A 55,541-nucleotide genomic window follows, 5' to 3' on the forward strand; every position below is an offset into this window, starting at 1 on the left:
TCCGCTGCCTCAAACGCTACATCGCCCGCGAGCTCTACCAGATCATCACCAGAACCGATCATGAAACCAGCGCTTGACATCAATAGGAGCATCCCACCCGATCCGCCCCCTGACGCCCGGGGGCGGATCGCCCGGTCGCGGGTGCTGTCGGAGAGGGGGTGGGTCTCGCGGCCGGTGGGTCGAGGTGGCTGTTCGTCAGCTTGTGTGGTGGGGCCGGGCGTGGTGGTTGGTTGTCAGCTTGTGTGGTGGGGCCGGGCGTGGTGGTCGGTTGTGAGGTTGTGTGGTGAGGCTAGGTGTGGTGGTCGGTTGTCAGGTTGAGCGGTGGGCGCGGGCGCGGCGCTTGGCGGCGTCGGTGCGTTCCAGCCACCACTCGGCCACCAGCAGGGGCAGCACCCAGCCGAGCCAGGCGCTCAGGGCCGCGATCGTCTGCATCAGCTGCGTCTCGTCGCCGTTGAAGGTCGTGTCTAGCTGGGGGAAGAGCAGGATTCCGAACAGCACGCCGTAGATGCGGTTGGTGACGATCGACATGGTCAGGGCGAAGCTGCGCACCATCCAGCGGCGGTGGTCAACGAAGCGGCGCTGCCTGGCCATCCGCCAGCCGGCCAGCGTGCAGCCCAGCCACAGCAGGGCCAGCAGGACGTTGCTGACCATCGTGACCGGGCCCCATGGTGTCGCCACGCCCACGGTCAGGCCGAGGAGACCGCTGGGGAGGCAGCCGGCGAAGACGTACACGCGGCCGATCCGGCGGTGTGCGCGGGGATGACGGGCGCGGAACCACGGCCAGATCTGCAGGCAGCACGTGATCATCGCGATCGAGCCGAACACCACGTGCAGGGAGAGCACCACGAAGTGCGGCGGGAAGAAATCAGGGGCCGGCACTCGTGACTGTGCGGGGTCCAGCGACAGGTACGGCGGCAGCGAGAACGCCACGAACGCCGCCGCCACCACCATCAACGGCGCCACCCACGGCCTGCGCCACCATCGAGGACGCACGACCGAGGCAGGAGCGTCCCGGCCGGAGGTGGCTCGGCCGGAGGTGGCTCGGCCGGAGGTGAGCGGGTCGGAGGTGAGCGGGCCGGAGGGGGTGCGGCCGGCTGGGGTCGGGTCGGCGGGGGTCTGGTTAGTGGGGATGGTCATGGTCCGAGGGTGGGGGGTGGCGCTGACCGTGGGCGTACCACCCGCTGACCGGACCGAGGGGGGTCGTCAATAAGCTGTTCTCACGATGACGGCCGCAATCGGGGGCGACACCGGCGGCCGGCAGATACGGCACGCGCATGCGTACGCGCGAAGAACATCAGGCGACGGGACAGATCGGGGCGGAGCCATGTCCGGAAACGGGTTGCGGCGGCGGGAGATGCTGGGTGCGGCGGGGGTGGCGGCCTGTGGGCTGGCGGCGCTGACCGCGTGCGGCTCAGGGGGCGCGCAGGCTCAGCCCAGCCTCAAGGGGAAGGTGCTGGCCAAGACGGCGGACGTGCCGGTGGGCGGGGGGAAGCTCATCGAGGACCTGAAGGTCGTGGTGACGCAGCCCGAGCCGGGGGTCTTCAAGGCGTTCAGCTCGCTGTGCACGCACAAGGGGTGTCAGGTCGGTACGCCCAAGGACAACGTCATCAGGTGCGCGTGCCACGGCAGCGAGTTCACCGCGGACACCGGCAAGGCGACGAAGGGACCGGCCACCGGGTCGCTGCCCTCCTTCCCGGTCAAGGTGGAAGGCGACGGCATCGTGATCGTCGGCTGAGCTCCGGAAGCCGGATGCGTTCTGCCAATCGGTAATTGTGCGTAGTCGGCCCGATTGGGGTGCGGCACGCTGAACCCCTGCCAGGGCGCGGGCCGTACCTGGGAGTGAAAGCCGATCTGGGAGGACGCACGATGACGGAAACGACGCGGCGGACGGTTGTCTTCGGGGCCGGCACCGCCGGCCTGGCGGCCGTGCTGACGGCCTGCGCGAGCTACGGCACGCCGGAGACCGAGGCGGACGTGGAGGCGCCGGTTGAGGAGGAGGCGTCGTCCGCACCCAAGAAGGGCGAGGCCAAGGCCAAGGCGAAGGCGCTGGCCGACACCAGCGACATCCCCGAGGGCGGGGGCAAGGTCTTCAAGAACCAGCAGATCGTCGTGACGCAGCCGACGGCCGGCGAGTTCAAGGCGTTCAGCGCGGTCTGCACCCACCAGGGCTGTACGGTCGCCTCGGTCTCGAACCAGACGATCAACTGCCCCTGCCACGGCAGCAAGTTCAGCATCGCCGACGGCTCGGTGACGGACGGACCGGCGGGCAGCCCGCTGGAGGAGAAGCAGATCGAAGTGGACGGCGAGAAGATCAGACTCGCCTGAGACTCGTCTCATGAATTTCTCAGCTGGGTGCGCTTGGGTGAGGCGCATGGCAGATGACCTTCAGAGCCGCAGAGCGGTGTTCGCGAGTGTCGGCGTGGGTGGCCTGGCGCTGGCGATCAGCGCGTGCAGCGGCGACTCCGGTACCGACACGGCGCAGACCGCGCCATCCCCAGCCGAGTCGAGCGCCCCGCAGTCGGGTGCCCCCGAGGCGAGCGCGACGGCGTCCGAGGCCCCGGCCGGCGGCGCGCTGGCCAAGACCGCCGACATCCCGGTGGGCGGCGGCACGGTCTTCAAGGAGCAGAAGATCGTGGTGACGCAGCCCACCGAGGGCGAGTTCAAGGCGTTCAGCGCGTTGTGCACGCACAAGGGCTGCCCGGTCACCAGCGTCGAGAACGGCGCGATCGTGTGCCCGTGCCACAACAGCATGTTCGCCATCGCCGACGGATCCGTGTCCGGCGGGCCGGCGCAGAAGCCCCTGCCGGCGCAGGAGATCAAGGTCGAGGGCGACAGCATCATGCTGGCCTGACCTGCTGGCCTGACCTGCTGGCCTGACCCTGCTGGACTGACGGGGTGCCCGCCGTGCGAGCGCGAAGAGTACGGCGGGCGACTCTGTCGGTATGGGCTACTAGGCTGACAGGCGTGGCGAGATCAACGGCTAACACCTTGAGTTTCCGGCCCAGGCCGGGTTCGATCCCAGAGTCCCCGGGGGTCTACAGGTTCAGGGACGCGCACGGCCGGGTGATCTACGTCGGCAAGGCCAAGAGCCTGCGCCAGCGGCTCAACTCCTACTTCGCCGACTTCTCCGCGCTGCATCCCCGCACGCAGTCGATGCTGACCACGGCCGCCGACGTCGACTGGACGGTCGTCGGCACCGAGGTCGAGGCGCTGCAGCTCGAATACTCCTGGATCAAGGAGTTCGACCCCCGCTTCAACGTCAAATACCGCGACGACAAGTCCTACCCCTACCTCGCGGTCACCATGGGCGACGACTTCCCGCGCGTGCAGGTCATGCGCGGCGCCAAGCGCAAGGGCACCCGTTATTTCGGCCCCTACTCCCACGCCTGGGCCATCCGCGAGACCGTCGACCTGCTGCTGCGGGTCTTCCCTGTGCGCACGTGCAGCGCCGGGGTGTTCAAGCGGGCGGGGCAGATCGGGCGGCCGTGCCTGCTGGGCTACATCGACAAGTGCTCGGCGCCGTGCGTCGGCCGGGTGACTCCTGAGGAGCACCGCGACCTGGCCGAGGACTTCTGCGACTTCATGGCGGGCAACACCAGCCGCTTCATCAAGCGTCTCGAGAAGGAGATGCGCGAGGCGGCCGCCGAGCAGGAGTACGAACGCGCCGCCCGGCTGCGTGACGACATCCAGGCGTTGCAGCGGGCGCTGGAGAAGCAGGCCGTCGTGCTCGGTGAGGGCACCGACGCCGACGTGATCGCGCTGGCGGAAGACCCGCTCGAAGCGGCCGTGCAGGTGTTCTACGTGCGCGGCGGGCGCATCAGGGGCCAGCGCGGCTGGGTGGTCGACAAGGTCGAGGAGACCTCGCCGGGCGAGCTGGTCGAGCAGTTCCTGCTGCAGATGTACGCCGAGGCCAACGCCGAGTCGATGCCCCGCGAGGTGCTGGTGCCCGCGCTGCCGCCCGACACCGAGGCGGTGGCCGAGCTGCTGACCGAGCAGCGCGGGGCCCGCGTCGAGGTGCGGGTGCCGCAGCGCGGCGACAAGAAGGCGCTGATGGAGACCGTCGAGCGCAACGCGAAGGAGTCGCTGGCCCAGCACAAGATCCGCCGCGCCGGCGACCTGACCACGCGCAGCAAGGCGCTGCAGGAGATCGCCGACGCGCTCGACCTCGACCAGGCGCCGCTGCGCATCGAGTGCTACGACGTCTCCCACCTGCAGGGAGAGAACGTCGTGGCGTCCATGGTGGTCTTCGAGGACGGCCTGGCCCGCAAGAGCGAATACCGGCGTTTCGCGGTCAAGACCAAGGAGGGCGACGTCGCCTCGATCCACGAGGTGATCACCCGCCGGTTCCGCCGCTATCTGGAGGAGCGCTCGGCGACCGGCGAGCTGGCGGCCGACGACGACGCGGGTGGCGGCCCCATCGATCCGGAGACCGGCAAGCCGCGCAAGTTCGCCTACCCGCCCAACCTCGTCGTGGTCGACGGCGCGGGCCCCCAGGCGGCCGCCGCGCAGCGGGCGCTCGACGAGCTCGGCATCGACGACGTGTCGGTGTGCGGCCTGGCCAAGCGGCTGGAGGAGGTGTGGCTGCCGGGCGACGACCAGCCGGTGATCATGCCTCGTTCAAGCGAGGGTCTCTACCTGCTGCAACGGGTGCGGGACGAAGCGCACAGGTTCGCCATCACCTACCATCGATCCAAGAGGTCCAAGACGGTGAAGGAGAGCGCGCTCGACGGCGTGCCCGGCCTAGGGCCGGCGCGAAGGCAGGCGCTGCTCAGACACTTCGGCTCCGTGAAAAAGCTACGCGAGGCCACTGCCGCCGAAATCTGCGAGGTTCCCGGCATCGGCCCGTCCATCGCCGAGGTCATCGTGTCGACGCTGAAGGGAGAGTCACCTTGATCTCGCCAGGATGCCAGGGTGCGCACGCCGTACGTTCCTGCCCGCCCGCGGGTGAGGTGAGACGATGAGCACCGAGCCGGCGTTCGTCATCGTCACCGGCATGTCCGGGGCGGGGCGCAGCACCGCCGCCAAGGCGCTCGAGGATCTGGGCTGGTTCGTCATCGACAACCTGCCGCCCGGGCTGCTGTTCGCCATGGCCGAGGAGGCGGGCAAGGTCAAGCTGGCCGCCGACAAGGTGGCCGCCGTCGTCGACGTGCGCAGCCTGGCCTTCACCACCGACCTCAACGCCGCCATCGAGGAGCTCGAAGGGCGCGGCGTCCGCGTGCGGGTGGTCTTCCTCGAGGCGAGCGACGAGGAGCTGGTGCGCAGGTTCGAGAACGTCCGCAGGCCCCACCCGCTGCAGGGCGAGGGGCGGCTGGTCGACGGCATCACCAGGGAGCGCGGCATCCTGCGCGAGGTGCGCGCCAACGCCGACCTGGTGATCGACACCTCCACCCACAACGTGCACGACCTGCGCGGCAAGATCGTCGACTTCTTCGGCGGCGACGACCGGCCGGGGCTGCGGCTCAACGTCGTGTCGTTCGGCTTCAAGTACGGCCTGCCGGTCGACGCCGACCTCGTGGTCGACTGCCGGTTCCTGCCCAACCCGCACTGGGTGCCCGAGCTGCGGCCGATGAACGGGCTCGACCCCGCGGTCAGCGACTACGTGCTCGGCCAGCCGGGCGCCAAGGAGTTCCTCGACGCCTACGAGGAGGTCCTGCAGGTGGTCGCGGCCGGCTACGCGCGCGAGGGCAAGAGCTACGCGACGCTCGCGGTGGGCTGCACCGGCGGCAAGCACCGCAGCGTGGCGATGGCCGAGCAGGTCGCCGCCCGGCTGCGTGATCGCGGCATGGAGGTCCAGGTGAGCCACCGGGATGTGGGGCGGGAGTGACCGATGAAGGCGTTCCGTCACCGATGACGGGCGCACCCGACGTCCTGGGCGTCGGCAGGACCGGCGTCGGGCCGGCGGTCGTCGCGCTGGGCGGCGGCCACGGGCTCTACGCGTCCCTGTCGGCCTTACGGATGGTGACCGACCGGTTGACCGCCGTGGTGACGGTCGCCGACGACGGCGGCTCCAGCGGGCGGCTGCGCCGCGAGCTGGGCGTGCTGCCGCCCGGTGACCTGCGCATGGCGCTGGCCGCGCTGTGCGGCGACGACGAGTGGGGCAGCACCTGGAGCGAGGTCGTCCAGCACCGCTTCCGCAGCGAGGGTGAGCTGCACGGCCACGCGGTCGGCAACCTGCTGATCGTGGCGCTGTGGGAGCTGCTCGGCGACCCGGTGGCCGGGCTCGACTGGGTCGGGCGGCTGCTGGGCGCGCACGGGCGGGTGCTGCCGATGGCCTCGGTGCCGCTCGACATCGTGGCCGAGGTGGAGCTCGACGGCGTCATCTCGCCCGTACGCGGCCAGGTGGCCTGCGCCTCGACGCCTGGCCGCGTACAGGCCATCTCGCTGGTGCCCGAGGACCCGCCGGCCAGGCCGGAGGCGGTCGCGGCGGTGCTGGAGGCCGACTGGGTGGTGTTCGGGCCAGGGTCGTGGTTCACCAGCGTGCTGCCGCACCTCAAGGTGCCCGCGCTGGCCAGGGCGCTGCACGCCACCCGCGCGAAGCGGCTGGTCACGCTCAACCTCGCCCCCCAGCCGGGCGAGACCGACGACTTCTCCCCCCAGCAGCACCTGGAGGTGCTCGGGCAGCACGCTCCCGACCTGTCGATCGACGTGGTGCTCGCCGACACCGGGGTCGTCGACGATCCCGACGCCCTCGACAAGGCGGCGGGCGCGCTCGGCGCCAGGCTCGTCATGGCCGACGTGGCCGCCTCCGACGGCTCGCCCCGGCATGACCCACGACGTCTTGCCTCCGTCCTGGACGAGATTTTCCTCCAGAAGCGTTGATCCTGGTCGGCGTGGCGCGAAGGTGCGAGAGACTCAAGAGAGCCGGTCTGAATGGGGGAGAGGACTAACGCATGGCGATGACAGGTGTGGTGAAGGACGAGCTGAGCCGCCTGCCGGTGCTGAAGCCGTGCTGCCGCAAGGCGGAGGTATCGACGCTGCTGCGGTTCGCCAGCGGCCTGCACCTGGTGGGCGGGCGGATCGTGATCGAGGCCGAGCTCGACACCAACGCCACCGCGCGGCGGCTGATCAAGGACATCGGCGAGGTGTTCGGGCACAAGGCCGAGGTGCTGGTGCTGGCCCCCGCCGGGCTGCGCAAGGGCTCGCGCTACGTCGTACGCGTCTACCGCGACGGTGAGGCGCTGGCCAGGCAGACGGGTCTCATCGACAACCACGGCCGCCCCGTGCGAGGGCTGCCCCGCCAGGTCGTGGCGGGCGCGGCCTGCGACGCCGAGGCCGCCTGGCGCGGCGCGTTCCTGGCCCACGGCTCGCTGACCGAGCCCGGCCGGTCGATGTCGCTGGAGGTCACCTGCCCGGGGCCGGAGGCGGCGCTGGCGCTGGTGGGCTCGGCGCGGCGGCTGAAGATCCACGCCAAGGCGCGCGAGGTGCGCGGGGTGGACCGCGTGGTGGTCCGCGACGGCGACGCCATCAGCGCGCTGCTGACCCGCCTCGGGGCGCACGACAGCGTGCTGGCCTGGGAGGAGCGGCGGATGCGCCGCGAGGTGCGGGCCACCGCCAACCGGCTGGCCAACTTCGACGACGCCAACCTGCGGCGCTCGGCGCGGGCCGCGGTGGCGGCGGGCGCGCGGGTGCAGCGGGCGCTGGAGATCCTCGGCGACGAGGCGCCCGAGCACCTCGTGGTGGCCGGGCGGCTGCGGGTGGAGCACAAGCAGGCGTCGCTGGAGGAGCTCGGGCAGATCGCCGACCCGCCGCTGACGAAGGACGCCATCGCGGGGCGCATCAGGCGGTTGCTGGCGATGGCCGACAAGAGGGCGTCCGACCTGGGCATTCCCAACACTGAGGCCAATCTCACAGTGGACATGCTGGCCCCGTGACCGGTTTCGCCGGCGCATAGGGACGGGCACCACCCGTCCCTCGCCGGGGCGGCGGGCTAGTCGCGGGCGGGCTTGCGCGGGGTGAACAGGTCCGTGGTGGGCTTGGGGGCGGGTTGCTGGGCGGGCTCGAAGGGGGCTCGATACTCCGGCTCGCCGGAGGAGTCCTCCGGCTGGTCGGGTGTCTCGGCGCGTTGCGCCCGGCGCACACGCAGGACCCGCAGGGTGAGCAGGACGAGCGCGGCCAGCGCGGCCACGGCGATGTAGAGCCAGGCCGGCCAGGTCTCGGCCAGCGGCTCGCGGTAGACGCGCAGCGCGTACGGCAGGCCCTGGTTGAAGACGGGCAGGCTGACGTCGGACAGGTCGGCGGGCGTGCGGTCAGCGGGCGTGCGCAGGCCCGCGCCGATCAGCACGGACGAGCCGGTGATCTGGCCGGCCGCGACGGCGCCGCCCGCGTACACGGCGGCGAGGGGGACGAGCAGGAGGCTGCGCGGGCGTACGGCGCCCATGGCGAGCGTGACGAGGAGGGCGATGAGCAGCGACAGTGCCAGCGAGATGGGCACTCCGCCCCCGAAGCTCATCACCGCCTCCGGCAGGCTCTCCTGGTACAGCACCGCCGCCCCGAGCCCCGCCGCGCAGACGAGCGCGGCGAGCAGGCCGATGAAGAGCCCGGATAGTAGGCCGGACCGCTTATGTGACATCTCAGCCCCCAGAGAATGCACGAATTTACTCCGACGAGTCGGGCACTTTACTCGAACCTCGCAAAACGTGTCGTAGGAACGCCGATTCACATGGCGGTACCTGCAGTGGTCTAAACCAATTTGGGTCCGATAAGGTTCGTGATTGAGGTTTCCAGCCCGCATCTGTTCGAGGAGATCGGTTCCCGTGAGCATCCGCGTAGGCGTCAACGGCTTCGGCCGCATCGGTCGCAACTTCTGGCGCGCTGTCGCCGCCAGCGGCAAGGACATCGAGATCGTCGCGGTCAACGACCTGACCGACGTTGCGACGCTCGCGCACCTGCTGAAGTACGACAGCATCCTGGGCCGCCTGCCCTACGAGGTGAAGGCCGGCGGCGACGAGATCACGGTCGACGGCAAGTCGATCAAGGTCTTCGCCGAGCGTGACCCGGGCAAGCTGCCGTGGGGTGACCTCGGTGTCGACGTCGTCGTCGAGTCGACCGGCCTGTTCACCGACGCCGCCAAGGCCAAGGTGCACGCCGACAACGGCGCGAAGAAGGTCATCATCTCCGCCCCGGCGAAGAACGAGGACGTCACCCTCGTGCTGGGCGTCAACGACGGCGCGTACGACCCGGCCCAGCACACGATCATCTCCAACGCCTCCTGCACCACCAACTGCCTGGCCCCGATGGCCAAGGTCATCCACGACTCCTTCACCATCGAGAAGGGTCTGATGACCACCATCCACGCCTACACGCAGGACCAGAACCTGCAGGACGGCCCGCACAAGGACCTGCGCCGTGCCCGCGCCGCCGCGCTCAACGTGGTGCCCACCTCCACCGGCGCTGCCAAGGCCATCGGCCTGGTCCTGCCCGAGCTCAAGGGCAAGCTCGACGGCTTCGCCATGCGCGTGCCGATCCCCACCGGCTCGGCCACCGACCTGACCGTCGAGGTCGGCCGCGACGTCACGGTCGAGGAGGTCAACGCCGCGGTCAAGACCGCCGCCGAGGGCCCGCTCAAGGGCATCCTCACCTACACCGAGGACCCGATCGTGTCCTCCGACATCGTCACCGACCCGGCCTCCTGCATCTTCGACGCCGGGCTCACCAAGGTGATCGGCAACCAGGTCAAGGTCGTCGGCTGGTACGACAACGAGTGGGGCTACTCCAACCGCCTGGCCGACCTGGTCGAGCTGGTGGGCCGCGGGCTCTGATGCCGGAGCGGTCGCGTACACACCGGGGCGCGCCGTCCGCGTGCCCCGCAGGAACGGGAGCATGAGCATGCGCACGCTCGACGATCTCGACGTGAAGGGGCGGCGCGTGCTCGTGCGCGCCGACCTCAACGTCCCCCTCGACGGGGAGACGATCACCGACGACGGCCGCATCCGCGCGTCGGTCCCGACGATCAAGGCCCTGCTGGAGCGGGGCGCCAAGGTCGTCGTCTGCGCCCACCTGGGCAGGCCCAAGGGCAAGGCCGAGCCGAAATACTCGCTGCGGCCCGTCGCGGCCCGCCTGGGCGAGCTGCTCGGCCAGGACGTCGCCTTCGCCACCGACGTGGTCGGCGACAGCGCCGCGAGCACGGTGGAGGCGCTCCAGGACGGTCAGGTGGCCCTGCTGGAGAACCTCCGCTACGAGCCGGGCGAGGAGTCCAAGGACGACGCCGAGCGCGGCGCGTTCGCGGCGAAGCTGGCCGGCCTCGCCGAGCTCTACGTCGGCGACGGCTTCGGCGCCGTGCACCGCAAGCACGCCAGCGTCTACGACGTGCCCAGGCTGCTGCCGCACGCGGCGGGCGGGCTGGTCGAGGCCGAGGTCGGGGTGTTGCGCAGGCTCACCGAGGACACCGAGCGCCCCTACGTGGTCGTGCTCGGCGGCGCCAAGGTCTCCGACAAGCTGGGCGTCATCGCCAACCTGCTGACCAAGGTCGACAGGCTGCTCATCGGCGGCGGCATGGCGTACACGTTCCTGAAGGCCCAGGGCCACGAGGTCGGCAACTCGCTGCTGCAGGAGGACCAGCTCGACCAGGTGCGCGGCTTCCTCAACGAGGCCGGGCGGCGTGGCGTCGAGCTGGTGCTGCCCGTCGACGTGCTCGCGGCGGTCACCTACGCGCCCGACGCCGAGCACGACGTGGTCGAGGCCACCGCGATCCCGGCCGACCGCGAGGGGCTCGACATCGGGCCGAAGACGCGCGAGCTGTTCGCGAGCAAGGTCGCCGACGCCAAGACCGTGTTCTGGAACGGGCCGATGGGCGTGTTCGAGTTCGACGCGTTCTCCGGCGGCACCAAGGCCGTGGCCGAGGCGCTCATCGGCGCCGACGCGTTCACCGTGGTGGGCGGCGGCGACTCCGCGGCCGCCGTACGCAGGCTCGGCCTGCCCGAGGACGGCTTCTCGCACATCTCCACGGGTGGCGGGGCCAGCCTCGAATACCTCGAGGGCAAGACCCTCCCCGGACTCGCGGCCCTGGAGGACTGAGAGTTGCAGCGCAAGCCGCTCATCGCCGGCAACTGGAAGATGAACCTCAACCACTTCGAGGCCATCGCGCTGGTCCAGAAGCTGGCCTTCGCGCTCAACGACAAGGACTTCGACAAGGTCGAGGTCGCCGTCCTGCCTCCTTACACCGACCTGCGCAGCGTCCAGACCCTGGTCGACGGCGACAAGCTCAGGATCGTGTACGGCGCCCAGGACCTGTCCAGGCACGACGGTGGCGCCTACACCGGTGAGGTGTCGGGCGCCATGCTGGCCAAGCTCGGCTGCACCTACGTGACGATCGGCCACTCCGAGCGCCGCCAATACCACGGCGAGGACGACGACCTCGTCAACGCCAAGGTGCAGGCGGCCTACCGCCACTCGCTGACGCCCATCCTGTGCGTGGGCGAGGGCCTGGAGGTGCGTCAAGAGGGCGGCCACATCGCGTACAGTCTCGGCCAACTCGACGGCGCGCTGCGCAAAATCGACGCCGAGCAGGCAAAATCGATAGTGGTGGCCTACGAACCGGTGTGGGCGATCGGCACCGGCGAGGTGGCCACCCCTGAGGACGCACAGGAGGTCTGCGGAGCGTTGCGAGTGAGACTCGCTGAGCTCTACGACACCGAAGTGGCCTCGGGGATCCGTATCCTTTACGGTGGCTCGGTCAAGTCAGGGAACATCGCGGGGATCATGGCTCAGCCGGATGTCGACGGCGCGCTCGTGGGCGGTGCCAGCATCGACGCCGGGGAGTTCGCGAAGATCTGCCGATTCTCTGATATACCCGGCTAACTCGGCCGTTCTGGGGGTGCGACTTGACATCAGGTCGTACCCTCAAGAGGCAAGTTTGAATCGTCACGCGTAACAGAGCATCGAAGGAACAGGCATACCGTGGAACTCGGAATCTCCATCGCCCTCATCCTGGCGAGCCTTCTCATGATCCTGCTCGTCCTGCTCCACAAGGGCAAGGGTGGTGGCCTGTCTGACATGTTCGGCGGCGGTTTCTCGTCGAACTTCGGTGGTTCCTCGGTGGTGGAGCGCAACCTCGACCGGCTGACCGTCATCACGGGCGTGGTCTGGTTCGTCTGCATCATCGCTCTGGGCCTGCTTCTGCGGTCCTGAGCACTTAGTTAACGCGTGACAGTGATTCTCCCCCCGTGTCCGCACACGGGGCGATCGAGCGAGGAGTTCATCCGTGGGTAGTGGCAACGCGATCCGTGGCAGCCGAGTCGGCGCCGGCCCGATGGGGGAGGCCGAGCGCGGCGAGGCGGCTCCGAGAGTGCGGGTCTCGTTCTGGTGCGCCAACATGCACGAGACGCGCCCCAGTTTCGCCAGCGACGCGGCGGTCCCCGAGCTGTGGGACTGCCCGCGTTGTGGCCTCCCAGCCGGCCAGGACGAGGAGGCCCCGCCTGCCCCGCCGAAGAACGAGCCGTACAAGACGCACCTGGCTTACGTGAAGGAGCGCAGGAGCGACAAGGACGGCAAGGCGATCCTCGAGGAGGCACTGGAGCGCCTGCGCAGCAGCAAGTCCCCCTGGTAACGGCGGTAGAAGGGGCCCCGGCGACGCCGGGGCCCCTTCGGCTTGTCTCAGGCCCTCTCGTGCACGACCTCGCCGTCCACGAACGTCATCCGCACCCGTGTCGTCCAGATGTCGCCGGGCGGCAGCTCGAACGGGTCGCGGTCGAGCACCACCAGGTCGGCGGGCCGGCCCGGCTCGATGCGCCCCGCCGGTGAGCGGTTGATCCAGGCAGAGCCCTCGGTGTACGCCCGCATCGCCGTCGCCAGGCCGATGCGCTGGCCGGGCAGGAACGGCGTCTGCGCCGTCGGGTAGCCGGCGTGCACCGAGCCGCCCGGTTCCGTACGGTTGACCGCCACGTGCATGCCCTGCAGCGGGTCGGCGCTGGAGACCGGCCAGTCGCTGCCCGCGCACAGCCGGGTGCCGCAGGACACCAGGTCGGCGAACGGATATTGCCACGACGAGCGCGGCTCGCCCAGGTAGGGCAGGGTCAGCTCGTCCATCTGCGCGTGGTGGGTGGCCCACAGCGGCTGCAGGTTGGCCGTGACGCCGAGCGCGGCGAAGCGCGGCACGTCGGACGGCTCGATGATCTGCAGGTGGGCGATGTGGTGGCGGTTGGCCGGGTCGGTGCCCTCCAGGCTGTCCAGCGCCTCGCGCACCGCGCGCTCGCCGATGGCGTGGAAGTGCACCTGGAAGCCGCGCCTGTCCAGCTCGGCGACGTACTCCTTGAGCTTCACGGGGTCCACGTACGACAGGCCCGTGCCCCCGCACAGGCAGTACGGCTCCAGCGTGGCGGCGGTGAAGTTCTCCGTGATGCCGTCCTGCATGATCTTGACCGAGCCGGCCCTGAACCGCTCCAGGCCCGCCGCCGACGCGCGCCTTGCCTCCAGGTCCTCGACCTGCTCCGATCCCCGGGCGCGGTCCCACCACAGGGCGCCCGTCACACGGGCCCGCAGGCGCCCTGAGCGGGCCGCGGACAGGTAGGTGGGCAGCGGGTCGTCGGAGCCCGCGTACGAGCCCACGATGGCGTCCTGCCAGCCGGTGACGCCCAGCGAGAACAGGTGCCGCTCGGCGTCCGCCAGCGCGTCCTGGAGGTCCTGGGCGGTGGGGCGGGGGGTGAGCAGGCCGACGAGGTCCATCGCGCCCTCGTGCAGGACGCCCGTCGGCACGCCGCTCGCGTCGCGCTCGATGCGGCCGTCGGCGGGGTCGGGGGTGTCGCGGGTGATGCCGGCGCGTTCGAGTGCCCGGGTGTTGACCCAGGCGGCGTGGTGGTCGCGCTGGATCAGATAGGCGGGACGGTCGAGAAAGTCGATCTCGTCCCGGTGGGGAAGACCGCCGGGAAATGCCGACATGTCCCATCCGCCGCCATCGATCCACTCCTTATCCCGATTTTTCGCGGCATAGTCCGCGATCTTTTCTTTGTACGCCTCAAGGCCGAAAACTTCAGACAAGTCGCACTTCGCGCGTTCGAGGCCCGCCTGAATCGGGTGCATGTGCGCGTCCGTGAAACCCGGCACCAGCAGGCCGCCGCCGAGATCCACCGTCTCGTGCGGCTCGCGCGCCAGCTCCCCCTCCGGCCCCACGGCGGCGATCACGCCGCCCCGCACCAGCACGGCCGCGGTCACGACACCCTCGGGGGTGAAGACCCGGCCGCCGCGGAAGAGGATGTTCATCGTGTGTGTCCTTTCTCGCAGTCGCTCCATCTTGCCGTGCCCGCCCGCCTCCAGGGTCCTGGGGTGACATAGGGCGATATAAGCGGACATCTGGCGATGAATCACGCGATGTAAACACGTCGGTAGCGGCCGCGTAACAGCCGCGCGGCAGGCTCTGACGCATGGGATTCCTGCGCATCCGCACCACGGTGGACGAGCGGCCCGGCCGGCTGGCCTCGCTGGCCTCGGCCCTGGCCGACAGGGGCGGCAACATCCTCGGCCTGAGCGTACAGTCCGACACCGAAGGCACCGTCGACGAGTTCGTCGCCGAGATCCCCGCCGCGCCCGAGACCGTGCGCGCGGCCCTGGAGGCGGCCGGCGGCCGCCGCGTCCAGGTGGTGCCGGCCACCGCCCACGAGCTGACCGACGAGCCCACCAGGGCGCTGCTGCTGGCCTCCAGGCTGCGCACGATGCCGTGGCGGCTGCCCGAGCTGCTGGCCGAGCTGCTGCGCGCGGACGACGCCAGGTGGATCTATGGTGAGGCGGTGAGTGATCTTCCCGACCCGACCCAGCTCCTCGTGCCGGTCGCGCCCAAGCGGGCGGTCCGGCTGCGCCGCGCGGAGCTGCCTTTCACCCTGACCGAGGCGGCCAGGGCGGCCGCCTTCGCCAGGCTCGCCCAGCCCGCCACCGAGCAGCCCGCCGCCGAGCGCGCGATCAAGCTCGCCGACGGCGTCGAGGTGACCGTGCGGCCGCTCACCTCGATCTACCGCGAGGCCGTACGCGACCTGCACGACCGCTGCTCGCCCGAATCGCGCAGGTTCCGCTACTTCACCGCGATGCCGACGCTGCCGCCGCGCATGTTCGACCGGCTGTGCGACAGGAACAAGGGCCACTCGCTGGTCGCCGGGCACGACGGGCAGGTCGTGGGCATGGCCAACCTGCTGTTCACCCCCGACCCCGGCATCGCGGAGATGGCCTTCCTCGTCGAGGACCGCTGGCAGGGGCGCGGTCTCGGCACGGCGATGGCGCGGATGCTCGTCCGCACGGCCCGCGACCTGGGCTATGCCGAGGTCAAGGCGTCCATGCTGTCCGACAACGCACGGATGCGCCGGCTGCTCGTCTCGCTGGGCGCCACGCTCGGCTACACCGACGACCCCGGCGTGGTCGAGGCGCGGCTGCCGGTGGGGGCGGTGGTGCCGGCCTGAGACAGGAGGTCGCCCCCGCTGGGCTCGTACGGGGACACGTTCTAAGCTGGCGAGGGTGACGGCGACGGCGGCGGGCGCGCGGACGCAGGAGCAGCTGCGGCAGCGGAACCTGAGCGAGGTGCTGCGGCGCGTGCACAAAGAGGGGGCGGTGTCGCGGGCCGCGCTGAGCCGCCGCATGGGACTCAACCGCAGCACGATCATGGACCTGACCGCCGAGCTGGCCGCGGCGGGGCTCGTCCGCGAGGGGCTGCCCGGCAGCCGGGGGCGTGCGGGGCGGCCGTCCATCGTGGTCGTGCCCGAGCAGGAGCGGCTGTACGGGCTCGCGTTCGACGTCGCCGTGGACCGGCTGCTCGCGGCCCGGGTGGGGCTCGGCGGGCGGGTGCTCGACCGGCGCGAGGCCGTGCGCGCGCGGGCCGGGGTCGATCTGGAGGACGTCGTCGGCGTCCTCGCCGCCTTCGGGCGCGAACTGGTCGCCGAGGCGGCTCCCGGGTCGGTGTGCGTGGGGGTCGGGGCGTCGTACTGCGGGCTGATCAGGCGGGCCGACGGCACCGTACGGTATGGGCCGCATCTCGGCTGGGTGGACCAGGCGTTCGGCGCCGAGCTGGCCGCCGGGCTCGGGCTGGGGCTGCCGGTCGAGGTGGGCAACGAGGCGCACCTGGGCGCGGTCGCCGAGCATGTACGAGGGGCGGGCCGCGACGTCGACAACCTCATCTACCTGCACGGCGACGTCGGCGTCGGCGGCGGCATCATCGTCGGAGGCAAGCTGCTCGACGGCGACGGAGGCTACGGCTGCGAGCTCGGCCACATGCTGGTCAACCCCTTCGACGGGCGGCCCTGCCTGTGCGGGTCGCGCGGCTGCCTGGAGGCTGAGGCGGGGGAGGAGGCGCTGCTCGGGTACGCGGGACGGACCGGCGAGCTCGTCGGCCGCGAGGGCATCAGGACCGTCGTCGCCCTCGCCGCCACCGGCGACGCCCGCGCCCGCCACGCGCTCGACCGCGTCGGCGACTGGCTCGGCGTCGGGATCGTCAACCTCATCAACCTGTTCAACCCGGCGCTCGTGGTCTTCGGCGGCATGCTGCGCGACGTCTACCCGGGCGCCGCGTCACGGGTGCGCGCCCGCGTGGACGCGCACGTGCTGCCGGTCTCGCGCGAACGCGTCCGGCTGGCCGTGACCGCGCTCGGCGACGACACCACGCTCGCCGGGGCGGCCGAGCTCGCCTTCGCCGGCCTCCTGGACAACCCACTCGACACGGTGGCCGCCCTGCGCTGACCTCCGCGAACCGGCGTCAGCCCGTGCCCGTCTCGTCCTCGCTCGCGTCGTTCCGGCGCTGGTCTGTGGCGGGTTCTTCGCGCTGGATGCCCAGGTGGCGTTGGATGCGGTCGAGGCTCTCCTGGATCCTGGTGAGGCGGTCGATCAGCGAGGGGTCGTTGGAGAAGAGCATCTCGCCGGAGCGCTCCTTGGAGCCGCGGCCGACGCGGTTGAGCACGCGCTGGCGTACGTCCGTCAGGTCCGCGCCCGCGTCGGCGAGCGCCTGGGCGGCCGGGCCCTCGCCCTCCCTGATCAGCCCGAGCAGGATGTGCTCGGTGCCGATGTAGTTGTGGCGCAGCTGCAGGGCCTCGCGCAGCGACAGCTCCAGGACCTTCTTGGCGCGCGGCGTGAACGGGATGTGCCCGCCGGGCGGCTTGTCGCCGTGGCCCACCTCCCGCTCCACGAAGGCGCGTACGCGCTCCAGCTGCACGCCGCACCCGTCGAGCACGAGGGAGGCGAGCCCTTCGCGCTCGTGGATGAGGCCGAGCAATATGTGCTCCGTGCCGATGTAGTTGTGGTTCATCATCCGCGCCTCCTCCTGGGCGAGGACGACGACCCTGCGCGCACGGTCGGTGAAGCGTTCGAACACCGGGGGCCTCCGTTCGGCTGGGGCTGCCTCCACTATGCGCTAGAAAACCGGCTGTGAGGGGTATTTGTCCTGTGTGGATCTCGACGAGGTGGCGGACCGCCTGTACGGGGTGCCGCCGCCGGAGTTCACCGCCGCCCGGGCGGAGGCGGCCCGCGCGGCCAAGGAGGCGGGCGACGCCGGGCTCGCCAAGGAGATCGCGAAGCTGCGCAAGCCCACGGTGTCGGCCTGGGCGGTGAACCGGCTCTCCCGCGAGCATCCCGCCGAGCTGGACGAGCTGCTGGAGGTGGGGGAGCGGCTGCGCGCGGCCTGGCAGGAGCAGGACGCGGACGAGCTGGCCGGGCTGACCCGGCTCAGGGGCGAGGTGAGCGCCAAGGTGGGCCGCCTGGCCAGGCAGGCCGGTGACCTGTCGGCCGCCGCCGCCACCGAGGTGGACCAGACGCTGGACGCGGCTCTCGTGGACGAGGAGGCGGCCGCCGAGGTGCGGCGGGGCCGCCTGGCCAAGCCCCTGCAGTACAGCGGCTTCGCCCCCGCACCCGTCGCCCGGCCGCGGCCGTCGCGCGCCAAGAAGAAGGGCGAGGCCGCCGAGGCCGCCGAGGCCGCCGAGGCCGACGAGGCCGACGAGGCGCGCAGGCGCGAGGAGGAGGCGGCCAGGAAGGCCAGGGAGCGCGAGGAGGCCGAGGCGGCGCACCGGGAGTGGCTGGCGACGCTGGAGAGCGCTCAGCGGGAGTACGACGAGCGGGCGGAGAGGGTGCAGCGCCTGGAGAAGAAGCTCGCCAAGGCCCGCGGAAAGCTCGACGACGCCAGGCAGCGCCTGGAGGTCACGAAGCGCGAGGAACGCCACGCCCGGCAACGGCTGGAGCGGTGGACCGGGCCGGTTGAAGGGCCGGGCCGGCGGCGGGCGCAGCGGTGAGGCTGGTGCGGGCGCGGTGGGGAGTCCGGCCTGACGGGTTGCCGAGTAGTGGGCGTTACCTGGGGCGGTGGGCGGTGGCGAGGTAGGCGCAGACGGGGAAGCCGTCCTGTTCGTACGGAGCCGCGAGCGCCAGGTAGTGGGCTTTGACACGTTCCACGACCTCGGGCGGGCGGGCGGCGATCGTGCCGAAGCGGGCGCCGCCCGCCGCGACCACGTCGGTCCACCACGTCGCGAGGTCGACCTGGTGCCGCCAGCGGACGCACTCCACGGCCGGTTCGCCGAAGCCCGCCTCGGTCAGCAGGGCCGTGAAGCGGGGCGGGGTGTCGTGGGCGGAGAACGGCCTGACCGGCGGATCGTAGGGGATGCCCGCCTGGGCGATGGCGTCGGCGAAGACGTTGGTGGCGGTCATCTCGTCGCTCTTCCACCAGGTCAGCGCGAGCGTGCCGCCGGGACGCAGCAGCCGGTGCAGCTCGGCGAGCGCCGCGCGGGTGTCGGGGACGTGGTTGATGACGAAGTTGCCGGCGATCGCGTCGAAGCGCCCGTCCTCGAACGGCAGGTCGGGCAGGGCGGCGAGCCGCACGGTCGCGTACGGGTGCCGCCGGGCGGCCAGCTCCAGCATGGCGGCGTCGGCGTCGACGGCGGTGACCTCGGCGCCCAGCGCCAGCGCGGCGGCCGTCACCACGCCGGTGCCGCAGCCCACGTCGAGCAGGCGCGGTGCCCGGCCAGGACAGGACTTGGCGAGGAGGGGGCCGACGGTGTGACAGCTGAGGTGGGCGAAGCCGCGATCGTACGCTTCGGCGTTGGTCACCGCCTCAGCTTAACCCAGTCGGATAAACTGACAATCTGGTGTGAGATTCAGCCGAAAAGCCTGTCCTTCGAGGGAACACCCGTCCTAGGGTCGTCCGCATGACCATCGACGCCTTCATCGACGCCCTGCCCAAGGTCGAGCTGCACGTCCACCTCATCGGCTCCGCCTCGGTGCCGACCGTGCTGGAGCTCGCCAGGCGCCACCCCGGCAGCGGCGTGCCCGCGGACGAGGAGGAGCTGCGCCGCTTCTACACCTTCACCGACTTCCCGCACTTCGCCCGCGTGTACGGCGCCGTCAACGCCCTCGTACGCGAGCCGGAGGACATCGCCACCCTCGTGCTCGGCCTGGCCCGCGACCTCGCCTCCCAGGGCGGTCGCTACGCGGAGCTGCAGGTCACCCCGTACGCCCACCGCCTGGTCGGGCTCCCCATGCGCGCGGTCACCGAGGCGCTCGACCTGGCCGCCGGCCGCTCGCTCACCGAGCACGGCGTCGAGATGGCGTACATCTTCGACATCCCCGGCGAGTACGGCGAGGAGGCCGCCAAGGTGACGCTGGAGCACGCCCTGCAAGAACCTCCCGCAGCATTGGTAGGTTTCGGCATCGGCGGGATCGAGCAGGAACGCCCGAAATACCGCGACGCCTACCGTGCCGCGTTCACCGCCGCGCGGGCGGCCGGGCTGCACAGCGTCCCGCACGGCGGGGAGATGAGCGGGCCCGAGACGATCTGGGAGGTCGTCGAGCACTACGGCGCCGAGCGCATCGGCCACGGCATCAACTGCCTGGACGACCCCCGCCTGGTGGCCCACCTGCGCGAGACCGGGATCCCGCTCGACGTGTGCCCCACCTCGAACCTGTGCACCGGCCAGATCGCCCGCATCGAGGACCATCCGCTGCCCCGCCTGCTGGCCGAGGGCTTGTTCGTGACGCTGAACAGCGACGACCCGCCCATGTTCGCGACCACGCTGGCCGACGAGTACCGGGTCGCCGCCCGGGTCTTCGGGCTCGGCCGGCAGGACCTGGCCGAGCTGGCACGCAACGGGGTGCGGGCGTCGTACCTGGCGGAGGAGCGCAAGCAGGCGCTGCTCGCCGAGATCGACGCCCTCACCGCGACTGCCTGACGCGGCAGAAGCCGCTCGAAGGCGAACACGCCGGGCCCGGTCGCACAAGGAGACCGGGCCCGGAGCGATCTGGGCCAACCGCGAGGCCGGATGGCTCGCGGGCCGGTTCAGGGAGAGGCGTGGCGGCCGAGGCCGGGCGGGATCTTGGCCGCGGCGGCCCGGTCGAGCAGGAACAGCGTCCGCCCGCGCCCCCGCGCCCCCGCCGCCGGCACCTGGACGGGGCCGGAGTCGGACAGCGCCATGCGTACCGCACCCGACTTCTCCTCACCGGCCGCGACCACCCACACCTCGCGCGAGGCCTGGATGGCGGGCAGGGTCAGCGAGATGCGGGTCGGCGGCGGCTTGGGCGAGCCGTGCACGGCCACCACGGGACGCGTGTCGTACAGGGCGGGCATGCCGGGGAACAGCGACGCCACGTGGGAGTCGGGCCCCATGCCGAGCAGCATCACGTCGAAGGCCGGCACCGGGCCGTGGTCCTCGGGCCGCGCGGCCCTGCGCAGCTCGGCGGCGTACGCGTCGGCGGACTCCTCGGCCGACATGCCGGAGTCGGGGCCGCGCATGACGTGCACCCGCTCCGGATCGACGTCGACGTGGTCGAGCAGCGCCTGGCGGGCGCCGGTCTCGTTGCGCTCCTTGTCGCCGTCGGGCAGGAAGCGTTCGTCGCCCCACCAGACGTCGAGGCGCCGCCAGTCGACGGCGTCCCTGGCGGGCGTGGCCGCGATGGCGGCCAGCGTGGCGACGCCGACCGTGCCGCCCGTCAGCACGATCGACGCCGAGCCCTTGGCCGACTGCACGTCGACCAGCCGTGTGATGATGCGCGCCGCCACGGCCTTGGCCAGGACGTCGGCGTCGCGGTGCACGACGATGCTGGGCACGCTCACTTTGCTCATCCCTTGAACGTCCTCGCGAACCGCTTCACCGCGGCCTCGTAGATCTCGTCGCTGTCGAGCCTGCGCAACTCCTCCGCCATCAGCTCGGAGGTTTGCCGCCTGGCCAGTGCCACGTTCCTGTCGGGCTGGCCGGGGCGGGAGAGCGTGGCCAGCCGGGCGTCGGTGCGCACGACGGACAGCTCACCCTCGGCGAGCTGCAGGCGTACGGCGGTCAGGCCGGGACCCGCCGACTCGCTCACCTTGACCGAGCAGCCCAGCCGCTCCGACAGCCACGCCGCGAGCAGCGGCGCGCTGGGATGGCCCGCGGAGGCTTCGACGACGCCCTTGCGCACCTTGCCCGCCGGCTGGTCGAACGCGGCGGCGAGCAGGCTGCGCCACGGCGTCAGCCGGGCCCAGGCCAGGTCGGTGTCGCCGCGGGCGTAGCCCCTGGCACGGATGACCAGCGACTTGACGCCGCCGTCGTCGAAGCCCTTGGCGTCGGTGATGCGCCGCTGTGCGAGCGCCCCGATGGCGTCCTTGGACGGCACGTCGGGCGCCGCGCCCGGCCACCAGGCCACGACCGGCGTGTCGGGCAGCAGCAGCGGGCTGACGACGGAGTCGGCGTGCTCGGTCAGCTCGCCGTACAGGCGCAGCACCACGACCTCGCCCGGCGTGTTCTCGCCGATGCGCAGCTCGGCGTCGAGCCTGATCGGCTCGTCCTCCTCGCGCTTGATCACCACGATGATGCGCGACGGGTGCTCGCGGGCCGCCTCGGTGGCGGCGCGCAGCGCGTCGTACTGGTGGCGCTCCTCGCTCACCACGACGAGCGTGAGCACCATGCCGATGGCCGGCGCGCCCATCTGGTGCCGCAGGTGCGTGAACTGGGCGGCGATCTTCCCGGCCGTGGTGTCGGTCAGCATGAAGGTGGTCATGTCAGAGCCTCCTCCACACGCGGCCGTCGCGGGCCATCATCGCATCGGCCGACTCGGGGCCCCACGACCCCGACTCGTACGCCTCAGGCTGGCCCTGCGTGGCCCAGAACTCCTCGATCGGGTCGAGGATCTTCCACGACAGCTCCACCTCCCGCTGGTGCGGGAACAACGGTGGATCGCCGATCATCACGTCGAGCAGCAATCGCTCGTACGCCTCCGGCGACGACTCCAGGAACGACTCGCCGTAGGCGAAGTCCATGGACACGTCGCGCACCTCCATCGCCGTGCCCGGCACCTTCGAGCCGAAGCGCACGGTGATGCCCTCGTCCGGCTGCACGCGCACGACCAGCGCGTTCTGGCCCAGGATCTCGGTGTCGTCGGCGCTGAAGGGCAGGTGCGGCGCCCGCTGGAACACCACGGCCACCTCGGTCACCCGGCGCCCCAGCCGCTTGCCGGTGCGCAGGTAGAACGGCACCCCGGCCCAGCGCCTGTTGGCGATCTCCAGCTTGATCGCGGCGTACGTCTCGGTCGTGGACTCGGGCGAGATGCCCTCCTCCTGGAGGTAGCCGACGACCTTCTCGCCGCCCTGCCAGCCGGCGGCGTACTGGCCGCGGGCGGTGTTGAGCCCCAGGTTGGCCGGCAGCCGCACGGCCTTGAGCACCTTCTCCTTCTCCCGGCGCAGCGAGGCCGCCTCGAACGAGGTCGGGTCCTCCATCGCGACCAGCGCGAGCAGCTGGAGCAGGTGGTTCTGGATCACGTCGCGGGCGGCGCCGATGCCGTCGTAGTAGCCGGCCCGGCCGCCGATGCCGATGTCCTCGGCCATCGTGATCTGCACGTGGTCGACGAAGCTGCGGTTCCAGATGGGCTCGTAGAGGTTGTTGGCGAACCTCAGCGCCATGATGTTCTGGACGGTCTCCTTGCCCAGGTAGTGGTCGATCCTGAAGATCGAGCTCTCCGGGAAGGCCGAGGTGGTGATCTCGTTCAGCTCGTGGGCCGACTGCAGGTCGTGGCCGAACGGCTTCTCGATCACCACGCGCCGCCACGAGCCGTCGGGGGCGTCGGACAGGCGGGTGCGCTTGAGCTGCTCCACCACCACGGGGAAGAACTTCGGCGGCACCGACAGGTAGAAAGCGTAGTTTCCGCCCGTGCCCCGGGTCTCGTCGATCTCGGCCAACGCCATGGCGAGCGCGTCGAAGGCGCCGTCGTCGGAGAACTCGCCGGGCACGAAGTGGATGCCCTCGCGCAGCTGCTTCCAGACCTCCTCGCGGAACGGAGTCCGCGCATGCGCCTTGACGGCCTCGTACGTCAACTGGGCGAAATCCTGGTCCTTCCAATCGCGCCGGGCGAAGCCGACCAGCGAGAAGCCGGGTGGCAGCAGCCCCCGGTTGCCCAGGTCGTAAATGGCCGGCAACAGCTTGCGCTTGGCCAGGTCACCCGTCACGCCGAACAACACCATCACGCACGGCCCTGCCACCCTGGGCAGCCGCTTGTCGCGCGGGTCGCGCAGCGGGTTGGCCGCCGCCACCGCCTCGGTCGTGGCGGTTCCGGCGACGGCCGACGCCACGGCGAGCGCCTCTTCCGCGGGAGCCGCGGCGACGGGCTCCTTCGCGGATGCCGCGGGGTCTGCGCGGTCAGTCATCTCAAGCCTCCTGTGCGGCTGCGAGCAAACGCGCGACTCCCGCCGCGCGGTCGGTCAGATGCAGGCGTACGGCGGGGCGCCCGCGGGTCTCCAGGGCCCCCAGGTCGCCCAGCGCCTGCGCGAGCTGGAGCCGGCCCAGCGTGTAGGGCCGGCCGGGAACGGCGACGTCTTCGTCCACTGCCCCCGTGATCTGCAGAAACACGCCGTTCTGCGGCCCGCCCTTGTGGTATTGCCCGGTCGAGTGCAGGTAGCGCGGCCCCCACCCGAACGTCACCGGCCGGTCGGTGCGCAGCGCGAGCAGGGTGCGCAGGGTCAGCGGGTCGGCCATCATCCAGGCGTCGGTCATCTGCTCGAAGTCGGCGCCGTCGGGCACCGGGGCGTCGAAGGCGGCCAGCCGGTCGAGGTAGGCGGTGACCGCGAGGTAGCCGTCGCCCGGAATCGCGTGCAGCAGCTCGGCGAACAGGCCGGGCAGGTCCTTCGCCGTCGCCGCGCCGTACGCCTCGACCGGGCCGTCCACGAACGACGGCGCGCCGGTCGGCAGGTCGGGCAGGGCCAGCAGCGCGTCGGCGCCCGCGGCCGACTCGGCCACGTTGGGCTCGTCGAACGGGTTGACGCCCAGCACCGAGCAGGCGAGGGCGGTGGCGTACTCCCAGACCAGGAACTGCGCGCCCAGCGGCCCGTCCACCCGCACGTCGCCGACGTCGGAGTCGATGGCGACGACCAGCTCGTCGCGGGTGCCGTTGGGGTCGGCGCCCACCACCGGCAGGATCCCCCTGCCCTGCTTGCCGGTGGACTCCGCGACCAGCTCCTCGATCCAGTCGGGCAGGCCGTTGATGGCCGTCAGCTGGTCTTCGAGCACCAGCTTGTCGCGGCCGGCCAGCGCCGCGCCGGCGAGCGCGGCGCCCAGCTCGAGGCCGGGGTTGCCGGTGTCACGCGACAGCAGCGGCGACACCTCGTCGGCGTCGTCCAGCAGCCGCTCCACGTCGGCCCCCGCCAGCGCGGCGGGCACCAGCCCGAACGCCGACAGCGCCGAGTAGCGGCCGCCCACGCTGAGAGCGGCGGGCACGAGCTGGTAGCCGGCCGAAACGGCCCGCCGTTCGAGCGGCGAGCCGGGAGCGGTGACGATCACGATGTGGCCGGCCGGGTCGAGCCCCGCGTCGGCGAACCGCTGCTCGTAGACGCGCAGCAGGCTGTCGGTCTCGACCGTCGAGCCGCTGCGCCCCGCCACCACCACGACCGTGGCGGAAAGGCCCTCGGCCAGGGCCCTGCGGACCTGGCCGGGGTCGGTCGTGTCGAGCACGGTGAGCGGCACGTCGGCGGTGTCGCAGATGACCTGCGCCGCCAGCGACGAGCCGCCCATGCCGGCCAGCACCACGTTCGTCAGGCCCGCGGCGCGGGCCCGGCCCGCGAGCTCGCCCAGCACGGGCAGCAGCTCGCGGGAGTGGCGGGGCAGCGACAGCCAGCCGAGCCGGGCCGCCGCCTCCGCCTCGGCGTCCTCACCCCACAACGTGGGGTCGCCGCCGGCGAGCCGCGCGGGCACGCCGTCGGCGACGAGGCGCCCCGCGACGGAGGAGGCGGCGGATGCCACCCCCTCCTCGCGGTAGGAGACCTCCATCACGGAACCAGGTTCTTGGTGACGCTCTCGAGCAGCTCGTTCCAGGACGCCTCGAACTTCTCCACGCCCTCGTCCTCCAGCACCTTCACGACGTCGTCGTAGTCGATGCCGGCGTCCTTGAGCGCGGCCATGGTGTTCCAGGCCTGCTCGTAGAACGGGCGCACGGTGTCGCCCGAGATGGCGGCGTGGTCGGCCGTGGCGTCGAGCGTCTTCTCCGGCATCGTGTTGACGGTGCCGGGCGCGACGAGCTGGTCGACGTAGAGGGTGTCGGAGTATTCGGGGTTCTTGACGCCGGTCGAGGCCCACAGCGGCCGCTGCGGCCGCGCGCCCGCCTCGCGCAGGCGCTGCCAGCGCTCGGAGTTCATCACGTCCTCGAACGCCGCGTACGCCAGGCGCGCGTTGGCCACGCCCGCCTTGCCCTTCAGCTCCGGCTTGCCCAGCTTGTCGAGCCGCTTGTCGATCTCGGTGTCGACGCGGCTGACGAAGAACGAGGCCACCGACTCGATCGTGGCCAGGTTGAGCCCCTTGGCCTGTGCGGCCTCCAGGCCGGCGAGCCAGGCGTCCATGACCGCGCGGTAACGCTCGAGGGAGAAGATCAGCGTGACGTTGACGCTGATGCCCTCCGACAGCGCCTGCGTGATCGCGGGCAGGCCCTCCACCGTGGCCGGAATCTTGATCATCAGGTTGGGCCGGTCGACCAGCCACCACAGCGCCCTGGCCTCGGCGATCGTCTTCTCGGAGTCGCGCGCCAGGCGCGGGTCGACCTCCAGCGACACGCGGCCGTCCACGCCGCCGCTGGAGTCGTAGACCGGGCGCAGCACGTCGGCGGCCCAGCGGATGTCGTAGGCGGTGATGGCGCGCACGGCCTCGCCGACGTCGACGCCGCGGACCGCGAGGTCGTGCAGCTGGGCGTCGTAGGCGTCGCCCTTGCTGAGCGCGTTGGCGAAGATCGTCGGGTTGGACGTCACCCCGACGACGTTCTTGGCGCGGATCAGCTCTTCGAGGTTGCCGGTGCGCAGCCGCTCACGGCTGATGTCGTCGAGCCAGATGGCCACGCCCTGGCCGGACAGCTTGTTGAGGATCTCGCTCATCTTTTCTTCAGTTTCCCGTCGTCTCGCCCTTGTCCTGACCCAGCTTGGCCAGGCTCGCCCTCGCCGCGGCCGCCACGCGCTCCGCCGTCAGCCCGAACTGCTCGTACAGAGTCCTGTACGGGGCCGAAGCGCCGAAGTGTTCGAGGCTGACCACCTCGCCGCACTCGCCGACGTACTCGTGCCAGCCGAGCGCGATGCCCGCCTCGACCGCGACCCGAGCCCGGATCGACGAGGGCAGAACCGTCTGCCTATATGCGGAATCCTGCCCCTTGAACCATTCGACACACGGCATCGAGACCACCCGCGTCGGGATGCCCTGCGACTCCAGGAGTTCGCGGCCCTCGACGGCGAGCTGCACCTCGCTGCCCGTGGCGATGAGGATGACCTTCGGCTGGCCGTCGGACGCCTCGCGCAGCACGTAGCCGCCGCGGGCCACGCCGTCGGCGCTGGTGCCCTCGTAGACCGGGAGGTTCTGGCGGGTCAGCGCCAGCGCGGCGGGCCGGTCGGTGTGCTCGAGAACGGCCTTCCAGGCGTAGGCCGTCTCGTTGGCGTCGGCGGGCCGGACCACGTCGAGGCCGGGGATCGCGCGCAGCGCCCACAGGTGCTCGATCGGCTGGTGGGTGGGGCCGTCCTCGCCGAGGCCGATGGAGTCGTGCGTCCACACGTAGGTGACCGGCAGCTTCATCAGCGCGGCCAGGCGCACCGACGGCCGCATGTAGTCGGAGAAGACCAGGAACGTGCCGCCGTAGGGGCGGGTGCCGCCGTGCAGCGCGATGCCGTTGAGGATGGCGCCCATGGCGTGCTCGCGGATGCCGAAGTGCAGCGTGCGGCCGTAGCGGTTACCGGGGAACTCCTTGGTCTGGTATTCCTCCGGGATGAAGGACGGCTCGCCCTTCATCGTGGTGTTGTTGGACTCGGCCAGGTCGGCCGAGCCGCCCCACAGCTCGGGCAGCACCGGCGCGAGCGCGTTGAGCACCTCGCCGGAGGCCTTGCGGGTGGCGATCGAGGCGCCCTTGTCGAACGACGGCAGCGCGGTGGCCCAGCCGGCCGGCAGCTCGCGGTGCGAGATGCGGTCGAGCTCGGCGGCCCGCTCGGGGTTGGCCAGGCGCCACTCGCTGTAGCGCTTCTCCCAGTCGGCGTGCTCGGCGCGGCCACGCTGGGCGATGCCGCGGGCGTGCTCCAGCACCCCGGCCGGCACGTCGAAGCTCTTGCTCGGGTCCATGCCGAGCACTTGCTTGGTGGCGGCGACCTCGGCCTCGCCCAGGGCCGAGCCGTGGATCTTGCCGGTGTTCTGCTTGTTGGGCGCGGGCCAGCCGATGATCGTGCGCAGCCGGATGAACGACGGGCGGTCGGTCTCGGCCTTGGCCGCCTGGAGCGCCTCGTAGAGCGCCTGGACGTCCTCGACGTAGTCGCCGGTCGCGGTCCAGTCGACGCTCTCGGTGTGCCAGCCGTAGGCCTCGTAGCGGGCCACGACGTCCTCGGACTTGGCGATCTGGGTGTCGTCCTCGATGGAGATGTGGTTGTCGTCGTAGACGACCACGAGGTTGCCCAGCTTCTGGTGGCCGGCGATCGCGCTGGCCTCGTGGCTGATGCCCTCCTCGATGTCGCCGTCGCTGACGAAGCACCAGATGTGGTGGTCGAACGGCGAGGTGCCGGGCGCGGCGTCGGGGTCGAACAGGCCGCGCTCGCGGCGGGCCGCCATCGCCATGCCGACCGCGTTGCCGAGGCCCTGGCCGAGCGGGCCCGTCGTGGTCTCGACGCCCGCGGTGTGGCCGTGCTCGGGGTGGCCGGGGGTCAGGCTGTCCCACTGGCGCAGCCGCCTCAGGTCGTCCAGCGTGAGGCCGTAGCCCGACAGGTAGAGCTGGATGTAGAGCGTCAGGCTGGTGTGGCCGCACGAAAGCACGAAGCGATCACGCCCGATCCACGAAGGATCGGTCGGGTCATGCCGCATGACGTGCTGGAACAACAGGTAGGCGGCGGGGGCCAGGCTCATGGCGGTGCCGGGGTGACCCGAGCCCGCCTTCTCCACTGCGTCCATCGCCAGTGCCCGGACGACGTCGACCGCCTTCTTGTCGAGGTCGGTCCATTCAAGGGCTGGCACGAGTTCGGTGCTCAAGTGCTCGATCTCCGGAATCTAGTTGTCATTGGTTGTGGCTTGTCCCGCCCGCGGCCCGCACGATCGGCCGCGAGACCGCGTGGCCCGCGCCTACACGGGACACTAACCGAGGCGGCGGGGCGATCGATTCCCATTCCGCCCTCGCGTGTCCATGTACGGCTCAAGCCCCCCATTGGCCGGACCGGCTCCCCCTGCGACTACAGTTTGTTTGTTCGCAGGGGCGTTCCGGCGCCCGCCCATGGATCCGCTCTAATCAGAGGTTACGCGTTGACTTCCGACAGGCTGGAAGCGCCTTGACGGTGCTGACCAACAGGCAGGCGACGGCCCCCTCTCCGCAGGTGGAGGCGCCGCGCTCGATCGGCATGACCGTCAAGGCCTACATCGCCCTCACCAAGCCGCGGATCATCGAGCTGCTGCTGATCACGACACTGCCGGTGATGTTCCTCGCAGCGGGCGGCCTGCCGCCGCTGTGGACGTCGATCTCGGTCATGGTGTTCGGCACCCTATCGGCGGGCAGCGCCAACGCGCTCAACTGCTACGTGGATCGCGACATCGACCAGAAGATGCGGCGCACCCGCAGGCGGCCGCTGGCCAGGCACCAGGTGTCGCCGCGCAACGCGCTGATCTTCGGCGTCGCGCTGGGGGTGGCGTCCACGCTGGGGCTGTGGCTGACCACCAACTGGCTGGCCGCGCTGCTGTCGCTCGGCGCCATCCTGTTCTACGTGCTGGTCTACTCGATGATCCTCAAGCGCCGCACGGCCCAGAACATCGTGTGGGGCGGCATCGCGGGCTGCATGCCGGTGATGATCGGCTGGGCCGGCATCACCGAGCGGCTCGACTGGGCGCCGTTGGTGCTGTTCGGGGTGGTGTTCTTCTGGACGCCGCCGCACACCTGGACGCTGGCCATGCGCTACAAGGAGGACTACGCGGCGGCGAAGGTGCCGATGCTGCCGGTGGTGGCCACCGAGCGGCGGGTGGTGCTGGAGTCCATCGCCTACACCTGGGCGACCGTGCTGTGCTCCCTGGCGCTGTGGCCGGTGGCGGGCACCACGCTGTTCTACCCGGTGGTGGCGGCCGTGCTGGGCGCGATGTGCCTGTGGGAGGTGCACCGCCTGCTGGCCAGGCTCAACGCCGGCAAGACGGGCGTGCAGCTGCGGCCGATGCGCTTCTTCCACTGGTCGAACGCCTACCTGGCGCTGCTGTTCCTCGCCGTGGCGATCGACCCCCTCTTGTCCTGACTTTTCCGGCCCGGCCATTGCGCCGGGCTCTTTCACGTTCGTATCATGCACATATGAACACCTCTTCAGATGTTGTCACCAGTCTGGACGGATGCGCCGTGCCGGAGGCCGACGCCGCCAGGGTCGCGGCCACCCGCGACCGGCTCGTGACGCCTGAGGAGGCCACCCGGCTGGCCGAGCTGTTCCGCCTGCTCGGCGACCCCACCAGGGCCAGGCTCCTGTACGCGCTGCTGGAGGCGGGCGAGCTGTGCGTGTGCGACCTGGCGGACGCCGTCGAGGTGACCGACACCGCCGTCTCCCACGCGCTGCGCCTGCTGCGCACGGCCGGGATCGTGGCCAGCCGCAGGGCCGGCAGGACGATCTACTACCGGCTGGCCGACGCCCACGTCCGCATGCTGCTCGACCTGAGCCGGGAGCATCTGAAGGAGACGGGATGAGCGGGGGGCAGGGGCACGGTCATGGGCACGGGCATGCCCTGAGCCAGGAAGCCGACAAGGGCTACCTGTGGGGCGCGCTCGCGCTCATCCTCACCTTCATGGTGGCCGAGGTGGTCGCCGGCGTGGTCGCCAACTCGATCGCGCTGATCTCCGACGCCGCCCACATGCTGACCGACGCGAGCGCGATCGCGCTGGCGCTGGTCGCCATGCGCATCGCCGCCCGCCCGCCCAAGGGCGCCTACACCTTCGGCTACAAGCGCGCCGAGATCCTCTCGGCGCAGATCAACGGCGTGACGCTGCTGCTGCTGGTGGCGTACTTCGTGTACGAGGGCGTGCACCGCATCCTGGAGCCGCCCGACGTGCACGGCCCGATCGTGCTGGTCACCGCGGTGGCCGGGATCGCGGTCAACGCGGGCGCCGCCCTGCTGCTGTCGAAGGCGAACCGGCGCAGCCTGAACGTCGAGGGCGCCTTCCAGCACGTGCTCAACGACATGTACGCCTTCGTCGCCACCGCCGTCTCCGGCCTCGTGGTCTGGCTGACCGGCTTCCGCCAGGCCGACGCCATTGCCGCGCTCGTGGTGGCGGCGCTCATGCTCAAGGCCGGCTGGGGGCTGCTGCGCGACTCCGGCCGGGTGCTGCTCCAGGCCGCGCCCAGCGACCTCGACCCCGACGAGATCGGCCGCCTGCTCGCCGCGGACGCCGACGTGGAGGAGGTGCACGACCTGCATGTCTGGACGGTGACGAGTGGCTATCCGACGCTGTCGGCCCACGTGATCGTGGCCCGCGGCTCCGACTGCCACCAGGTGCGCACCCGGCTCGCGGACCTGCTGCACGAGCGGTTCGCGATCGGTCACACGACGCTGCAGGTCGATCACGGGGTGCCGGGACTGGACCGGCACTGCGCGGACCCGCACGGACCCCGGCACTCTGATCCGTTAAAGTCACCCTATGGCGACCCGTGATCCACGCTGGGTGTTGAAGGACCGCCCGTCGTTCGCGTTGATCATCGGGCTGGTCGTCACCGGCATCTGCGCCCTCGTCTCGTTCTCCTTCGACGTGATCAACGGCGCGCCGGTGCAGTTCTTCATCGCCCTCGCACTCGCGCTCGCGCCGGTGCCGCTGCTGCTCGCCGCGGTGCTGGCGCTCGACCGCATGGAGCCCGAGCCGCGCAGCAACCTCATCTTCGCCTTCGCCTGGGGCGCGGGCATCGCGGTGCTCGTCGCCGGCGTGATCAACTCGCTCAACCTGCACTACATCATCGACACCGCCAAGCTGTCGGAGGCGAGCGCCCGCAACATCGCGGCCACGTTCGGCGCCCCGGTCGTGGAGGAGACGATGAAGGGGCTGGTGCTGCTCGGGCTGCTGCGCTTCCGCAGGGCCGAGCTCGACGGACCCACCGACGGCGTCATCTACGCCAGCATGGTCGGCCTTGGCTTCGCCATGAGCGAGAACGTCAGCTACTACCTCGGCGCCCTGTCCACCTCGGGCGTCAAGGGGCTGGCCGTCACGGTGGTCCTGCGCGGGGTGCTGTCGCCACTCGCCCACCCGCTGTTCAGCTCCATGATCGGGGTCGCGGTGGCGTACGCGGCGCAGCGCGGCGGGCCCGAGCGCACCACGTACGTGCTGGCCGGCTGGACCGGCGCGATGATCCTCCACGGGCTGTGGAACGGCCTGGCCTCCTACGGCGGGTTCCCCGGGCTCGTGGTGGCCTACCTGGCGCTGCTGGTCGTGCTGGTGGTGCTCATCGGCGTGGTGTTCAGGGACCGGCGGCGCATCGTGGCGCTCATCCAGCGCTACCTGCCGCCGTACGAGCCGACCAAGCTCGTCACCCAGGCCGACATCTACATGCTCTCGGCCTTCTCGCGGCGCCGCCAGGCCCGGCAGTGGGCCCGCGCCCACGGCGGCAAGGCCGGCGTGCGCGCGATGCGCGACTACCAGCTCGCCGCCACCGAGCTGGGGCTGCTGCACGAGCGGGCGGCCCGCCACATGGTCGACGAGCACACCTTCCACGAGGAGCAGCGGGCGCTGCTGGAGTGCATGAGCACGGCCAGGGCCGACTTCCCCGTGCCGTCGATCCACGCGCGCTCGGCGGCGCGGGGCTCACCCCCGCCCGGCTACGCTCCCGGCGCCCCCACCTGACCGGCTGGTGGCTCGGCCAGGATCCGCGTGAGCGAGACCTCGCGCGGCCCTGGGAAGACGGGGTCGGAGCGCAGGATCACGGCGTCGGCGAACGCCTTGCCGGTGGCGAACAGCTCGCGGGCGGCGCCGGCGTAGGTGGTGGCGGCGTAGCGCCTGGCCGAGTCGTCGCCCACGCCGAACGCCTCCAGCCCCGCCGCCCTGCACAACGTCACCGCGCGGGGGATGTGGAACTCCTGGGTCACCACGGTGACCTGCTCGGCGCCGAAGACGCGGCGGGCCCGCACGCACGAGTCCCACGTGTCGAACCCGGCGTAGTCGAGCACCATCACGGCGTCGGGCACGCCTTTGGCGCGCAGGTAGTCGCGCATCGCCGTCGGCTCGTCGTAGTCCGCGCGGCTGTTGTCGCCCGACAGCAGCAGGGCGCGCACCTTGCCGGTCCGGTGGAGGTCGGCGGCGATGTCGAGCCTGCGGGCCAGCATCGGGCTGGGGTGGACGCCGTCGTAGAGGCCGGCGCCCAGCACGAGCGCGGCCTGCGCGGCCGGCACCCGCGCCTGCCAGCCCTGGTCCCCGGCCGTGTCCTCCACCGTGTCTTCCACTGTGTCATCGACCGTGGTCCGATGCCCGTAGCTGCCCAGCCAGGCCCACGTCATGGGGGCCAGGGCCAGCACGCTGGCCAGCACCAGCCCCTGGTACGTGCGGCGGAACGCCTTACGAGAGAGGCGGACTTTTCCCAGCAAATCGCACCCCTTCGGAGCCGGGGGAGTGGCGGACATCACCCCTCAAACCCTGGCATATCCGATCAGAGGGCGGCGGCCGTTTCGGTGGGGGAGGGGCTCACGGGGGCGGGCTCGCGGTCGCGGGCCCGCAGCGAGGTGACGACCCGCAGCGCGGCGATCCACACCAGGGTCGAGCCGAGGACGTGCAGCAGCACCAGCATCGCCGGCACGGCGAGGAACCACTGGGTGTAGCCGATCACGCCCTGCAGCAGCTCCACCCCGAACAGCGCGAGCGCGGCCCGCCGGGCGGCACGCGGCGCGTTGGTGACGTGGAGGGAGAACAGCAGCGCGAACGTCAGCCCGACCACGGCGTAGGCGACGTCGGCGTGGAAGCGGGCGATGGCCTCGATGTCGAAGTCGAAGCGGGAGGCCAGCGCGTCGCCGGAGTGCGGGCCGGTGCCGCTGACCCCGACGCCCACCACCAGCAGCACGAACACGGCGGCCAGCAGCACGTGGCCGAGCCGCCTGATGTCGCGGTGGGTGATGCGCCGCACGGGGGCGTCGCCCTCGCCGGAGCGCGCGTAGAGCAGCCAGCAGACCGCGATGAGGCCGCTGGAGATCAGGTAGTGCATGCCGACCGTGAACGGGTTGAGCATGGTGTTGACCACCAGCCCGCCCCACAGCGCCTGGGCGACGATGCCGACCGGCTGCAGCCAGGCCAGCCGGACGAGCGAGGTGCGCCGCGGCTTCATCCGCAGCGCCGCGAGCACGCACGCCACGCCCACGGCCAGCACCAGGAACGTCAGCAGCCGGTTGCCGAACTCCACCGCCATGTTGAGCGGATCGACCTCGGGATGCAGCACGGGGACGAAGCTGTCGGGCGTGCACCGCGGCCAGGTCGGACAGCCCAGCCCGGAGGCGGTCACGCGCACGCCCGCCCCGGTGACCGTGATGCCGGCGTTGACCACCACGGACGCCAGCGCCCATGCCCGCATGGACCGCTCGGTAGGGACCCAGAACGAGCGCAGGAGCCGGACGAAGGGGTTGGTGCTGTCGGCGGGTAGCTTCACGTCATCGATGGTAGGGGCGGGACCGGGCGGTCCCGCCATCGGCCACCGGACCCGCTGATACGGGCTTCTCAAGCCATCAAGGTATGTGACATATTACTGAGAGGAGGTGGTGATGTCCGACGTGATCGTCGTCGGCGCCGGAGTCGTGGGCGCGGCCTGCGCCTATTACGCCGCGCGCGCGGGACTCGACGTGACCGTGATCGACCGCGGTCCCGTGGCCGGCGGCACGACCGGCTCGGGCGAGGGCAACGTGCTGGTCTCCGACAAGGAGCCGGGGCCCGAGCTGGAGCTGGCGGTGCTGTCCAACCGGCTGTGGCGCGAGCTGGCCGGGCACGGCGGGTTCGAGTTCGAGCCCAAGGGCGGGCTCGTCGTCGCCGAGACCGAGAAGGTCATGGTCGCGCTCACCGGCCTGGCCGGGCAGCAGGGCGTGGAGCACCGCCTCGTCCCGGCGTCCGGGCTGCGCGACTACGAGCCGCACCTCGCGGACGGGCTGGCCGGCGGGGTCTTCTACCCGCAGGACGCCCAGGTCCAGCCCATGCTCGCGGCCGCCACCCTGCTCAGGCACGGCGCCGAGAGCTTCGGCAAGGGGACGCTGCGGCTGCGGCTCGGCGCCCGCGTCACCGGGTTCCTGCGCTCCGGCGACCGGCTCACCGGCGTGCGCACCACCCAGGGCGACGTGCTCGGCGGCGCCGTCGTCAACGCGGCCGGCACCTGGGGCGGTGAGGTCGCCGCGCTGGCCGGGGTCGAGCTGCCGATCCTGCCGCGGCGCGGCTTCATCCTCGTCACCGAGCCGCTCACCGAGCCGCTCACCGAGCCGCTCACCGAGCCGCTCATCAGGCACAAGGTCTACACCGCCGCCTACGTCACCAACGTCGCCAGCGACAACGCCGGCCTGGAGACCTCGGCCGTCATCGAAGGCACTCCCGCCGGGACCGTGCTCATCGGGGCCAGCAGGGAACGCGTCGGGTTCGACCGCACCACCTCCGTGCCCGTGCTCGCCCGGCTCGCCCGGCAGGCGGTCGAGCTCTTCCCCGCGCTGGGTGGCGTCCGGGCCATCAGGTCCTACTGCGGGTTCCGGCCGTACTGCCCTGACCACCTGCCCGTCATCGGCGCCGATCCGCGCGTGCCAGGGCTCTACCACGCCTGCGGGCACGAGGGCGCCGGCATCGGGCTCGCGCCCGCCACCGGGCACCTGCTCGCCCAGCTGCTCACCGGCGAGCGGCCCGCGCTCGACCTGCACCCCTTCCGCCCCGACCGCTTCGCAGAGGAGGCCGCATGACCTTCCACATCACCGTGGACGGCCGGCAGGTGCCGGTCGTGCCCGGCCAGACCATCGGCGCGGCCCTGCACGCGGCCGGAGTGCGGTCGTGGCGCAGCACCCGCTTCGGCGGGCGTCCGCGCGGGCTGTTCTGCGGCATCGGCGTCTGCTTCGACTGCCTCATCTCGGTGAACGGCCGCGCGCCCGAGCGCGCCTGCCTCCTGGAGGCGGCTCCCGGGGACGAGGTGACGACGGCGTGACCAGGCCATCGACTGACGGCACCGTGCTCGGCGGCGGGGGTCCCGACGGCGGGACATACGACCTCGTGGTGATCGGCGGCGGCCCCGCGGGGGTGGCAGGAGCCCTCACAGCGGCCCTGGCCGGCCTGCGCGTGGCCCTGCTGGACTCGGGCCTCCGACTCGGCGGCCAGTACTTCCGCCACACCGCCACCGAGGAGGCAGGCGGGAAGGTGTCGCCCGATCTCGCCCGATTCCTGCGCCAGGCGCGGGCCCTGGAGGCGCGCGCCGACGTGCTGCTGCGCCACCAGGTCTGGAACGTCTCCCGCGAACCCGACGGCGAGTTCCTCGTGCACGGCGCCACGCGCGGCACGGCCGGGCGGCGCCCGGACAGGGAGCGCACTTACAGGGAGCGGACGAGCGAGGAGCGCCCGCCCGAGGTGCGCGCGGATGGGGAGCGCGTTGTCGAGGTGCGCGGCCGTCGGTTGCTGATCGCGACCGGTGCGCACGATCGGCCGTTGCCGTTCCCCGGGTGGGATCTGCCCGGGGTGCTCACCGCCGGTGGCGCGCAGGCGCTGCTCAAGGGAGCCGGGGTCGTCGCGGGGCGGCGGATCGTGGTGTCCGGTACCGGGCCGTTCCTGCTGCCGGTCGCCGCCGGGCTGGCCGCGGCCGGGGCGCGGGTGCTCGGTGTGCACGAGGCCAACGGCGGGCTGGGGCTGGCCAGGCATCCTCTGCGGGCCCTGGGCAAGGCGGGCGAGGCCGCCGGGTACGCCGCCGCGCTGGCCCGGCACCGGGTGCCGTACCGGACCAGGCAGGCGGTCGTGGCCGCGCACGGCGAGCGCGAGGTCCAAGCCGTCACCGTGGCCAGGCTCGACGCCGATTGGAACGTGCTGGCCACCCGCGTCGTCGAGTGCGACACCGTGGCCGTGGGCTACGGGTTCGTGCCGCAGATCGAGCTGGGCACCCAGCTCGGCTGCGCGACCAGGCACGACGTGGACGGCAGCCCCGTGCTCGACGTGGACGTCGCCCTGCGCACCAGCGTCCCCGGCGTCTGGGCGGCCGGCGAGCCCACCGGCGTGGCCGGATGGCGGCCCGCCGAGCTGGAGGGCCGCATCGCCGGCCACGCCATCGCCGCCGCCGGCCGCACCCCCCGCGCGGGCCGCCCCAGCGCCGCCGCAGGCCGCGCCGCCGCAGGGGCGGGCGCTGGGTGCGACGGTGTTCCTGCGGTGCTGCTGCGGCGGCGGGAGCGGGGGCGGGGGTTCGGGACGGCGTTGCAGGAGGCGTACCCGGTCAAGGCGGGGTGGCGTACCTGGTTGCGTGACGACACGCTCGTGTGCCGGTGCGAGGAGGTGCCGCTGGCGCGCGTACGCGAGGCGCAGGAGCTCGGCGCCACCGACGCCCGCGCCGTCAAGCTCCTGGCCCGCCCCGGCATGGGCTGGTGCCAGGGCCGCATCTGCGGCTACGCCGTCTCCTGCCTGGCCGGTGAGCCGCCGCAGCCGCCGCGCCGCCCGATCGCCCAGCCGGTGACGCTGGGCGCGCTGGCCGAGCTCACCACCGACCCCGACGAGCGCCCCGCTCACTGACCTCTGGAGGACTGCCCCGATGGACAACCGCAGCAAGCCCTGGCACGGCATCATGGTCGCCACCGCGCTGCCCCTGCGCGAGGACCTGTCGGTCGACTACGGCCGCTACGCCGAGCACTGCGCCTGGCTGGTCGAGCACGGCTGCGACGGCGTCGTGCCGAACGGCTCGCTCGGCGAATACCAGACGCTCACCCACGACGAGCGGGCCAAGGTGATCGAGACCGCCGTCGAGACCGTGGGCGGCGCGCGGGTGATGGCCGGGGTCGGCGCGGCCGAGTCGCGCCACTGGGCGGAGCAGGCGGCCGAGGCCGGCTGCGGCTCGGTGCTGCTGCTGCCGCCCAACACCTACCGGGCCGACGAGCGGGCCGTGCTGGAGCACTACGCCCAGGTCGCCGAGGTGGACATCCCGGTCGTGGCCTACAACAACCCCTACGACACCAAGGTCGACCTCACCCCCGCGCTGCTCGCCAGGCTGCACGAGGAGGGGTTCATCGTGGCGATCAAGGAGTTCTCGGGGGACGTGCGGCGGGCGTACGAGATCGCCGAGCTGGCCCCCGAGCTCGATCTGCTGATCGGCTCCGACGACGTGCTGCTTGAGCTGGCGATCGCGGGCGCGAAGGGGTGGATCGCCGGGTACCCGAACGCGCTGCCCGAGTCCAGCGCCGCGCTCTACCGGGCGGCGGTGGCGGGCGACCTGGAGACGGCGCTGCCCCTCTACCGCAGCCTGCACCCGCTGCTGCGCTGGGACTCCAAGACCGAGTTCGTGCAGGCCATCAAACTGTCGATGGACCTGGCGGGCCGGCACGGCGGCCGGTGCAGGCCGCCCAGGCAGCCGCTCACCGACGAGCAGGCCGCTATCGTGCGGGCGGCGACCGAGAAGGCACTGGCAGAAGGGCTGCGATGAGGACTGAGCGCGTTTTCCACGCCGTCGACTCCCACACCGAGGGCATGCCGACCCGTGTCATCACCGGTGGCGTCGGCGTCATCCCCGGCGCGAGCATGGCCGAGCGGCGCGTCTACTTCCGCGACAACCTCGACCACATCCGCACCCTGCTGATGACCGAGCCGCGCGGCCACTCGGCCATGAGCGGCGCCATCCTGCAGCCGCCGACCAGGCCGGACGCGGACTTCGGTGTGCTGTTCATCGAGGTGTCGGGGCTGCTGCCGATGTGCGGCCACGGCACCATCGGGGTGGCGACCGTGCTGGTCGAGACCGGCATGGTGGAGGTCGTCGAGCCGGTCACGACCGTACGTCTCGAGGTGCCCGCCGGGCTCGTCGAGGTGGACGTCGAGGTCGAGGACGGCATGGTCATGTCGGTGACGCTGCGCAACGTGCCGTCCTACTGCGACCGGCTGGACGCCAAGGTGAGTGTCCCGGGGTTCGGGGAGATCCCGTACGACCTGGCGTACGGCGGCAACTTCTACGCCATCGTCAACCTCGACCACTACGGCCTGCCGTTCGACCGCGCCGCCAAGAACGAGATCATCGCCGCCGGCCTGGCCACCATGGAGGCGATCAACGCCGCCGACGAGCCGGTGCACCGCGAGGACGGCCGCATCCGCGGCTGCCACCACGTCTACTTCGCCGCGCCGGGCTCCGACGCCGCGCACTCCCGGCACGCCATGGCCATCCACCCCGGCTGGTTCGACCGCTCGCCGTGCGGCACCGGCACCAGCGCGCGCATGGCGCAGCTGCACGCACGCGGCGAGCTGGAGACCGGGAGGGAGTTCGTGAACGAGTCGTTCATCGGCACCCGGTTCATCGGCCGCGTGCTGGAGGAGACCGAGGTGGGCGGGCGGCCCGCGATCCTGCCTTCGATCACCGGGCGGGCCTGGATCACCGGCACCGCCCAATACTTCCTCGACCCTCGAGACCCGTTCCCCGCCGGTTTCGAGCTGTGAGGACGCCGCGATGATCACGACCGTCGACTACCACACGGGCGGTGAGCCGTTCCGCGTCGTCACCGGCGGGGTGCCCGAGATCGCCGGGGCCGGGGTGCTCGACCGGCGCACCACCGCGATGGCCGAGTTCGACGACGTGCGGCGGCTGCTGTGCAACGAGCCGCGCGGTCACGCCGACATGTACGGCTGCTTCCTGGTGCCGCCCGACGACCCGGGCGCGCAGCTGGGTGCGCTGTTCTGGCACAAGGACGGCTTCTCCACCGCGTGCGGGCACGGCACGATCGCGCTGGGCGCGTACGCGGTGCACGAAGGGCTGGTCGAGGCTCCGGCCGACGGGGTGACCGACGTGGTGGTGGACGTGCCGTCGGGGCGGGTCACCGCCCGCGTACGCACCGCCGCGGGCCGCGTCGAGACCGTCACCTTCGTCAACGTGCCCTCCTTCGTCCTGGCCAGGGGCGTGCCCGCCGGGGACGTCCTGGTGGATCTCGCGTACGGCGGCGCCGTCTACGCCTCGCTGCCCGCCGCCGGCCTTGGCCTGACCGTCGCGCCGCGGCACCTGGGCGCGCTCATCGAGCACGCCCGCCGCATCAAGACCGCGCTGGCCGGCCACCCCGCCACCCGGCACCCCTCGGACGAGCGGCTCTCCGGCGTGTACGGCGTGATCTTCCACGAGGACCTGCCCGACCTGGACGGCGTACGGCACCAGCGCAACGTCACCGTCTTCGCCGACGGCGAGGTGGACCGCTCACCCTGCGGCTCAGGCACGGCCGCCCGCATGGCACTGCTGCACGACGCCGACGGGACCGCGACGCTGGTGCACGAGAGCGTCGTGGGCACTGTCTTCACCGCCCGCGTGGGCGCCACGGCCGGCGACGGCGTGGTGGCGGAGATCGACGGCACGGCCTACAGGACGGGCCGGCACACCTTCGAGCTCGACCCGGCCGACCCGTTCCCGACCGGATTCACGCTCCGATGAGCACGCCGGCGGGTGGGTTGCCCTATCTCGACGCGGCCACCGTCGAGCGGCTGGTGCCCATGGGGCGGGCCGTGGCGGTGCTGGAGGAGGCGTTGCGGGCCGGGCTCGATCCGGAGGCGACGCCGCAGCGGCCGGTCGTGGACGTGGCCGCGGGCCAGCTGCTGCTCATGCCCGCCGCCACCCGGCGGTACGCGGGCGTCAAGGTCGTCAGCATCGCGCCGGGCAACCCGGAGCGCGGGCTGCCCCGGATCCAGGGGACGTACCTGCTGTTCGACGGCGACACCCTGGCGCCGCTCGCCGCCCTGGACGGGATCGCGCTGACCTCGCTGCGCACGCCCGCCGTCTCGGCCCTGGCCATCCGGCACCTGGCCGAGGAGGGGGCGCGGCGGCTGGTGGTGTTCGGCAGCGGGCCGCAGGCGTACGGGCACGTCGCGGCCCTGCGCGAGGTGCGGCCCGTCGAGGAGGTCACGGTGGTCGGCCGCGACGCCGCCCGCGCCGAGGCGCTCGCCGCCCACTGCCGCGCCCAGGGCCTCACCGCCCGCGCCCTGACCAACCGCGACGCGGCGCCCGGCCCCACCGCCGGCCCCGTGGCGCAGGCGGTTGCCGGGGCTGATCTGGTCGCGTGCTGCACCACCGCCAGGACCCCCCTGTTCCCCGGTAAGCTCGCCCGCGACGGCGTCGCCGTCGTCGCCGTCGGCTCCCACGAGCCCGGCGCCCGCGAGCTCGACGACGACCTGGTCGCGCGCGCCACCGTGGTCGTCGAGGCGAGGGCGGCCGCCCTGGAAGAGGCGGGAGACCTCCTCGTGCCGATCGGCCGGGGTACGATCACCTCTCGCCATCTCGCCGGTAACCTCGCCGACCTGATCGCCGGAAGGGTGGTCGCGGGTCCGGGGCCGCGCGTGTTCAAGAGCACCGGCATGGCGTGGGAGGACCTCGTGGTCGCGGCAGCCGCTTACGAGGCGTGGACATAGAAGGGATGGGCGGATGACTGCCGACGACCGGCTGGATCTGCCGATGGTGGGAGAGCGCCAGAGCCTGCGCGAGCAGGTGGCGCACGCGTTGCGGGCCGCGCTGATCACGGGTGAGATGCGCCCCGGTGTGGTCTACTCCGCGCCGGTGCTGGCCGCCCAGTTCGGCGTCTCGGCGACGCCCGTCCGCGAGGCGATGCTCGACCTGGCCAAGGAGGGCCTGGTCGAGGCGGTGCGCAACAAGGGCTTCAGGGTGACCGAGCTGTCCGACCGCGACCTCGACGAGCTGACCGAGATCCGCCAGCTCATCGAGGTGCCGACGGTCTCGCGGCTGGCCGACAGCTCGCGGGCGGAAGAGTTCGAGCGGCTGCGGCCGATCGCCGAGGAGATCGTCTCGGCCAGCGAGCGGGGCGACCTGCTCGCGTATGTGGACGCCGACCTGCGCTTCCACGTCGAGCTGCTGTCGCTGAGCGGCAACGCGCACCTGGTGTCGGTGGTCCGCGACCTGCGCAACAGGGCGCGGCTGTACGGCCTGTCGCAGCTGTCGGAGCGCGGCACGCTGACCGACTCGGCCAGGGAGCACCTGCAACTGCTCGACGCGCTCAAGAGCGGCGACGGCAAGGCGGTCGGGCACCTGATGGCCGAGCACATCGGCCACGTACGAGGCATCTGGGCAGAACACTGAGCCGGGCACAGAACGCTGCACTGACCGCGAGTTCCGACATTCACGGATCGAGCACTCCCCGACAGGGGTAATCTCGATGCGGGCCGCCAGAGCGGCGAACGCCGGCGGTCCCACCCTTCTCGTCCACGACGGCTGCGGTCACCCCGCATCCGCTGATGGCGCATGCCTGGTCAAGCGGACTCCCGCACTCCGCTGACCTTCCCGGGCTCGGCACACCCCGCCCACCGAGCCGAGCCCACCGCCGCGCGCCCGAGAGACCCCATCCCACGGGCGCGCGGCGGAACCCTCGTGACTATCCCCTGGCCCGGCTTGTCCTGGTCGAGCCGAGGCTGGCGGCCACGATGCACACGATCGCCGCCCACTGCTGCGCGTGCAGGATCTCGCCGAGCACCAGCACGCCGATCAGCGCCGCCGCGGCCGGCTCCATGCTCATGAGGATGCCGAAGACGTGCTTGGGCATCCGCCGCAGCGCCTGCAGCTCCAGCGAGTAGGGGATCACCGACGACAGCAGCCCCACTCCGAGCCCGATGAGCAGCAGCTCGGGCTGCAGCAGGTCGGCGCCGCCGGTGGTGACGCCGACGGGCGCGATCACCACGGTCGAGACGATCATCGCGAACGCGAGCCCGCTCGTCCCGGGGAAGCGCCGCCCGGCCGCGGCCGACAGCAGGATGTACGCCGCCCAGAACACGCCCGCCATCAGCGCGAACGCGATGCCGAGCCAGCTCACGGTGTCGGACTCACCCCATGGGGCCAGCAGCACCACGCCCGCACCGGCCAGCCCGACCCACAGCAGGTCGATGCGCCGCCGGGAGGCCGCCACGGCGACGCCGAGCGGCCCGAGGAACTCGATCGCCACCGCGATGCCCATCGGCAGCCGCGCGAGCGCCTCGTAGAAGACGAGGTTCATGAGGGCGAGCGTGATGCCGAACCCGGCGCCCACCGCCCAGTCACGCCAGGAGAGCCCCCTCAGCCTGGGCCGGACGAACGCCCCCATGATGAGCGCCCCCGCCGCGATGCGCAGGAACACCACCGCGCTCGGCGGCAGCACCCCGAACAGCTCCTTGGCGAACCCGGCGCCCAGCTGCACCGAGAAGATGCCGAGCAGCACGAGCCCCGTGGGCGGGATCGAGTCGGCGGCGCTGCGCAGCAGGTTGCCGGCGCCGCTCAGGCGGGATCCGCGGTCGAGCGGATCATCGAGGGCGAAGTCGGTCACGGAACTCCTCGGTGGTGCGGGACAACCGTCTGAGCTTACCCAGGTCAGGCGACATTCCCAGCGTGAGGTGGTACTACTGACGGTTGGCTCGTCATGGCTCATATTTCCGGACAAAACCACCAGGGATCGATGAAAGCCCCCACCCCGCCGGTGAACCTCGCCCGGCCGCCACTGGCCCTGTCCGTGTCCTCCTTCGTCAGCAGCTTCGACCGGTTCGCGGTGAGCCCCATGCTCGTGCTCATCGCCGCCGACCTGGACGTCCCCCTGTCGGCCTCCGTCACCGCCGCCAGCGGCTACTACCTGGCGTACGGGCTGACCCAGCCGCTGTGGGGCCTGCTGTCCGACCGGTTCGGGCGGGTGCGGGTGATGCGCTGGGCGCTGTCCGGCGCCGCCGCGGCGGGCGCGGTCTCCGCGCTGATGCCGGTGCTGTGGGCGCTGGTGCTGGCCAGGGTCGTCACGGGCGCGTGCTTCGGCGCGGTCATCCCGACGGGCCTGACGTACGTGGGGGACACCGTCGCGCCCTCCGTACGCCAGCGCGCGCTCACCGACCTCATGGCCGCCGCCGCGCTCGGCACGGCGCTGGCCACCGGGCTCGGCGGGGTGGTGGCGGGGTTCGTGGACTGGCGGGTGGCGTTCACCGTACCGGCGGTGTGCGCGCTGGTCTGCGCCCTCGCGCTGCGCTCGCTGCCTGAGCCGCCCGCACAAGCGGGAACGAGCAGGGGCGTCGCCGGGCATCTCGGGGCGGTGCTCGGGCAGCGGTGGGCGCTGCTGGTGTTCGGGCTGGCGTTCGCCGAAGGGGCCATCATGCTGGGCGCGATGCCGTTCCTCGCCACCGCGCTGCAGCACACCGGGCTGGCCGCCGCCGTGGCGGGCCTGGCCATCACCGCGTACGGGCTGGGCCTTTGGGGCTTCTCCCGCCTGGTCAAGACGCTCTCGGGACGCTGGCCCGCACCCGTGCTCATGCTGGTCGGCGGCGCGCAGCTGTGCCTCGGGTTCGCCCTGGTGAGCGTGCACGTCAACGTGCCGCTGGTGGCCGTCACCGCGCTGCTGCTCGGCGGCGGCTGGTCGTTCCTGCACTCCTCGCTGCAGACCTGGGCCACCTCGGTCGTGCCCGAGGCCAGGGGGACCGCGATCGCGTTCTTCGCCTGTGCCTTGTTCGTCGGCAGCGCGGTCGCGTCGTGGGCGGCGGGCCCGCTCGCCGAGGACGGACGGTACGCGCTGCTGTTCGGCCTGGCCGCGGCCGCCGCCGTGCCGCTGACGGCGGTGGCCGTGCTCAGCCGCCGCCGCTACGGCGCCCTGTGCGCCGCCCCGGAGCCGGGAGCCGGGCCGGGAAGCTGAGCGTCACTCCCAGCGGAACGTCCGCGAGACGAGCCCCAGAGACAGCACCGCCCACGCCGTGAGCACGGCGAGCGGCATGAGCGGGAGCGCGGCGCCGTCGGCGAGCACGGAGCGCAGGCCGCCGGTCAGCGCCCCGATGGGCAGCGCCTCCAGCACCGGCCGCACCCCCTCGGGGAACGCGCTCAGCGGGAACATCACCCCGCCCACCCCCAGCAGCACCAGGTAGACCAGGTTGGCGGCGGCCAGCGTGGCCTCGGCCCGCAGCGTGCCGGCCATGAGCAGCCCCAGCCCGCTGAAGGCCGCCGTGCCCGCCACGATCAGCAGCGCCGCGCCCAGGAACGACCCCTGCGGCCGCCAGCCCAGCGCCAGCCCCACGGCCACGATCACCACGGCCTGCACCAGCTCGACGCCCACCACGGCCGCGGTCTTGGCCAGCATCAGCCCGCTCCTGGACAGCGGCGTCGCGCCCAGCCGCTTGAGCACGCCGTAGCGGCGCTCGAAGCCGGTGGCGATGGCCTGCCCGGTGAAGGCGGTGGACATGACCGCCAGCGCCAGCACCCCGGGCACCAGGAAGTCGACCCGCCGGCCGCCGCCCACGTCGATCAGCGGTGCCAGCGAGAAGCCGGTCAGCAGCAGCACGGGGATGATGAGCGTCAGCAGCAGCTGCTCGCCGTTGCGCAGCGTGGCCCGCATCTCCGCGCCGGCCTGCGCCAGCACCATGCGCGGGAACGGCGCCGCGCCGGGCGCGGGGGTGAGGTCGAGCGCGGTCATCGCAGCTCCTTGCCGGTCAGCTCGAGGAAGACGTCTTCGAGGGTGCGCCGCTCGATGCGCAGGTCGTCGGCCGTGACGCCCTCGGCCGCGCACCAGGCGGTGACCGTCGCCAGCAGCTCGGGCCCGACCAGGCCCTCGATGATGTAGTGGCCGGCCGGCGACTCCTTGGCCGCGCTGCCCGTGGGGAGCGCGTTGAGCAGCTCTTCCAGCGCCAGCCCGGGACGCGCCCTGAACCGCAGCTGCCGCTCGGCCCCGGTCAGCGAGGCCGGGCTGCCCTCGGCGACCACGCGGCCCCTGTCGATGATGACGACGTGGTCGGCCAGCCGCTCGGCCTCGTCCATGTGGTGGGTGGTGAGCACCACCGACACCCCCGCGCCGCGCAGTTCGCCGACGAGGTCCCAGCACGCGTGGCGGGCCTGCGGATCGAGGCCGGCGGTCGGCTCGTCGAGGAAGACCAGCTCAGGACGCCCGATGACGGCCGCCGCCAGCGACAGCCGCTGCTGCTGCCCGCCGGACAGCCGCCTGAACGGGGTGCGGGCGTGCTCGGTCAGCCCCAGCCGCGCGAGCAGCGCGCCGGGGTCGAGCGGGCGGGCGTAGAAGCGGGCGACCAGGCGCAGCCACTCGGCGCAGCGCGTGGCCGGCGGCACGCCGCCGGCCTGCGGCATGATGCCGACGCGGGCGCGCAGCTCGGGCCGCGTCGGGTCGAGGCCGAGCACCCTGACCATGCCGCCGTCGGCGCTGCGGAACCCCTCGCAGATCTCCACGGTGGACGTCTTGCCCGCGCCGTTGGGGCCGAGGACCGCGGTGACCTCGCCGCGTCCGGCCCGGAAGGTGAGGCCGTCGACGGCCGTGGTGGCGCCGTAGCGTTTGACCAGGCCGGCGACCTCGACGGCCGGCTCAGGCGGCTGCCGTGGGACCGGCCCTGGCAGCGGGTCGGCGGCTCGGGATTCCATGGCCACGAGTTTAGGGACTCCACGGGGCGGTTCGCCGCGCAGGTGAGAGCGACGGCGGCACGGCCGGAGATGCCGCTCTTGCGAAAAGTCAGGAAATATCAGATAACCGGGAATTAGGAGGACCGGAACACCGTTCCTACCCCTCGGCCCTCGTGGGGCCAGCGCCGACGAAGGAGAGGGGAACACGCATGTCCGTGGCCGAAGCCGCCACGTCCGCAGCACCGTCCGTCACCACACCCGCAGCACCGCGTTCAGCACCGGGTTCAGCACCGAACCCAGCAGGCTCAGCAGACACGGCCGTCCCGCAGGAGCGGAGGAGCCGCCGCGGACTGCTGCTGCTGATCCTCGGCGCGCTGTCGGCGATCGGCCCGCTGTCCATCGACATGTACCTCCCCGCGCTGCCCGCCATCACCTCCGAGATGCTGAGCGCGCCCGCGCAGGTGCAGCTCACGCTGACCGCCTGCCTCATCGGCGTGTCCGTCGGCCAGGTGGTCGCCGGGCCGCTCAGTGACGTGCGCGGGCGGCGGATGCCGCTGATGATCGGCGTCGCCGGGTTCATGGCAGCCTCGCTGCTGTGCGCGTTCGCGACCTCGGTGCCCGCCCTCATCGTCTTCCGGCTGCTGCAGGGCGTGCTGGGCGGCGCCGCGCTGGTCATCGTGCGCGCGGTCGTGCGCGACCTGTACGACGGCGCCGCCATCGCCCGCATCTTCGCCACGCTGATGCTGGTCAGCGGTCTCGCGCCGATCCTCGCCCCGATCGCGGGCGCGCAGCTGCTGGCGTTCACGTCGTGGCGCGGGGTGTTCGTGGCGCTCAGCCTCGCGGGCCTCGTGCTGCTGGTGGCCGTGCTGGCCGGCGTGCGCGAGACCCTGCCGGCGGGACAGCGCGAGGCCGGCGGGCTCAGGCACACCGTGCGCACGTTCTGGCAGCTCCTGCGCGACCGTACGTTCATGGGCTTCGCCCTGACCGGCGGCCTGGCGTTCGGCGCGATGTTCGGCTACATCTCCGGCTCGCCGTTCGTCCTCCAGGAGGTGTACGGCGCCACCCCCCAGCAGTACTCGCTCATCTTCGGGCTCAACGCCCTGGCGCTGACCATCACCGCGCAGGTCGGCGGCCGGCTGGCGGGACGGGTGCCGCCCGTCCTGCTGGTCCGCATCGGCCTGGCCACCTCGCTGGCGGGCGCGGTGACGCTGCTGACCGCCGCGCTGGCCGACCTCGACCTGTGGGGCGTGGTGGCGGGCTTGTTCGTCATCATGCTCGGCCAGGGCCTGACCCTGCCCGGCACCGGCGCGCTGGCGCTCGGCTCCCAGCCCGCCCAGGTCGCGGGCAGCGCCTCGGCGCTGACCGGCGTGCTGCAGTTCGCACTGGGCGCGGCGGCCGCCCCGCTGGTCGGACTTGCCGGTTCCGGCTCCGCGCTGCCCATGGCATGTGTCATGCTCGGGCTCTTCCTGTGCTCGGCGGTGTCGTTCACGATTCTGGGCCGGGCAAAGGCCACAAAAGTTAGGTAAGCCTACCCTGCGTGACAAATTCCATTCCCGCCCCTGCTCAGATCCGTTTGTGCACCGGGAAGGAATTACGGCACACTGATGTTGTGAAAAACATGTCCACGATGGAGCCAGGCAGCGAGCGCGGCACGCGCGCCCGTGTCGCCAGGCTGATCCTGGAGCATGGTCCCATCGCGGCCGCCGCCCTGGGCGAGCGGCTCGGGCTCACGCCCGCCGCCGTCCGGCGTCACCTCGACGCCCTGGTGGCCGAGGGGATGATCGAGCCTCGCACGATCCGCCCGCGCGGTCAGCGCGGGCGCGGACGGCCGGCCAAGCTGTTCGCGATCACCGATGCGGGGCGCAGTGCTTTCGAGCACGCCTATGACGACCTGGCAGGGAGCGCGCTGCGATTCCTGGCCCGGCGCATGGGAGAGGAAGCCGTGTCCGACTTCGCCCGCGAGCAGGTGGCGAGCCTGCTCCAGCGGCTGGAGCCGGCCATGCGGACGGTGCCCGCGGACCAGCGCGTGCAGATGCTGGCGCAGGCTCTGTCGGCGGAGGGGTACGCCGCCTCGGCCACCAAGGCCAAGTCCGGCGGCGACCAGCTCTGCCAGCACCACTGCCCGGTGGCTCACGCGGCCGCGGAGTTCCCGCAGCTGTGCGAGGCCGAGACGGAGGCGTTCGCGCAGCTGCTCGGCACCCCGGTGCAGCGCCTGGCCACGATCGCCCACGGCGACGGGGTGTGCACGACGCACGTGTCCCCCCAGTCCCTGGCCGATTCCGCACATAAAGACAAGAGCAAGGAGACCGGAAGGTGACTGTCACCGACCGCCCGGAGCTGGAAGGCCTCGGGAATTACAAGTTCGGCTGGGCCGACCCGGATGCCGCGGGTGCGGCGGCCAAGCGAGGCCTGTCCGAGGAGGTCGTCCGCAACATCTCCGCGCTCAAGAACGAGCCGGAGTGGATGCTCGACCTTCGCCTGAAGGGCCTCCGCCTGTTCGACAAGAAGCCGCTGCCGACGTGGGGCTCCGACCTCACCGACATCGACTTCGACAACATCAAATACTTCGTGCGCTCGACCGAGAAGCAGGCCGCTTCCTGGGACGAGCTGCCCGCCGACATCAAGAACACCTACGACAAGCTCGGCATCCCCGAGGCGGAGAAGCAGCGCCTCATCGCCGGCGTCGCGGCCCAGTACGAGTCCGAGGTCGTCTATCACAAGATCCGTGAGGACCTCGAGGAGAAGGGTGTCATCTTCGTCGACACCGACACGGGCCTGCGCGAGCACGAGGACATCTTCAAGGAGTACTTCGGCTCGGTGATCCCGGTGGGCGACAACAAGTTCGCCGCGCTCAACACCGCCGTGTGGTCCGGTGGCTCGTTCATCTACGTGCCGCCGAACGTCGAGGTCGAGATCCCGCTGCAGGCCTACTTCCGGATCAACACCGAGAACATGGGCCAGTTCGAGCGGACCCTGATCATCGTCGACGAGAACAGCTACGTCCACTATGTCGAGGGCTGCACCGCGCCGATCTACTCCTCCGACTCGCTGCACAGCGCGGTCGTCGAGATCGTCGTGAAGAAGAACGCCCGCTGCCGTTACACGACCATCCAAAACTGGTCCAACAACGTCTACAACCTGGTCACCAAGCGCGCCGTCGCCTACGAGGGCGCGACCATGGAGTGGATCGACGGCAACATCGGCTCCAAGGTCACGATGAAGTACCCGGCCGTCTACCTCATGGGCGAGCACGCCAAGGGCGAGACGCTGAGCGTCGCGTTCGCCGGCGAGGGCCAGCACCAGGACGCCGGCTCGAAGATGGTGCACCTGGCGCCCAACACCAGCTCCAGCGTCATCTCCAAGTCGGTGGCGCGCGGCGGCGGCCGCACCTCCTACCGCGGTCTCGTGCAGATCGAGGAGGGCGCCCACGGCAGCGCCAGCACCGTCAAGTGCGACGCCCTGCTGGTCGACCAGATCAGCCGCTCCGACACCTACCCCTACGTCGACGTCCGCGAGGACGACGTCTCGATGGGCCACGAGGCCACGGTCTCCAAGGTCAGCGAGGACCAGCTGTTCTACCTCATGAGCCGCGGGCTCGACGAGGACGAGGCGATGGCGATGATCGTGCGCGGCTTCGTCGAGCCGATCGCGCGTGAGCTGCCCATGGAATACGCGCTCGAGCTCAACCGGCTGATCGAGCTGCAGATGGAAGGAGCCGTCGGCTGATGGGCCTGAACGAGAAGCCCCTGTCGACCCTGCACGAGAAGTCGTCCTTCGACCTGGCCGACTTCGACGTCCCGACGGGTCGCGAGGAGGCGTGGCGCTTCACGCCGCTCTCCCGCCTGAAGGGCCTGCACAACGGCAAGGCCGAGCCGGCCGGCCACGTCCGCGTCGACGTCGAGGCGGCGCCCGAGGTGACCGTCGAGACGGTCGGCCGCGACGACGCCCGCCTCGGCACGTCGTTCGTGCCGTCCGACCGGGTCAGCGCCCAGGCCTGGACCAGCTTCGAGAAGGCCACCGTCATCACGGTGCCGCGCGAGGCCGTCACCTCCAGGCCGACCGTGCTGACGCTGACCGGTGAGCAGGCCGTCGCCGGCGGCGCCGCCTACGGCCACATCGTGGTCAAGGTCGAGCCGCTGGCCGAGGCCGTGCTCGTGCTCGACCACAAGGGCAGCGCCGTCTACGCCGACAACATCGAGTTCGTCGTCGGCGAGGGCGCCAGCCTCAAGGTCGTCAGCCTCCAGGACTGGAACGACGACGCGGTCCACGTCTCGGCCCACCACGCCCAGCTCGCCAAGGACGCGACGTTCCGCAGCTTCGTGGTGACGCTCGGCGGCGACCTCGTACGCCTGTCACCCAGCGTCTCCTACACCGCCGCGGGCGGCGACGCCGACATGTCGGGCGTCTACTTCGTGGACGCGGGGCAGCACCTCGAGCACCGCCTGCTGGTCGACCACTCGCAGCCCAACTGCAAGAGCAACGTCGACTACCGCGGCGCGCTGCAGGGCGAGGAGGCGCACGCCGTCTGGATCGGCGACGTCATCATCAGGGTCGAGGCCGAGGGCACCGACACCTACGAGCTCAACCGCAACCTCATCCTCACCGACGGCGCCCGCGCCGACTCGGTGCCCAACCTCGAGATCCTCACCGGCGAGGTCGCCGGCGCGGGGCACGCCTCCGCCTCCGGCCGCCTCGACGACGAGCACATCTTCTACCTCCAGGCCCGCGGCATCCCGCACGACGAGGCCCGCAGGCTGGTCGTGCGCGGCTTCCTCGGTCAGCTCGTCGAGAAGATCGAGATCGAGGAGATCCGTGAGCGCGTCATGAACGCCCTGGAGGCGGAGCTCGCGCGATGAGCGGTTTCGAGAAGGTGTGCAAGCTCGCCGACATCCCCGAAGACGGGGTCATCGGCGTCGAGGTCGATGAGACCCCGGTCGCGCTCGTGCGCAAGGGCGGAGAGGTCTTCGCCCTGCACGACATCTGCTCCCACGCCGAGGTCAAGCTCAGCGAGGGCGAGGTCTACGACGGCACGCTGGAGTGCTGGCTGCACGGCTCGTGCTTCGACATCCGCACGGGCAAGCCCACCGGACCTCCCGCGACCCGCCCAGTCAACGTCTACACAGTGAAGATCGACGGCGATGACGTCCTCGTCTCGCTCTCGAAGGAGTCCTAAGCACATGTCCACCCTTGAGATCCGTGACCTGCAGGTCGCCGTCGAGGACAAGGAAATCCTGCGCGGCGTCAACCTGACCGTGAAGGCCGGCGAGACCCACGCCATCATGGGCCCCAACGGCTCGGGCAAGTCGACGCTCGCCTACGCGATCGCCGGTCACCCCAAATACACGATCACCGGCGGCCAGGTGCTGCTCGACGGCGTGGACCTGCTGGAGCTGTCGGTCGACGAGCGGGCCCGCGCGGGCCTGTTCCTGGCCATGCAGTACCCGGTCGAGGTCCCCGGCGTGTCGGTCTCGAACTTCCTGCGCTCGGCCGTCACCGCGGTCCGCGGCGAGGCGCCGAAGCTGCGCGAGTTCGCCAAGGACCTGAAGAACGGCATGGACGCGCTGTCCATCGACCCGGCCTTCGCCCAGCGCAACCTCAACGAGGGCTTCTCCGGCGGCGAGAAGAAGCGCCACGAGATCCTCCAGATGGAGCTGCTCAAGCCGAAGATCGCGGTGCTCGACGAGACCGACTCCGGCCTCGACGTCGACGCGCTGCGCGTGGTGTCGGAGGGCATCAACCGCTTCCGCGCCTCCGGCGAGACCGGCGTGCTCCTCATCACCCACTACACCCGCATCCTGCGCTACGTGAAGCCGGACTTCGTCCACGTCTTCGCGGCGGGCCGCATCGTCGAGGCGGGCGGGCCTGAACTGGCCGAGAAGCTCGAGGCCGAGGGCTACGAGCAGTACACGAAGGCATCTGCATGACTTCCATCAGCTTCGATGTGGAGAAGATCAGGAAGGATTTCCCGGTCTTCTCCCGCGAGCTGCCCGACGGGCGTCCGCTCGTCTATCTCGACTCGGGCAACTCCTCACAGAAGCCCAACCAGGTCATCGAGACCATGCGGGAGCACCTGGCGCTGCACTACAGCAACGTCGGGCGCGCCATGCACGTGCTGGGCGCCGAGTCCACCGACGCCTACGAGGGAGCCCGCGACAAGGTGGCGGGCTTCATCGGGGCGCCGGCACGCGAGGAAGTGGTCTTCACCAAGAACGCCTCCGAGGCGCTCAACCTGCTGGCCTACTCCTTCGGCAACCCCGCCAACACCGACCCCCGCTTCACGCTGGGGCCGGGCGACGAGATCGTCGTCTCGGAGATGGAGCACCACTCCAACATCGTGCCGTGGCAGCTGCTCGCACAGCGCACCGGCGCGAGGCTGAAGTGGTTCGGCGTCACCGGCGACGGCCGGCTCGACTACGACCCCGCGCTCATCACCGAGCGCACCAAGGTCGTCTCCATCGCCCACCAGTCCAACGTGCTCGGCACGATCAACCCGGTGGCCCAGGTGGCGCAGCGGGCTCACGAGGTGGGCGCGCTGCTCGCGCTCGACGCCTCCCAGTCCGTGCCGCACCACCGCACCGACGTGACCGCGCTGGGCGCTGACTTCGTGGCCTTCACCGGCCACAAGATGGTCGGCCCCTCGGGCATCGGCGTGCTGTGGGGGCGGGCCGAGCTGCTCGAGGCGATGCCGCCGTTCCTGGGCGGCGGCGAGATGATCGAGGCGGTCTGGATGGACCGCTCGACGTACGCGCCGATCCCGCACAAGTTCGAGGCGGGCACGCCGCCCATCGTCGAGGCCATCGGGCTCGGCGCGGCGGTCGACTACCTCACCGAGGTCGGCATGGACGCCATCGAGGAGCACGAGCGCGCCCTGACGGCCTACGCCCTGGAGGCGCTGCGCGAGCTGCCCGGGCTGCGCGTCATCGGCCCCGAGACGCTGGAGGAGCGCGGGGGCACGGTGTCGTTCACGCTGGAGGGCCTCCACCCGCACGACGTGGGGCAGATCCTGGACGACACGTTCGGGGTGGCCGTACGCGTCGGGCACCACTGCGCGCGGCCGCTGCACCTGCGTTTCGGAATACCGGCGACCACGCGGGCGTCTTTCTACCTGTACAACACCACGGGCGAGATCGACGCCCTGGTGCGCGGCCTCCATCACGTTCAGAAGGTGTTCGCATAGCCATGATCGGCGAGTCGATGTACCAGGAGCTGATCCTGGAACACTACAAGCACCCGCAGGGGCGGGGGCTGCGCGAGCCGTACGACGCCGAGGTTCACCACGTGAACCCGACGTGCGGCGACGAGATCACGCTCAGGGTCAAGGTGGACGACGCCGGCAAGATCCTCGACGTCTCCTACGACGGCCAGGGCTGCTCCATCAGCCAGGCCGCCGCCTCCGTGCTGCACGAGCTGGCCACCGGCTCGACGGTCGAGGAGACGCTGTCCGTGGTCGACGAGTTCACCAGGCTGATGCAGGGCCGTGGACAGGTGGAGGCCGACGAGGACGTCCTCGGCGACGCGGTCGCGTTCGCGGGCGTGGCCAAGTTCCCGGCGCGTGTCAAATGCGCGTTGCTTTCTTGGATGGCCTACAAGGATGCGGTTGTGAGGAGCGCTGCCCAATGAGCAAGCCAGTGGAGACGCCGACCGATTTCGACGGCGAGACGAGTGCCGAAGAAGTCATGGAGGCCCTCAAGGACGTCGTCGACCCCGAGCTCGGCATCAACGTCGTCGACCTGGGCCTGATCTACGGGCTCAACCTCGACCCGGCCGACGGCGGCAAGCCCGTCGCCACCATCGACATGACGCTGACCAGCGCCGCCTGCCCGCTGACCGACGTCATCGAGGACCAGGCGCATTCCGCGCTCGACGGCATGGTGTCCGACGTGAAGATCAACTGGGTCTGGCTGCCGCCGTGGGGCCCTGACAAGATCACTGACGAGGGGCGCGAGCAGCTCCGTATGCTAGGCTTCAACGTCTGATCTTTTCCGCTGTCACGGCTGGCGTAAAGCGTCAGCCGTTTCAGTGTGCAATAGCGTTTCCGGAAAGTCCGGGCGCGTCCCGGGGGAATATCCGATAACATCCCCGGCGTTGGTAACAGATATACCTGACGTCTCATCGCGCGTCTCGCACCGCCTGCGGCCGGTGCCTGGTATGTCCCCCCTCCTCTTCCCGCCCCCATGACGGCGGGTGCCCTTAACCTGTGCGGCCCCGCCGCATGCCTTGGCTCGTCCTTTCGCAGAAGTGACGTGCCACTTCGACGGAAAGGCACGACTTTCGTGACCATGCTTGACGCTGTCATGCCCACGCTCGACGACACCACGATCGAGCCGGGCCCGTCCGAATTCGAGCTGCTCGGCCTGCCGAAGCCGCTCGTCAACGGGCTGGCCAAGCTGGGCTTCGACAGCCCGTTCCCCATTCAGAGCGCGACGATCCCCGACGTGCTCGCCGGCCATGACGTGCTCGGCCGCGGCCAGACCGGCTCCGGCAAGACGCTCGCCTTCGGCCTGCCCACCATGGCCCGCATCGCCGGCGTGAAGCCCGCCCCGGGGCGGCCCCGCGCGATGATCCTCGTGCCCACCCGTGAGCTCGCGCTCCAGGTGCACGACGCCCTCGAGCCCCTCGGCCGCGGCCTCGGCCTGCGCATGAAGGTCGTCGTCGGCGGCATGTCGATGGGCAAGCAGATCGAGGCGCTGCGGCGCGGCGTCGACATCGTCATCGCCACCCCCGGCCGCCTCGGCGACCTCATCAGGCAGGGCGAGTGCTCGCTCGGCGACGTCGAGGTGAGCGTCCTCGACGAGGCCGACCACATGTGCGACCTCGGCTTCTTCCCGGTCGTCACCGACCTGCTCGCGCAGACCCCGTCCGACGGCCAGCGGCTGCTGTTCTCCGCCACGCTCGACGGCGACGTCGACAAGCTGGTGCAGCGCTTCCTGAAGAACCCCATCACCCACTCCGTGGCGCCCGCGACCTCCCCGGTCGACACCATGGAGCACCACGTCATGCAGGTGACGCGCGACGACAAGTTCGACGTCACGGCCGAGATCGCCAACCGCGAGGGCCGTACGATCATCTTCGTCCGCACCCAGCACGGCGTCGACCGGCTGTGCAAGCAGCTCGCCAGGGTCGGCGTCAAGGCCGGCGGCCTGCACGGCGGCAAGCGCCAGAACCAGCGCACCCGCATCCTGTCGGAGTTCCGCGAGGGCTCCGTCAATGTGCTGGTCTGCACCGACGTCGCCGCCCGCGGCATCCACGTCGACAACATCAGCCTGGTGCTGCACGTCGACCCGCCGCAGGACCACAAGAGCTACCTGCACCGGGGCGGCCGCACGGCGCGCGCCGGCGAGAAGGGCACCGTGGTGACGCTGGTGCTGCCCAACGAGCGCCGCTCCACCGACGCGCTCACCCGCAGGGCCGGCATCCACCCGTTCCGTCTCAAGGCCACGCCGGGCCACCCGCGCCTCGCCGAGGTGACCGGGGCCCGCACGCCGAGCGGCGAGTCCATCCCCGTGTGGGAGCCCGACGTGCGCAAGCCGCTGCGCCCGCGCCGCGACGGCGGCACCTCCGAGCGCCGTGGCCGCCGTGGGCGCCGCGACTTCGACGGTGAGCGCCGCCCGCGCCGCCACGAGGACGGCGAGCGGTCGTTCGGCGACGACCGGCGTCCGCGCCGTGAGTTCGACGGTGAGCGCAGGCCGCGCCGCGAGTTCGACGG

The 55,541-nt window shown here is 71.5% G+C and carries 54 protein-coding genes and 1 pseudogene (1 of these 55 running past the window's edge); 39 read left to right on the plus strand and 16 right to left on the minus strand.

The features are described 5' to 3' along the window. Positions 1-309 precede the first annotated feature (309 nt). Positions 310-1,137 carry a DUF2306 domain-containing protein gene (locus ABZW11_RS25680; protein ID WP_355421754.1) on the minus strand — a complete coding sequence of 276 codons (828 nt, stop codon included), beginning with the start codon at positions 1,135-1,137 and terminating at the stop codon, positions 310-312. A gap of 187 nt (positions 1,138-1,324) precedes the next feature. Between ABZW11_RS25680 and ABZW11_RS25685 the strand changes: the two genes are divergently transcribed. From ABZW11_RS25685 to whiA, 7 genes are all read left to right on the plus strand, one after another. Beyond that, the gene (locus tag ABZW11_RS25685) at positions 1,325-1,735 is read left to right on the plus strand and encodes a Rieske (2Fe-2S) protein (RefSeq protein WP_355421757.1); all 411 of its coding nucleotides are present in this window, start codon (positions 1,325-1,327) and stop codon (positions 1,733-1,735) included. 131 nt (positions 1,736-1,866) lie between these two features. Next, complete coding sequence (locus ABZW11_RS25690) at positions 1,867-2,325, plus strand: Rieske (2Fe-2S) protein (protein ID WP_355421760.1); 459 nt, start codon at positions 1,867-1,869, stop codon at positions 2,323-2,325. A 46-nt stretch (positions 2,326-2,371) separates the two neighbouring features. Then, positions 2,372-2,851 (plus strand): Rieske (2Fe-2S) protein, encoded by a 480-nt coding sequence (locus ABZW11_RS25695; protein ID WP_345386159.1) that lies wholly within the window; start codon positions 2,372-2,374, stop codon positions 2,849-2,851. Between the two features lie 113 nt (positions 2,852-2,964). Beyond that, positions 2,965-4,893 carry an excinuclease ABC subunit UvrC gene (gene uvrC, locus ABZW11_RS25700; RefSeq protein WP_355421763.1) on the plus strand — a complete coding sequence of 643 codons (1,929 nt, stop codon included), beginning with the start codon at positions 2,965-2,967 and terminating at the stop codon, positions 4,891-4,893. A 64-nt stretch (positions 4,894-4,957) separates the two neighbouring features. After that, a complete protein-coding gene (gene rapZ, locus ABZW11_RS25705; protein WP_355421766.1) occupies positions 4,958-5,824 on the plus strand; it encodes an RNase adapter RapZ in 867 nt (288 codons plus the stop codon). Between the two features lie 23 nt (positions 5,825-5,847). Continuing rightward, positions 5,848-6,819 carry a uridine diphosphate-N-acetylglucosamine-binding protein YvcK gene (yvcK, locus tag ABZW11_RS25710; protein ID WP_355421768.1) on the plus strand — a complete coding sequence of 324 codons (972 nt, stop codon included), beginning with the start codon at positions 5,848-5,850 and terminating at the stop codon, positions 6,817-6,819. A 71-nt stretch (positions 6,820-6,890) separates the two neighbouring features. After that, positions 6,891-7,871, plus strand: coding sequence for a DNA-binding protein WhiA (gene whiA / locus ABZW11_RS25715; protein ID WP_026214667.1), 981 nt, complete (start codon positions 6,891-6,893; stop codon positions 7,869-7,871). Between the two features lie 56 nt (positions 7,872-7,927). Here whiA and ABZW11_RS25720 read toward each other — a convergent pair whose 3' ends face one another. Further along, positions 7,928-8,569 (minus strand): hypothetical protein, encoded by a 642-nt coding sequence (locus ABZW11_RS25720; protein ID WP_355421771.1) that lies wholly within the window; start codon positions 8,567-8,569, stop codon positions 7,928-7,930. A 184-nt stretch (positions 8,570-8,753) separates the two neighbouring features. On the opposite strand from ABZW11_RS25720, the gene gap reads away from it, so the two are divergent. The 5 genes from gap to ABZW11_RS25745 all read left to right on the plus strand — a co-directional run bounded on the left by gap (position 8,754) and on the right by ABZW11_RS25745 (position 12,544). Further along, a complete protein-coding gene (gene gap, locus ABZW11_RS25725; RefSeq protein WP_355421774.1) occupies positions 8,754-9,758 on the plus strand; it encodes a type I glyceraldehyde-3-phosphate dehydrogenase in 1,005 nt (334 codons plus the stop codon). A 67-nt stretch (positions 9,759-9,825) separates the two neighbouring features. Further along, positions 9,826-11,013, plus strand: coding sequence for a phosphoglycerate kinase (locus ABZW11_RS25730; protein ID WP_355421982.1), 1,188 nt, complete (start codon positions 9,826-9,828; stop codon positions 11,011-11,013). Positions 11,014-11,016: 3 nt separating this feature from the next. Further along, the gene (tpiA, locus tag ABZW11_RS25735) at positions 11,017-11,796 is read left to right on the plus strand and encodes a triose-phosphate isomerase (RefSeq protein ID WP_355421777.1); all 780 of its coding nucleotides are present in this window, start codon (positions 11,017-11,019) and stop codon (positions 11,794-11,796) included. A gap of 99 nt (positions 11,797-11,895) precedes the next feature. Beyond that, the gene (gene secG / locus ABZW11_RS25740) at positions 11,896-12,126 is read left to right on the plus strand and encodes a preprotein translocase subunit SecG (protein ID WP_345386151.1); all 231 of its coding nucleotides are present in this window, start codon (positions 11,896-11,898) and stop codon (positions 12,124-12,126) included. Between the two features lie 73 nt (positions 12,127-12,199). Then, a complete protein-coding gene (locus tag ABZW11_RS25745; protein ID WP_355421780.1) occupies positions 12,200-12,544 on the plus strand; it encodes an RNA polymerase-binding protein RbpA in 345 nt (114 codons plus the stop codon). Positions 12,545-12,591: 47 nt separating this feature from the next. Here the strand turns inward: ABZW11_RS25745 and ABZW11_RS25750 are convergent, their stop codons facing one another. Beyond that, the gene (locus tag ABZW11_RS25750; RefSeq protein WP_355421783.1) at positions 12,592-14,193 is read right to left on the minus strand and encodes an amidohydrolase; all 1,602 of its coding nucleotides are present in this window, start codon (positions 14,191-14,193) and stop codon (positions 12,592-12,594) included. Between the two features lie 161 nt (positions 14,194-14,354). Here ABZW11_RS25750 and ABZW11_RS25755 point away from each other — a divergent pair, with 161 nt between their 5' ends. Next, entirely contained in the window at positions 14,355-15,377 is a 1,023-nt protein-coding gene (locus ABZW11_RS25755; protein ID WP_355421785.1) for a GNAT family N-acetyltransferase, read from the plus strand. Positions 15,378-15,423: 46 nt separating this feature from the next. Then, on the plus strand, positions 15,424-16,647 hold the full coding sequence (locus ABZW11_RS25760) for an ROK family protein (protein ID WP_355421985.1): 1,224 nt from the start codon (positions 15,424-15,426) through the stop codon (positions 16,645-16,647). Between the two features lie 211 nt (positions 16,648-16,858). Here the strand turns inward: ABZW11_RS25760 and ABZW11_RS25765 are convergent. Continuing rightward, positions 16,859-17,275, minus strand: a pseudogene (locus ABZW11_RS25765) (Clp protease N-terminal domain-containing protein); the annotation flags it as partial. 73 nt (positions 17,276-17,348) lie between these two features. On the opposite strand from ABZW11_RS25765, the gene ABZW11_RS25770 reads away from it, so the two are divergent. Further along, a complete protein-coding gene (locus ABZW11_RS25770) occupies positions 17,349-18,185 on the plus strand; it encodes a hypothetical protein (RefSeq protein ID WP_355421788.1) in 837 nt (278 codons plus the stop codon). 55 nt (positions 18,186-18,240) lie between these two features. On the opposite strand, the gene ABZW11_RS25775 is transcribed toward ABZW11_RS25770, so the two are convergent. Then, positions 18,241-18,993 carry a methyltransferase domain-containing protein gene (locus ABZW11_RS25775; RefSeq protein WP_355421791.1) on the minus strand — a complete coding sequence of 251 codons (753 nt, stop codon included), beginning with the start codon at positions 18,991-18,993 and terminating at the stop codon, positions 18,241-18,243. Between the two features lie 98 nt (positions 18,994-19,091). On the opposite strand from ABZW11_RS25775, the gene add reads away from it, so the two are divergent. Further along, a complete protein-coding gene (add, locus tag ABZW11_RS25780) occupies positions 19,092-20,111 on the plus strand; it encodes an adenosine deaminase (RefSeq protein ID WP_355421794.1) in 1,020 nt (339 codons plus the stop codon). 107 nt (positions 20,112-20,218) lie between these two features. On the opposite strand, the gene pgl is transcribed toward add, so the two are convergent. Genes pgl through tkt form a run of 6 tightly spaced genes read right to left on the minus strand, consistent with a single transcriptional unit; the run spans position 20,219 to position 28,358 of the window. Next, positions 20,219-20,992: a 6-phosphogluconolactonase gene (gene pgl, locus ABZW11_RS25785; protein ID WP_355421988.1), complete on the minus strand. Its 774-nt coding sequence runs from the start codon at positions 20,990-20,992 to the stop codon at positions 20,219-20,221. Between the two features lie 5 nt (positions 20,993-20,997). After that, positions 20,998-21,912, minus strand: coding sequence for a glucose-6-phosphate dehydrogenase assembly protein OpcA (locus ABZW11_RS25790; protein ID WP_355421797.1), 915 nt, complete (start codon positions 21,910-21,912; stop codon positions 20,998-21,000). A 1-nt stretch (position 21,913) separates the two neighbouring features. Then, positions 21,914-23,551, minus strand: a complete 1,638-nt coding sequence (zwf, locus tag ABZW11_RS25795; protein ID WP_355421800.1) for a glucose-6-phosphate dehydrogenase — start codon at positions 23,549-23,551, stop codon at positions 21,914-21,916. A gap of 1 nt (position 23,552) precedes the next feature. After that, the gene (locus tag ABZW11_RS25800; RefSeq protein WP_355421991.1) at positions 23,553-25,166 is read right to left on the minus strand and encodes a glucose-6-phosphate isomerase; all 1,614 of its coding nucleotides are present in this window, start codon (positions 25,164-25,166) and stop codon (positions 23,553-23,555) included. Further along, the gene (gene tal, locus ABZW11_RS25805; RefSeq protein ID WP_355421803.1) at positions 25,166-26,257 is read right to left on the minus strand and encodes a transaldolase; all 1,092 of its coding nucleotides are present in this window, start codon (positions 26,255-26,257) and stop codon (positions 25,166-25,168) included. Before tal ends, ABZW11_RS25800 begins: the two co-directional genes overlap by 1 nt. Positions 26,258-26,264: 7 nt before the next feature. Next, complete coding sequence (tkt, locus tag ABZW11_RS25810; protein WP_355421806.1) at positions 26,265-28,358, minus strand: transketolase; 2,094 nt, start codon at positions 28,356-28,358, stop codon at positions 26,265-26,267. Between the two features lie 308 nt (positions 28,359-28,666). On the opposite strand from tkt, the gene ABZW11_RS25815 reads away from it, so the two are divergent. From ABZW11_RS25815 to ABZW11_RS25830, 4 genes are read left to right on the plus strand one after another with little or no spacing between them, the layout of a single operon-like run. After that, positions 28,667-29,611, plus strand: coding sequence for a heme o synthase (locus ABZW11_RS25815; RefSeq protein WP_355421809.1), 945 nt, complete (start codon positions 28,667-28,669; stop codon positions 29,609-29,611). 53 nt (positions 29,612-29,664) lie between these two features. Next, positions 29,665-30,048: a metalloregulator ArsR/SmtB family transcription factor gene (locus ABZW11_RS25820; protein WP_345386133.1), complete on the plus strand. Its 384-nt coding sequence runs from the start codon at positions 29,665-29,667 to the stop codon at positions 30,046-30,048. Then, positions 30,045-31,010, plus strand: a complete 966-nt coding sequence (locus ABZW11_RS25825; RefSeq protein ID WP_355421813.1) for a cation diffusion facilitator family transporter — start codon at positions 30,045-30,047, stop codon at positions 31,008-31,010. The genes ABZW11_RS25820 and ABZW11_RS25825 overlap by 4 nt, the downstream gene beginning before the upstream one ends. After that, complete coding sequence (locus ABZW11_RS25830) at positions 30,997-32,187, plus strand: PrsW family intramembrane metalloprotease (protein ID WP_355421816.1); 1,191 nt, start codon at positions 30,997-30,999, stop codon at positions 32,185-32,187. The genes ABZW11_RS25825 and ABZW11_RS25830 overlap by 14 nt, the downstream gene beginning before the upstream one ends. Here ABZW11_RS25830 and ABZW11_RS25835 read toward each other — a convergent pair. Then, positions 32,163-32,924 carry an ElyC/SanA/YdcF family protein gene (locus tag ABZW11_RS25835; protein ID WP_355421819.1) on the minus strand — a complete coding sequence of 254 codons (762 nt, stop codon included), beginning with the start codon at positions 32,922-32,924 and terminating at the stop codon, positions 32,163-32,165. The two genes, ABZW11_RS25830 and ABZW11_RS25835, sit on opposite strands and share 25 nt — an antisense overlap. Before the next feature lie 62 nt (positions 32,925-32,986). After that, positions 32,987-33,973: a COX15/CtaA family protein gene (locus ABZW11_RS25840; protein WP_355421822.1), complete on the minus strand. Its 987-nt coding sequence runs from the start codon at positions 33,971-33,973 to the stop codon at positions 32,987-32,989. A gap of 112 nt (positions 33,974-34,085) precedes the next feature. On the opposite strand from ABZW11_RS25840, the gene ABZW11_RS25845 reads away from it, so the two are divergent. From ABZW11_RS25845 to ABZW11_RS25880, 8 genes are read left to right on the plus strand one after another with little or no spacing between them, the layout of a single operon-like run. Further along, positions 34,086-35,252, plus strand: coding sequence for an FAD-binding oxidoreductase (locus ABZW11_RS25845; RefSeq protein ID WP_355421825.1), 1,167 nt, complete (start codon positions 34,086-34,088; stop codon positions 35,250-35,252). Further along, complete coding sequence (locus ABZW11_RS25850) at positions 35,249-35,491, plus strand: (2Fe-2S)-binding protein (protein WP_345386119.1); 243 nt, start codon at positions 35,249-35,251, stop codon at positions 35,489-35,491. The genes ABZW11_RS25845 and ABZW11_RS25850 overlap by 4 nt, the downstream gene beginning before the upstream one ends. Next, a complete protein-coding gene (locus ABZW11_RS25855; RefSeq protein WP_355421828.1) occupies positions 35,488-37,050 on the plus strand; it encodes an NAD(P)/FAD-dependent oxidoreductase in 1,563 nt (520 codons plus the stop codon). The genes ABZW11_RS25850 and ABZW11_RS25855 overlap by 4 nt, the downstream gene beginning before the upstream one ends. Positions 37,051-37,069: 19 nt before the next feature. Continuing rightward, on the plus strand, positions 37,070-37,954 hold the full coding sequence (locus ABZW11_RS25860; RefSeq protein ID WP_355421831.1) for a dihydrodipicolinate synthase family protein: 885 nt from the start codon (positions 37,070-37,072) through the stop codon (positions 37,952-37,954). After that, positions 37,951-38,952, plus strand: coding sequence for a proline racemase family protein (locus ABZW11_RS25865; RefSeq protein ID WP_355421833.1), 1,002 nt, complete (start codon positions 37,951-37,953; stop codon positions 38,950-38,952). Before ABZW11_RS25860 ends, ABZW11_RS25865 begins: the two co-directional genes overlap by 4 nt. A 10-nt stretch (positions 38,953-38,962) precedes the next feature. Next, positions 38,963-39,928 carry a proline racemase family protein gene (locus tag ABZW11_RS25870; protein WP_355421836.1) on the plus strand — a complete coding sequence of 322 codons (966 nt, stop codon included), beginning with the start codon at positions 38,963-38,965 and terminating at the stop codon, positions 39,926-39,928. Then, the gene (locus ABZW11_RS25875; RefSeq protein ID WP_355421837.1) at positions 39,925-40,899 is read left to right on the plus strand and encodes an ornithine cyclodeaminase family protein; all 975 of its coding nucleotides are present in this window, start codon (positions 39,925-39,927) and stop codon (positions 40,897-40,899) included. Before ABZW11_RS25870 ends, ABZW11_RS25875 begins: the two co-directional genes overlap by 4 nt. A gap of 13 nt (positions 40,900-40,912) precedes the next feature. Further along, complete coding sequence (locus tag ABZW11_RS25880) at positions 40,913-41,581, plus strand: GntR family transcriptional regulator (protein WP_355421840.1); 669 nt, start codon at positions 40,913-40,915, stop codon at positions 41,579-41,581. A gap of 292 nt (positions 41,582-41,873) precedes the next feature. On the opposite strand, the gene ABZW11_RS25885 is transcribed toward ABZW11_RS25880, so the two are convergent. After that, a complete protein-coding gene (locus ABZW11_RS25885) occupies positions 41,874-42,794 on the minus strand; it encodes an EamA family transporter (RefSeq protein WP_355421843.1) in 921 nt (306 codons plus the stop codon). Between the two features lie 129 nt (positions 42,795-42,923). Here ABZW11_RS25885 and ABZW11_RS25890 point away from each other — a divergent pair, with 129 nt between their 5' ends. After that, on the plus strand, positions 42,924-44,132 hold the full coding sequence (locus ABZW11_RS25890) for an MFS transporter (RefSeq protein ID WP_355421846.1): 1,209 nt from the start codon (positions 42,924-42,926) through the stop codon (positions 44,130-44,132). Positions 44,133-44,135: 3 nt separating this feature from the next. On the opposite strand, the gene ABZW11_RS25895 is transcribed toward ABZW11_RS25890, so the two are convergent. Together ABZW11_RS25895 and ABZW11_RS25900 are read right to left on the minus strand one after the other, a co-directional pair. Next, a complete protein-coding gene (locus ABZW11_RS25895; protein WP_355421849.1) occupies positions 44,136-44,903 on the minus strand; it encodes an ABC transporter permease in 768 nt (255 codons plus the stop codon). Beyond that, positions 44,900-45,856 (minus strand): ABC transporter ATP-binding protein, encoded by a 957-nt coding sequence (locus ABZW11_RS25900; RefSeq protein WP_355421853.1) that lies wholly within the window; start codon positions 45,854-45,856, stop codon positions 44,900-44,902. The genes ABZW11_RS25895 and ABZW11_RS25900 overlap by 4 nt, the downstream gene beginning before the upstream one ends. A 188-nt stretch (positions 45,857-46,044) precedes the next feature. On the opposite strand from ABZW11_RS25900, the gene ABZW11_RS25905 reads away from it, so the two are divergent. From ABZW11_RS25905 to ABZW11_RS25950, 10 genes are all read left to right on the plus strand, one after another. Next, complete coding sequence (locus tag ABZW11_RS25905) at positions 46,045-47,361, plus strand: multidrug effflux MFS transporter (RefSeq protein WP_355421856.1); 1,317 nt, start codon at positions 46,045-46,047, stop codon at positions 47,359-47,361. Positions 47,362-47,453: 92 nt separating this feature from the next. Beyond that, the gene (locus tag ABZW11_RS25910) at positions 47,454-48,152 is read left to right on the plus strand and encodes a metalloregulator ArsR/SmtB family transcription factor (RefSeq protein WP_355421859.1); all 699 of its coding nucleotides are present in this window, start codon (positions 47,454-47,456) and stop codon (positions 48,150-48,152) included. After that, the gene (gene sufB / locus ABZW11_RS25915) at positions 48,149-49,561 is read left to right on the plus strand and encodes a Fe-S cluster assembly protein SufB (RefSeq protein WP_355421862.1); all 1,413 of its coding nucleotides are present in this window, start codon (positions 48,149-48,151) and stop codon (positions 49,559-49,561) included. Before ABZW11_RS25910 ends, sufB begins: the two co-directional genes overlap by 4 nt. Further along, entirely contained in the window at positions 49,561-50,691 is a 1,131-nt protein-coding gene (sufD, locus tag ABZW11_RS25920; protein ID WP_355421865.1) for a Fe-S cluster assembly protein SufD, read from the plus strand. Before sufB ends, sufD begins: the two co-directional genes overlap by 1 nt. Further along, on the plus strand, positions 50,688-51,008 hold the full coding sequence (locus ABZW11_RS25925; protein ID WP_355421868.1) for a non-heme iron oxygenase ferredoxin subunit: 321 nt from the start codon (positions 50,688-50,690) through the stop codon (positions 51,006-51,008). Before sufD ends, ABZW11_RS25925 begins: the two co-directional genes overlap by 4 nt. Positions 51,009-51,012: 4 nt before the next feature. After that, positions 51,013-51,759, plus strand: a complete 747-nt coding sequence (gene sufC, locus ABZW11_RS25930) for a Fe-S cluster assembly ATPase SufC (protein WP_345386094.1) — start codon at positions 51,013-51,015, stop codon at positions 51,757-51,759. Continuing rightward, complete coding sequence (locus ABZW11_RS25935; RefSeq protein WP_355421871.1) at positions 51,756-53,012, plus strand: cysteine desulfurase; 1,257 nt, start codon at positions 51,756-51,758, stop codon at positions 53,010-53,012. The genes sufC and ABZW11_RS25935 overlap by 4 nt, the downstream gene beginning before the upstream one ends. A 2-nt stretch (positions 53,013-53,014) precedes the next feature. Continuing rightward, positions 53,015-53,455 carry a Fe-S cluster assembly sulfur transfer protein SufU gene (gene sufU, locus ABZW11_RS25940; protein WP_355421874.1) on the plus strand — a complete coding sequence of 147 codons (441 nt, stop codon included), beginning with the start codon at positions 53,015-53,017 and terminating at the stop codon, positions 53,453-53,455. Then, entirely contained in the window at positions 53,452-53,811 is a 360-nt protein-coding gene (locus ABZW11_RS25945) for a metal-sulfur cluster assembly factor (RefSeq protein WP_355421877.1), read from the plus strand. The genes sufU and ABZW11_RS25945 overlap by 4 nt, the downstream gene beginning before the upstream one ends. Positions 53,812-54,114: 303 nt before the next feature. Further along, positions 54,115-55,541, plus strand: partial view of a DEAD/DEAH box helicase gene (locus ABZW11_RS25950; RefSeq protein ID WP_355421880.1) — the 5' portion only. 391 nt of this gene lie beyond the right edge of the window; only the first 1,427 of its 1,818 coding nucleotides appear in the window; it begins with the start codon at positions 54,115-54,117; its stop codon lies beyond the right edge, outside the window.

The sequence above is a fragment of the Nonomuraea sp. NPDC004580 genome (assembly GCF_040609855.1).
Classification (GTDB): Bacteria; Actinomycetota; Actinomycetes; order Streptosporangiales; family Streptosporangiaceae; genus Nonomuraea; species Nonomuraea salmonea.

Excerpts from the sequence above, each read along its gene's own strand:
- ABZW11_RS25680 (WP_355421754.1), bottom strand. The coding sequence starts at position 1,137 with ATGACCATCCCCACTAACCAGACCCCCGCCGACCCGACCCCAGCCGGC.
- ABZW11_RS25685 (WP_355421757.1), top strand. The coding sequence starts at position 1,325 with ATGTCCGGAAACGGGTTGCGGCGGCGGGAGATGCTGGGTGCGGCGGGG.
- ABZW11_RS25690 (WP_355421760.1), top strand. The coding sequence starts at position 1,867 with ATGACGGAAACGACGCGGCGGACGGTTGTCTTCGGGGCCGGCACCGCC.
- ABZW11_RS25695 (WP_345386159.1), top strand. The coding sequence starts at position 2,372 with ATGGCAGATGACCTTCAGAGCCGCAGAGCGGTGTTCGCGAGTGTCGGC.
- rapZ (WP_355421766.1), top strand. The coding sequence starts at position 4,958 with ATGAGCACCGAGCCGGCGTTCGTCATCGTCACCGGCATGTCCGGGGCG.
- yvcK (WP_355421768.1), top strand. The coding sequence starts at position 5,848 with ATGACGGGCGCACCCGACGTCCTGGGCGTCGGCAGGACCGGCGTCGGG.
- whiA (WP_026214667.1), top strand. The coding sequence starts at position 6,891 with ATGGCGATGACAGGTGTGGTGAAGGACGAGCTGAGCCGCCTGCCGGTG.
- ABZW11_RS25720 (WP_355421771.1), bottom strand. The coding sequence starts at position 8,569 with ATGTCACATAAGCGGTCCGGCCTACTATCCGGGCTCTTCATCGGCCTG.
- ABZW11_RS25730 (WP_355421982.1), top strand. The coding sequence starts at position 9,826 with ATGCGCACGCTCGACGATCTCGACGTGAAGGGGCGGCGCGTGCTCGTG.
- ABZW11_RS25750 (WP_355421783.1), bottom strand. The coding sequence starts at position 14,193 with ATGAACATCCTCTTCCGCGGCGGCCGGGTCTTCACCCCCGAGGGTGTC.
- ABZW11_RS25755 (WP_355421785.1), top strand. The coding sequence starts at position 14,355 with ATGGGATTCCTGCGCATCCGCACCACGGTGGACGAGCGGCCCGGCCGG.
- add (WP_355421794.1), top strand. The coding sequence starts at position 19,092 with ATGACCATCGACGCCTTCATCGACGCCCTGCCCAAGGTCGAGCTGCAC.
- ABZW11_RS25790 (WP_355421797.1), bottom strand. The coding sequence starts at position 21,912 with ATGACCACCTTCATGCTGACCGACACCACGGCCGGGAAGATCGCCGCC.
- zwf (WP_355421800.1), bottom strand. The coding sequence starts at position 23,551 with ATGACTGACCGCGCAGACCCCGCGGCATCCGCGAAGGAGCCCGTCGCC.
- ABZW11_RS25800 (WP_355421991.1), bottom strand. The coding sequence starts at position 25,166 with ATGGAGGTCTCCTACCGCGAGGAGGGGGTGGCATCCGCCGCCTCCTCC.
- tal (WP_355421803.1), bottom strand. The coding sequence starts at position 26,257 with ATGAGCGAGATCCTCAACAAGCTGTCCGGCCAGGGCGTGGCCATCTGG.
- ABZW11_RS25820 (WP_345386133.1), top strand. The coding sequence starts at position 29,665 with ATGAACACCTCTTCAGATGTTGTCACCAGTCTGGACGGATGCGCCGTG.
- ABZW11_RS25825 (WP_355421813.1), top strand. The coding sequence starts at position 30,045 with ATGAGCGGGGGGCAGGGGCACGGTCATGGGCACGGGCATGCCCTGAGC.
- ABZW11_RS25830 (WP_355421816.1), top strand. The coding sequence starts at position 30,997 with ATGGCGACCCGTGATCCACGCTGGGTGTTGAAGGACCGCCCGTCGTTC.
- ABZW11_RS25845 (WP_355421825.1), top strand. The coding sequence starts at position 34,086 with ATGTCCGACGTGATCGTCGTCGGCGCCGGAGTCGTGGGCGCGGCCTGC.
- ABZW11_RS25850 (WP_345386119.1), top strand. The coding sequence starts at position 35,249 with ATGACCTTCCACATCACCGTGGACGGCCGGCAGGTGCCGGTCGTGCCC.
- ABZW11_RS25860 (WP_355421831.1), top strand. The coding sequence starts at position 37,070 with ATGGACAACCGCAGCAAGCCCTGGCACGGCATCATGGTCGCCACCGCG.
- ABZW11_RS25865 (WP_355421833.1), top strand. The coding sequence starts at position 37,951 with ATGAGGACTGAGCGCGTTTTCCACGCCGTCGACTCCCACACCGAGGGC.
- ABZW11_RS25870 (WP_355421836.1), top strand. The coding sequence starts at position 38,963 with ATGATCACGACCGTCGACTACCACACGGGCGGTGAGCCGTTCCGCGTC.
- ABZW11_RS25875 (WP_355421837.1), top strand. The coding sequence starts at position 39,925 with ATGAGCACGCCGGCGGGTGGGTTGCCCTATCTCGACGCGGCCACCGTC.
- ABZW11_RS25880 (WP_355421840.1), top strand. The coding sequence starts at position 40,913 with ATGACTGCCGACGACCGGCTGGATCTGCCGATGGTGGGAGAGCGCCAG.
- ABZW11_RS25890 (WP_355421846.1), top strand. The coding sequence starts at position 42,924 with ATGAAAGCCCCCACCCCGCCGGTGAACCTCGCCCGGCCGCCACTGGCC.
- ABZW11_RS25895 (WP_355421849.1), bottom strand. The coding sequence starts at position 44,903 with ATGACCGCGCTCGACCTCACCCCCGCGCCCGGCGCGGCGCCGTTCCCG.
- ABZW11_RS25900 (WP_355421853.1), bottom strand. The coding sequence starts at position 45,856 with ATGGAATCCCGAGCCGCCGACCCGCTGCCAGGGCCGGTCCCACGGCAG.
- ABZW11_RS25905 (WP_355421856.1), top strand. The coding sequence starts at position 46,045 with ATGTCCGTGGCCGAAGCCGCCACGTCCGCAGCACCGTCCGTCACCACA.
- ABZW11_RS25910 (WP_355421859.1), top strand. The coding sequence starts at position 47,454 with ATGTCCACGATGGAGCCAGGCAGCGAGCGCGGCACGCGCGCCCGTGTC.
- sufD (WP_355421865.1), top strand. The coding sequence starts at position 49,561 with ATGGGCCTGAACGAGAAGCCCCTGTCGACCCTGCACGAGAAGTCGTCC.
- ABZW11_RS25925 (WP_355421868.1), top strand. The coding sequence starts at position 50,688 with ATGAGCGGTTTCGAGAAGGTGTGCAAGCTCGCCGACATCCCCGAAGAC.
- sufC (WP_345386094.1), top strand. The coding sequence starts at position 51,013 with ATGTCCACCCTTGAGATCCGTGACCTGCAGGTCGCCGTCGAGGACAAG.
- ABZW11_RS25935 (WP_355421871.1), top strand. The coding sequence starts at position 51,756 with ATGACTTCCATCAGCTTCGATGTGGAGAAGATCAGGAAGGATTTCCCG.
- sufU (WP_355421874.1), top strand. The coding sequence starts at position 53,015 with ATGATCGGCGAGTCGATGTACCAGGAGCTGATCCTGGAACACTACAAG.
- ABZW11_RS25945 (WP_355421877.1), top strand. The coding sequence starts at position 53,452 with ATGAGCAAGCCAGTGGAGACGCCGACCGATTTCGACGGCGAGACGAGT.